Genomic DNA, 48,614 nt, shown 5'->3' with positions numbered 1-48,614 from the left:
TAGGTTGCGCGTGGCACGCAAGGGTAAGTGTCTTTGGCACGCATCCGTCAGAGCCGTTTTGGGGCTCAAAAATCGAAGGCCCTTGCCGATAAAAGCAAGGGCCTTCTGAATTCTGACAACTTTGACGAACTCGGGCTGGCAGGCTTATCTCAACCTGCCATCTGGTTAACTCTTTCCCGAAAGTTTCCATCGGGTCCAGTTTGGCTCCCCGGGAAGGACTTGAACCTTTTTCTTTCATGGTTTACAAAATATCTGTGTCTCAGGGCTGGCAAGTCTGGATTTGCACCCAAGAAACCAAGTACAAACCAGAGGATATCGAGATGTTTTAAAGCGTTCATGTTGACAGGATAGGGCGATTTTGACAGGCTTGTAACCTGTTTATTTCACTGATGTACGAGTTTTGGCGAGGGACAGGCGCATCAGCCGGTGGCGCGACGGGAACATGGTCCTGCGCTGGTCCGCTGCGGCGTTCCTCGAAACCGAGAAGCGTTATCGTAAAATCATGGGGCACAAAGATCTTGACACCAAGGAGCAAGCGTGGTAATCGTTGAAACCAACGACAGGCCTTTCCGAAACTTTCAACTGAGTTTGGGACAGACTCGAACTCTTGAGGTTTTGGGTTCAAATTGTTTTTTCCATTGCGTCATGAGAAACTTGCTCTGGACGCGATAAAATTAGTTTTTTTGGGGGGGGGGATCGATGGCACCAAAGCTTGGCAAATTTAAGGAAGTCACTCCTAAACAATTCCGTTGTATCTATGCAGTTTGTCCATCCTTATTCGTTTCAGATGACTCTTTTTTCGTTGTAGGTACAGTAGTCCCTCCCGAAGAAATCCCAGACAATGTTGCGATTAAAGTCGGAAAAAACGAATCAGCGGTACTCATTCCAAAAGCACTTCTTACCGAGTATTTTAATTCAAAGCACTCTGAAAAGGATTGATGACATTGACTGGATATGAAGCGGCTTTTATTTCTATTATTATAGCTACTGCATTTTTTGCTGGTGTTGCATATTTAAAGATGAATTCAATTAGGGGGGTCTTTGATTTTTTTCACAACCCAAGTCCAAAAAAGAACGCCTTTAGTTTAACAATTGCGAATATTACCCTTGGATCTGGTGTTGTATATTTGGTTCTTGGAGCGGAAACAAACGGAATACTGATGCTTCTTGCTCCTGCAGCAATTCTCGCTGGATATCTTTTTTTGTCTAAATCTTCGAAGAGCCTCGAGTCGTGTGACCTTGAACCAGGAGAAGACCTTCTACACGCAGCACAAAGACATCTTGACAGACTCAATCCAAATGACCCTGTACCTTTAGCGAAATATTTTTCCATCTTCTTGATGGTTGTTTACGCGTTAGGTCTCAGCTATGAACTTCTTGCATCCCCAATGGTGATGATGCCTTTCCTTACGACAAGTCCAGGGACTTTTGCTGCTATCTCAATATCGTTCTTTCTATTATTAACAGCTCTTCTAACTGTTGTTTTTGGTGGTGTCAGCGGCGTCCTGCGAACGGATATCGTACAGATGATATCCGCAATTATTTTGATATTGATCGTCCTTGCGGCAATTTGCCCCCAGGGTGGTTATCAAGAAACCGCTTCCATAGACTCAATTTTAATTTTCACTACTTCATCTTTTGTTGCGGTTTTGATGGTTTGCGTTGCGGCGATTTCTACTCAGTATTATAGTTTAATCAATCTGGCGGTCGGTTCGCATTTGGAATCTAATAAACGAGCCAGAACATTTCGCGTGGTGGGCGTTTCCGTAGCGATTATCACTGGTTTCTTTATTTTTGCTTCCCTTATTACGCAGGCGCACGGAGAAAATCTACTTGAGATGACAGCCAATATGTTTTCACCAATTGGTCAATCCAAAGGGTTTTTTCCGGTTATTTTAGGCTTTTCGATCGCATTCGGTTTATCGTCAATAATTTGCTCAACAGCAGATTCAACGATAATTGCCATCACTCAATTTTGGTATTTTAATGTTAGTAGAGGTGATTCAGGTCGAGAGCCAGACCAACAGAGAAGCCTTAAAAATATTCGCCTATGGATGGCTGCGTCTTCCATTGTTGGATTCGGATTGTTGAGTATTTTATATAGCTTTAGGCAAGACCTTTTCACGCTACTTTTATTTATTGCGTCAGGAGTTCCAGCATTCGCGCCCGCAATATGGCTGTTATTCAAACTTGTCTCAAAACCTCATACTATTTGTGTTTTCACAAGGACCGTTCTTTGGACGTACCTCTCGCTTATTGTTTTGGCATATTTTGTCGCCGTTGCCTTACTTTTGACGGACAATAGCAAATCTATAGGTCTTGTTGGAATTGTAGCGTTAGCGATATCAATTGTTATCACTTTCTTCGTCTGGAAAAAGGCAAGAAAAATAGATTTGAACTCAAATATATCCAATAATAGTGGGGCAGTGCAGTGTTAGAAGCGATTGTTTATCTAATCTTAGTGTTATTTGGTGTAGCGATATACTTCATAACGGCAGCGCACTGTTCAACAGTAAAGACGCGCCTCGAGAAACTGATTTTAGCAATTAACAACAATGCACCTAATCCAAAAGCTGACAAGTTTTACTCATACTTCATTGGATTACGACACGCGCAAATTCTTCAGATAGTTGTTGAAAGGGCTTTTGGTTTGTTTGGTATTGGAGGATTGGTTTTCGTTGGAATATCTGTCCGCGAGATTGCTACATGGCATGGAACAAGTAAAGAATTTATCGAATTCCTTGGAAATAGTTTTGGATGGGAAGCTCCTGTTCTTTTGATAGGGGCCACGGTGTTATTTTGGATTGTATGGTTTGAAGTCAGGTCCTTTGATGCGTGGTTGGGCGATTCATAGATTATTAGATAAACAATATTAATAACGTGAAGGTTTTTCTAACATGCCAGTGAATGGTCTAAAAATGAAGACATGTCATCGGTAAATAAATTATACAACATTGGTCGCGAAATAAAATTGAGGGTGGTTGTGAATTAGCGATTTCATGCACATAAATACGTTACACAAAGGCCGTCTGGGATTCCAACTTGGATTGCCACGCTGGTCAGATAAATTTGCGGATTATAAGTCGGGTTTTTGTAGAGGTGCTATCGGGCAAAAAAAACTACAGTCTCTTCGCTTTCTTTTCAGGGTGTTTCTGATAAACGTAACTTACACTCGAATTCAGACGTGGGACATAAAATTCATAAGATGTATTCTAGGAAAAAAAAGAGGAACCTGGCAACCCTGCCGGGCGGCAGTCGAGAAACGTTAGGCGAAGATTTGAGGGCGTCAATGAACACAATCAAACGGTTACTCGACAAGCCCGAATTTCCGCGTTCAATGAAATATGATCCGCTGTGGATGCTTGAAAACCAAATGGGGCCAAACGTGATTTGGATTACTGAATGGTTGTGCGAGCAATTGTCTATCGACAAGGAAATGAGGGTGCTCGACCTGGGGTGCGGCAAGGCGATCTCAAGCATTTTTTTAGCGAAAGAGTTCGAAACTCGTGTCTGGGCGGCCGATCTATGGATTAGCCCTGATAACAACTGGCGACGGGCGGCCAATGCGGGTGTAGCCGACCGGATTTGCCCGGTGCGGGTCGAAAGCCACAACCTTCCATTCGCGGCTGGTTTTTTTGATGTTGTGGTTTCTTTAAACGCTTATCATTTTTTTGGCACTGACGCTTTATATTTGAACTATTTGAGCCGCTTTGTGCGGAAAGGGGGGCTGCTCGGTATTGTGGTACCTGGACTGACGCGGGCGATCGGGAGAGACGTGCCCGAGCATTTAACTAAGCCGCAATCGAACGGGAAGGTATTTTGGGGACCCGAGTGCCTCAGCATTCAGACAGTTGACTGGTGGCGCGAACTATGGGAAAGGAGCGGTAAGGTTCAGAATGTCCGAGCAGAACTGCTGCCCAACGGTTGGCAGCACTGGCGTGATTTCGAGCAGGCGATGGAACAGGCTGGGGTAAATGCTTTTCCTGTCAACGTCGAGGTGCTGGACCGAGATCAAGGGCGGTATCTTGGTTTAGTGAGCGTAACGGCCCAGCGTAACGAAACTGATACTATGAACCTATATGATCCCGTGGCGGTTAATCGGGGAACACCATACTAATTAAAGTATCTCCTAGCAGAAACTATTAAAATAATGTCCTGTATATCATCTGTTTATCATTTTAGGTTCTTAAGCTGGACTCATTCAGAAATAAGTATGATGTCCCCAAATTATCTCCCTTTTTTCAAACGCTTAGGATGCTTCGCAGCTCACCCACAAGTTTGATACCACCCGTCTGACAGCATGTCAATACCATCCATTGTAAAGTCTCCATTGATCGAGATGCTGAAACACGTTCAGCACGACGGCAAAGGCGCAGCCGAGCTACACCGTTTCATCCCGGCATGACGTCAATAAAAAAAGGGCCGGGACACTGCCCCGGCCCTGGATTATTTTGTAGCGAATTGGCTCAGCGATAAACGCGGAGGGCTGCTATTGCCAGATGAGCTTGAGGTCGATCTCCTCGGGTGCGTGGTTGGTCAGCATGTAATCGACATAGCCTTGTTCGTCGGCGATGGTCGTCTTGAAAAACGCGGTCAGGTAGGCCGCGTTGAGCGCGTTGGCCAGCTCGCCGTCAATGAACTCGTCGCCCGAGCAGCCGGTGGCGCTGTCGGGAATCATGCCCGGCGGCAGCAGCAGGCAGGCGTCGGTCACGCTGTAGTGTCCGGCGCGGTACATGTCGAGGTAGATCTTCTGCGTTGATTCGTTCTCGTTCCAGAGGATCTCCACGTCAGGAACGAAAAATCCGACCACCCCGTCCTTGCGTCCCTGGACCAAAAAGAACGGCTTGTCGAAATCTTCGGGGAAGACTCCGACGTAGGCCGGGTTGAGCGGGGCGATGGCGTCGATGAAGTCGTATTGGGGCGCGGCGTTGAGCGTGGTCATGCCGCCGTAGCTATGCCCGGTCATGCCGCAGCGCGACAGGTCGAGCAGGCCCTCGAAGCGTCCGCCGGGCTCGACGTTGAGCTCGGCCAGCCGGTCGTAGACAAAGCCGATGTCCGTGACCGTGTCGATGAACGAGGTGACCACCGTGGTCGGGTTGACGAGGATCACGTCCTCGCTGAACGGGTCGTTGGTGAAGATCGCGTTGCCGTAGTGGTCGGGCGCGGCCACGATGAATCCGTGGCTGGCCAGGTATTCGCACATGGTGAAGTTCTGGAAGCGGACCGCGTTGAGCCCGTGGCTGAAGAAGATCACGGGCCAGGGCTCGGCCGCGACCTGGATCTCGGCCTCGCGCAGGGCGTCGGTCACGTAGGCCATCAGCGGCTCGAAGTTGTCGCCGTAAAGCAACTCCATGATACCCCAGACCGCCTCGGGCATCATGCCGATCATCTCGGGCATCAGGTTGGGACGGCCGCCCGCGCCGGTTGAGGGATACCAGATTTCAAGCGGCACCAGCCGTTTGCGGTTGCCCCAGATCTCGTAGCGCGACTCGTCGACAAAGCACATGGTGGTTACGCCCACGGCGTAGGGCCCGAGCTGATCGGGCGGATAAAACGGATCCCCTTGATCGTCGTCGTCACCGCTGTCGTCATCTCCGGCCGCATCGTCATCGCCTGCAACGTCGTCGTCGCCGGCGTCGTCATCATCGTCGTTCCCCTCGCAGCCGCATACGACCAACACCAGGATCAGCAGCGCCGCCAGCCAGACCATCCGCGTCCACGCAACATGGGCCATGATTACCCCCCCAGGTTTTCTCAAATCCTCGCCCCGGTGAAATATACTACAAAACCAGAGAGGATGGCGAACGCGTCGAGATCGATAAAAAACGCCCGACCGGGATTCCGGCCGGGCGTTGTGGGTTGGCAATTAGTGTAGGTCAGCCGCCGCAGAAATCGTCGTCGTCGTCGTCGTCGCCGCAGCCTTCGTCAACGTCGCCATCACAGTTGTTGTCGATGCCGTCGCACAGCTCCTCGGCGTCGGGGTAGACCGTCTCGTTGCTGTCGTCGCAGTCGTCTTCGCAGACCATGTAGCCGTCCGCGTCAGCGTCGACCTCGTCAGCTTCGGGCGCGCCGGAGCAGTCATTGTCCAATCCGTCGCAGATCTCGTCGGCGCCGGGGTAGACCGTGGCCTGGGTATCGTCGCAATCGCCCTCGCAGCCCATGAAGCCGTCGGCGTCCGCGTCGGCCTCGTCAGCTTCGAGTCCATCGCAATTGTTGTCGATGCCGTCGCACAGTTCCACGGCGTCTGGGTTGATCGCTGCGTCAGCGTCGTTGCAGTCGTCGCCGCCGCACTGGTCGCCGGCAAAGCCGTCTTCGTCCACGTCGCACAGCGCCTCGAGGTAGTCGTAGGCGGCCACGCAGTCGATGCGGCCCATGCCAAAGGTGTTGTCCTCACCGCTGACGCCGATGTCCACGGACGTGAGGTAGAGCGCCTCTTTGATCTGGTCGGCGGTGGTGCCGGGGAAGTTCTGACGCAGCAGGGCAACGGCCCCGGCCACGTGCGGCGCGGCCATTGAGGTGCCGTTTTTTGTGCCGTAGCCGCTGGGGATCGAGCTGCGCACGCCATAGCCCACGGCGCTGACCTCGGGCTTGATCGTCGAGTGGTCGCAGCTCGAGGGCCCGAGGCTGGTGAAGTAGGCCTTGGTTGTGCCGTCCTGGTTCAGCGCGCCCACGGAGAAGGTGTTGTATTGGGTGGTGATGCGGTCGGCGGGCACGCGGATCGACTCGGAGCCGTACGACGAGCCCTCGTTGCCCGCGGCAAAAACCACCACCACGCCGGCGGCCTCACAGGCGTCGATCGCCGCCCACAGCGTGTCGTCGCAGGCCGGGGCCACTGCCCCGTGGGAGCTGATACGCGGCTGGAGACCCCAGGAGTTGCTCGAGACGCAGGGCACGTCGTCGGTGGTCGTCGGATCGCCGTCAGGATCGGCTGTCCACTGGAAAGCCGCCAGCGCGTCGGAGTAGGTCGTGGGGATGTCGACGCGGTCGATCACGCCCGCGGAGATCCACTTGGCGCCGGGGGCCACGCCGATCTGGTTGGAGCCGCCGTCGTCGCCGCAGATCGTGCCCATGGTGTGCGTACCGTGGGTAGCCGCGTCAAAGGGGAAGCTCGTGCCGGTCACCGGGTCGAACCAGGCCTCGGCCGGGGTCACACCCGAATCCAGGCCGCGCCAGCGCGAGGCCAGGGCCGCATGGCTGCCGGCCACTCCGGTATCCATGTGGCTGACCAGGGTGCCCGTGCCGTCGATGCCCAGGGCCCACAGCTCGTCGGCGCGGATCATGCTCACTCCGCCCTCGACGCCCTTGCCCTGCGGATCGGAATCAACCTCATCCAGCGGCTGGATCAGCTCGATCGGATAGTCGAACTCGACCCGCTCCACCTCGTCGAACAGCGCGATCTCCTCGAGCACCTCGGGCACGGCCTCGACCGCCACGATGTTGGAGATCCAGAACGAGCGGGCGCTGACCACGCGCGCTCCGTCTTTGGAATCCTCGAGCCAGCTCAGCAGCGGCCGCTGGATCGCGGTCTGTCCGCGCAGTCCCTGGATCACGGCCAAGTGGCGCTGGGCGGGCTTGGCGCGCATCGCGTCGAACTCGGACTGCAGGGCGCGGAAGTCCAGCTGGTCGTGCATGATCACCAGCGCCTTGATCGGCTGGTCCGGGTCGCTATGGTCGATCACGTCCTGTAGGCTGGGGGAGATCTGTCCGGCATAGGCGGCCGGCACTAGCAACAGCAGCGCCGTTACGACGATGATTGCGGTGTTCAGCTTCATCCTTTAATTCCTTTAATTACTTCAGCGGGATTTCCTGGCGCAACTGTCTTTTCAGCATCCGGCAACGCCGGATCGGAAAAAGATTTTAGCATCTGTAGGCGTCGCTGAAAATAAGGTCTTCTCGGTGTTGCGCTCTTCCTCTACAATAGCCGACCGATGCAATACAAACAGTTAACCCTCTGTCTGATCGTGGCGCTGGCCGTGGCGCTGTGCGCTCCGGGCTGCAAGCTGTTCGAGCCGCGCGAGGTCGGGATCGACCTACCCGATGCCGCTCCTGAGCCGATCGTCGAGCCGCGCGATCCCGAGCTACAGCTTCACGAGCTGCTGGCCGGAGCCGCGCAACACGCCGAGGTCGGACGCGAGCTGATGGAGCAGGGCCAGCCCGACGAGGGGCGGATCGAGCTCGAGCAGGCGTTCATCATGCTGGGCAAGGCGCTGGAGCAGGGCACGTCGGACGAACAGCTGCTGGTCGATTGGGACAAGCTGCTGCTCGACGTGTGCACCGACATGCTGCGGGTCAACGTGGTGGTCGGCGGCGCCGGACCCAAGCTGGGCGACCGCATTCCGCTGGACTTCGTCTACAACCCCGACGTCGAGAGCTGGATTCTCTACTTTCTGACCAACGGCCGCAGGTCGATGAGCACCTGGCTGGAGCGCGCGGCCGAACATCGCCAGACCATCGAGCGCATTTTGGTCGAGGAGGGTCTGCCCCGCGAGCTGGCCGCCCTGCCGATCATCGAGAGCGGCTATTCGACCCACGCGGTGAGCCCGGCCGGAGCCACGGGACTGTGGCAGTTCATCCGCTCCACCGGACGCAACTACGGTCTGCGCCGATCTAGCTGGATCGACGAGCGCCGCGATCCGGCCAAGGCCACCCGCGCTGCCTGCCAATATCTGAAGTTTCTGAACAACCGCTTTCAGTCCTGGCCGCTGGCCCTGGCGGGCTACAACTGCGGCGAGGGCTGCATCGACCGCGCCATTGCGGCCAAGGGCTCTCGCGATTACTGGAAGCTCAACCTGCCCTGGGAGACCGCGGCCTACGTGCCCAAGTTCTACGCGGCGATGCTGATCATGTCCGACCCGGGCTACTACGGTTTTGCCGACGACTTCGCGCCGCCCACCGAGACCTTCGAGGTCGCGCTGACCGGCGTGGTCGACCTGGCGCAGATGAGCAAGCAATCGGGCATCGACTACGGCGTGGTCAAGCGGCTCAACCCCGAGGTGCTGACCAAGTATTCGCCCCCGGACGTGCGGCCCTATGCGCTGCGCATGCCCGCGATTCAGCAGGAGGCGTTTCAGGGCGGGTTCTGGTCGCTGCCCGACGACAAGAAATACCTCTCGACCCAGAAGACCGCGCAACTGTTCAACGATGGACCACCCTCGGGAGCCGAGGGCTCGGGCAGAACGCGCTTCGTGTATCATACGGTCAAGTCCGGAGAGAGCCTGTGGAGTATCGCGCGCAAGTACCGTGTTTCGGTCAACGACCTCAAACGCTGGAACCGCAGCGCCCGCGGCAAATATCTCTCGCCTGGGCAGCGGCTGAAGATCAAGGTCAGAAGGTGAGACGCGCGGCCTTAATCGCGGCGCTGGTCGCCCTGATGCTGCTGGCCCTGACCGCCTGCTCCGAGCCGCAGCCCAGCACCGAGCCCCCGACCCTGAGCATCTACATCTCCCAGCCCGGCGACGACGCGCACCTGTGGAAGATCGGCATTGACGCGCAGTTCGAGGTCTGGATCACCAATCCCGAATTGATCCCCGACGGCCCGGGACCGCACAAGGTCGATGGCGTGTTCGGCAACACGCTGCATCGCTCCGGCGAGGCCAAGTACGTGATATTCACGATCAGTCAGCCCAGCTCGGATTGAGGCGTTGGAGCGGCGATGCTACTTTGGTAGCTGCCGATGATCGTACAGCGTAAAAAACCAAAACTATTAACAGGCGCGGCGCTGATCGCCCTGGTGTTCGCACTGGTCGCGTTCGAGCTTTACGAGCGCGGCGCGCCCGCGCCCGACGTGTTGCCGCCCGACGCCTGGGACCTGTGGTGGCCCGATGCACGCCCCGCAAGGCCAGAGCAAAGCGCGGAGACATATCAGGGGCCCTGCGACGTGCTGCTGCTCGGGGACGCAGTGCGGCCCCAGCGGCTGACCAACGCCCTAATGGTCGCGCTGGACGACGCGGGCCTTGCGTACTCATTGTCCACCGGCGAGCTGGCCGATCCTCCGGACGCGGCCCTGCGCTCCGCAAGCCTGGTGCTGGCGGCGTTGGACTATCCGCACTATTTGGCGCGCGGCGAGCCCGACGTGCAGCAGAACTATGCTGCGTCGCAATCGTCTAGCGCGCTGTTGCGACGCTGGGAGTACAACCGCGACCTGAAGCAACTGCTCGGACGCAGCGTGGAGCGCGGCAACGGTCTGCCCGAGCAATGGTTGGTCCTGCTCGCCGACCCGCCGCAACGCGTGCGCGAGCAGCGACGCGCCCTGCGCCTGGCGCTGCGGGATTTACGCGACCGGCTGCGGCCCACGGGTGCGCAACTGGTGCTGGTCAGCCTGCCCGACCGACTGGCGGACGACAGTGCGTCGCGCGATGCGCTGTGGTCGCGTTGGCCCACCCAGGGCCGCGATTGGGATTTTGCGCGTCCCGAGGCTGAACTGCGCGCCCTGGCCGACCTGCTGGGCATCGGGTTTTACAGTCTGGCGCAGCACGGCCAGTGGGACGCAACCCGGTTTCAGAGCGGAACGTCGCGGCTCTCAAAGAGGGGCCTGGAGCAGGGGGCCAAACTGCTGGCCCAGCAGCTCCGGGACTGGATGCGCGACCAGCGGCGCGACGCACGGGCCGCGCGCCAATGGCCCGCCTGGTTGATTGGTCGACTTGGCGCGCAAAAGCTGCTGCTTGGCGCGGACCAGAGCTGGTGCGCGCAAAACCTGAACAATCCCGACGGCTCGATTGCGGCCCTGGCCGCGCAATACCTTGATTCGTCCCACAGCGCGGAACTGCTCGATGCGCTGAGCACGGCCCTGCAAACAGCCGACTGCCCGGCGCGCTACAACGTGGCGCGGGCCGTGGCGCGGCTGTTTCCCCGGCGCGCTGCGGCGGTGCTGATCAATCGCTATCAGGATCGTTGTCCGCAGGTGGCGAGTTTCAGCGGCGAGGTCGCCGGGCTGATCGCGTTCGACCCGCACGACGCGCAACACCGTTTTGGCAATTACCCCGAGCGCCTGGCCCGCGGCGAGTCCGCGCTGTTCGAGGATTTGCTCGACCTGCCGTCCTGGGGCGGTCTGCGCCACGCGCGTTGGCAACGCGCGCCCCAGGATCAGCGCCAGGAGCTGCTGGTGGCCTCGGCCGTTCCCCAGTGGCGGTTGCAGGTCCGGGCGATCTGCGCCCTGGCCGGATGTGCTGCGCCCCAGGTCACAAAGACGCTGTGCGTGCGCGCCACGGGCGATCTGGACCCGCGGGTGCGGCGCGCCGCATGCTGGGCCCTGGCCTGGGATCAAAGCGAGGATGCGCTGGAGGCGCTGCAGGACGCGGCGCAAGATTCGGACCCGCGCGTGGCCCGGGCCGCGGCCTGGGCCCTGGGCCGGATCTCCGCGCCCGCGGATCGTGCGTGGAAACTGGCCTGGCTGTGGTTGGACCGCTACGACCGCAAGTTCGACGCCCCGGCCTACGGGCCCTGGGTCTACGAGCCGTTGTTCAACAGAAATTCAAACGCAGAATAGCTCAGCTTACGGAGTAGCTTCCGCCTCGGGCTGCTCCACTACACTTTCTTCAGCCTCGACCGGCGCGGTTTCGGGCTGCGCGGCTTCAGGCTGCGCAACCTCGGGCTGCGTAGTCTCGTCCTGCATTACCTCATCCTCGATCAGCACTTCAGGGGCCTGCTCGGCTGCTGCCGGATCCTCTGTTGCGGCTTGCTCGGGAACGTCGGCCTCGGCCGGTGCCGCCTCCTGGATCGGTGCCGGCGGCTCGGGCGGGGCCACCGCCTCGTCGCGCTGGGTAAAGTAGATGAACGCGGCCACGGCGACCAAAATTAAAAAATAGATCACGAATTGGAAAAAGCCGCCCGTGCTCTGCTCTTTCTGTGGTTCCATGCCCGCCCCCGAGAGTACAAGTAGTGTTTGGTAGAGATTAAGCATACCAAACTGCTTGCCCCGTGTAATGTTAAAGTGATTAATCAAAGAACGAGGGTGTTAAACAGCGGCTGAGTTCCCTTGACTTCGTCTTGGGCGTGAACCTAAAATACGCCCATTGAAAAGGCCCGCATGCAAGCGAACCCGCCCCTAGGTCGCCAATGAGCGTTCTTGAAAGATTTCAACCTGATAACGAGATTTTCCGGGCGTTGACCCAGATCGTCGGACCCGAGCGCGTCTCGGTCGCCGAGCTGGACCGCATCGCCTACGCCACCGATTGTCTGCCGCTGACCATGATCCGCAAAACCGAGGATCGAATCAGCGATCCGCCGGACTACATCGTCTGGCCCGAGTCCACCGACGAAGTGGTGCAGATCGTGCGCTTGGCCAACGAGCGAGACGTGCCGCTGGTGCCCTTTGGCGCGGGCAGCGGCGTTTGCGGCGGGACGATTCCCCTCGCTGGCGGGATCGTAGTCGACCTCAAGCGGCTGAACAAAATCATCAGCATCGACGAGCAGAGCATGCTGGTCACCGTGGAAGCGGGGATCATCGGCGAGCACCTCGAGCGCGAGCTCAACCGCCACGGCTACACCATGGGGCACTTCCCCAGCAGCGTCTATTGCTCGACCCTCGGCGGACATTTGGCGGCGCGCAGCGCGGGCCAGCTCTCGACCAAGTACGGCAAGATCGAGGACATCGTGGTCTCGATCGAGGCGGTGCTGGGCGAGGGTACGCTGATCCACACGCCCACCGCCCCGCGGATGGCCACCGGCCCGGACGTGATGCAGGCGCTGGTGGGCAGCGAGGGAACCCTCGGATTTATCACCCGCGCTACCATGCGCATCTGGCCTGTTCCGCCCAGCAGGCGCTTCTCGAGCTTCAAGTTCAAGGACGCGCCCTCAGGAGTTGAGGCGATCCGGCTGTGCATGCGCCGCGACCTGCGGCCGGCCGCGATCCGGCTCTACGACGAGTTCGATACCTACCTGGTCGGCTCGGGGCGCACCGAGTCCAGCGGCGAGGGAGTGCTCGACCTGCTGCCGGTCAAGCGGCTGGGCAAGGCCGTGGGCTCGCTGCTGCCGATCAACCGCCTGACGCGCTTCGGCAGCCGACTGGCGCTGTCGCGCACCGAGCTGATCAACAAGGTCGATCGTCTGACCCGCGAGGGCTGTCTGATGGTGATGACCTTCGAGGGCGACGAGGCGATCACCGCGGTCGAGCAGGAGCTGGCCGAGGAGATCTGCCTACAGTGCGGCGGCCAGCACACCGGGCCGGGCCCGGCCCGCAAGTGGTGGGAAGGCCGCTACCACGTGAGCTACAACATGAGCAAGGTCTTCTACTCCGGGGCGTTCGTCGACACCTGCGAGCTGGCCACCGCCTGGGACCGGATCGACGAGCTGTACGTCGCGGTCAAAGAGGCGCTCTCGCCGCTGGTGTTCGTGATGGCGCACTTCAGCCACGCCTACCTCGACGGCTGCTCGATCTACTTCAGCTTTGTCGGCGCGGGGCGCAACGCCACCGAGACCGAGCGGCTGTACAACCAGGTCTGGGAGGCGGCGATGGGCGCGGCGACCAAGCTCAACGCCACGATCAGCCACCACCACGGCGTGGGCTTTCTCAAGAGCCGCTGGATGCCCGACGAGCACAACGAGGCGCTGCGCATTTTTCGCGCGCTCAAGGAGATATGCGATCCGCGCGGCGTGATGAATCCGCGTAAGATGGGGCTCTGAGCATGTCGCTGCTGCCCAAAAGCACGCCGCATTTCGAACTGCAATCGCGGCTCAAAGACATCTTCGGCGAGACGCGCGTCAGCCGTTCGGACCTCGATCGCGTGGCCTATGCCCGCGACCTGTGGCCGCGCTTGCAACTCGAGACGCGCCACGGCGAGGTGAGTAATCCGCCGGAGTTCGTGGTTTGGCCCCAAAGCCCCACCGAGGTCAGCCAGCTATTGCGGTTGGCCAACGATATGCACTTCCCGGTGATCCCCTATGGCGCGGGCAGCGGAGTCTGCGGCGGCACGCTGCCGATAAGCGGCGGTGTGATCTGCGACCTGAAGCTGCTCAACCGGATTATCAAGCTCAACCACAAGGCGATGACCGTCACGGTCCAGGCCGGGATTATCGGCGAACACCTCGAGCGCGAGCTCAACCGCCACGGCTACACCCTGGGGCACTTCCCGAGCAGCATCTATTGCTCGACCCTCGGCGGCTATTTGGCGGCGCGTAGCGCGGGCCAGCTTTCGACGCTCTACGGCAAAATCGAGGACATGGTGGTGCGGCTGCAGGCCGTGCTGCCCGACGGCACCATAATGCAGACCCGGCGCACGCCGCGCTCGGCCACCGGCCCGGATTTCGATCAGGTGCTGGTCGGCTCCGAGGGCACGCTGTGCGTGATCACCTGGGCCACCCTGCGCATCCACCTGATGCCCGCCGATCGCTCCTTCCGCGCCTTTACCTTCGATGGCCTCGAGAAGGGCGTCGAGGCCATCCGGCTGATGATGCGCCGCGGAGTAAAGCCCGCGGCCGTGCGGCTCTACGACGAGACCGATACCGCGCTGGCGATGGCCGCGATCGAGATGGAGGCCAGCGGCAACCTGCTGATCCTGACCTTCGAGGGCGAGCCGCGGATGGTCGCGGCCTACGAGGGAATCGCCGAGCAGATATGTCTCGAGGCCGGCGGCGTGGACCAAGGCGAGAAGCCGGCGCGTCACTGGTTCGAGCATCGCTACGCCATCAGCTACAACCAGAGCAAGATCCTCTCGGCCGACCGGATGGTGCTCGACACGATTGAGGTCGCCGCGCCCTGGTCGGGGCTGCTCAAGCTCTACAAGACCATGAGCAACGCGATCTCCAAGCACCTGACCTGCATGGCCCACATCTCTCACGCCTACCCCGACGGCGCCTCGATCTACTTCACGATCATCGGCCTCGCCGACGAGGGCAAGGACATCAAGCTTTACGACAAGGTCTGGGACTCCGCGCTCAAGGCCTGCCTGCGGGCCGGCGGAGTCATCAGCCACCACCATGGCGTGGGTCTGCTCAAGGCGCGTTTCTACGAGCAGCAGGCCCCGGAGTCGGTGCGCTTGGTGCGCGAGCTCAAGGCGCGCCTGGACCCGAACAATGTACTTAACCCTGGCAAGCTGGGATTGTCATGAGCATCTTCAAGACCCGACGCAAGGAGATCGAGTACTGCACATTTTGCCCCAAGATGTGCCGCTTCTCCTGCCCGGTGGCCAACGCCACCGCGCGCGAGACTCACACACCCTGGGGCCGGATGACGATCCTGCACTTCGTCAACGACGGCAAGCAGGAATTCAACCGCGAGGTCGTGGTCAACACCTACAAGTGCCTGACCTGCATGCTGTGCAACACCTACTGCGAACACAAGATCGACGTGCCGGGCACGATGCTCGACGCGCGCGCCGCGGCCGTGCAGATGCAGATCATCCCGCGCGAGGTGCAGGAGTACCGCACATCGTTCCTGGAGCACAACAACCCGGTGGGCGAGGATCTGCTCTCCCGGCTGCGCGGAATCGTTCCCAAGTCGCTGTTCAACGCCGGTGCCCAGGTCGGGTACTTCGCAAGCTGCGGCAACATCTACAACTACCCCAACGTGATCACCGACACCTTCAAGGTCTTCGAGGCCCTGGGGATCGACTACGTGGCCGTGCACGACGGCCAGATCCAATGCAGCGGCTACACGCTCAACGTGCTGGGCCTGACCAAAGACTACAAACTCCACGCTCAGCGCGTGGCCGACGAGCTCCAGAAATACAAGACCGTGATCGCCGCCGACCCCAGCGACGCCTACGAGCTGAAATTCCGCTACAAAGAGATCGGCGTTGATCTCGCGCCGCAGGTGCTGCACATCAGCGAGTTTCTGATGCCGTTCTTTGAGCAGAACAAGGTGCCGATTAAAACGCCGTTTCCCAAAAAGGTAATTTGGCATGACCCGTGCTACCTGGGACGCTACCTGGGCGTGTACGAAGCGCCGCGGCTGATCCTGCAGGCGATCTGCCGCGAGCCGGTGGGCGAGTTCAGCTGGAACCGCGAAGATTCCTACTGCTGCGGCGGCGGCGGCGGGATGCCGATCACCAACCCCGAGATCTCGATGCAGATCGCGCGGCACCGCCTGAGCGAGGTGCTCGAGTCCGAGGGCAAGACGCTGGTCAGTAACTGCCCGACCTGCGAGCGAATGTTCCAGAAAGCCGACCCACAAGTCGATGTGCGCGACCTGGTCAGCTTAATCGCGAGGACGCTCTGAGCATGACCAAAAAGCCACGCGCATTTGCCGTGGTCAATCCCAACTCCGCCAACGGCTCCACCGAGCAGGAGTGGGACGCGATTCACGCCGCACTCGAGGCCGCGCTGGGCGAACTGGACTTCGGATTTACCCAAGCGGTCGGCGACGCGGCCAACGTCGCGCGTCGCGCGGTGAAAGCCGGTCACGAGCTGATCATCTCGGTGGGGGGCGACGGCACCAACAACGAGATCGTCAACGGCATGTTCGAGCACGGAGCGCCGATCAATCCGCGAGCCCGGCTGGGTTTCGTCTGCTGCGGCACGGGCGGCGATCTGCGCCGGACCCTGGGCGTGCCCAAGGACCTGCGGCAGGCCTGCGAGGTGCTGGTGCGCGGCAACACGCGACGCATCGACCTGGGGCGCTTCAGCTTTTTCGACCACTCCGGCCGCCGCGCCGAGCGCTACTTCATCAACATCACCAGCTTCGGCATCGGCGGCGAGATCGACGCGCGGGTCAACCGCACGACCAAGGTCCTGGGCGGATTCGCCAGTTTTCTCTGGGCGAGCTTCGCCAGCGTCGTGGACTATCGCAACAAGCCGGTCGAGCTTACAGTGGACGGCAATCCGATCGAGCCGCGGCGGATTTTCAACGTGGCTGTGGCCAACGGCCGTTGCTTCGGCGGCGGCATGCAGGTCGCGCCGGACGCCGACCCCGCGGACGGGCTGTTCGACGTGGTGCTGATCGGCGATCTGACCAAACTCGAGGTTGTCACGCAGATGACCCGGATCTACAGCGGCCGGCACCTGAGCCATCCCAAGGTCGAGGTGCTGCGCGCGCGGCGGGTCGAGGCGCACAGCGATGAAATTGTGCTGCTGGATGTGGACGGCGAGCAGCCCGGGCGGCTGCCCGCGACGTTCGAGATCGTTCCGGCGGCGCTGGATGTAATTGTATAGGGAGATTTTAAGATGAGACGGGCAAAGATCACGATTATCGGTGCGGGGAACGTCGGCGCCACCGCGGCGCACTGGGTGGCGAGCAAAGATCTGGGCGACGTGGTGCTGGTCGACGTGGTCCAGGGCGTGCCCCAGGGCAAGTGCCTCGACCTGACCGAGACCGCGCCGCTGGAGGACATCGACGTTACGCTGGTGGGCACCAACGACTATGCCGAAACCGCGAACTCGGACGTGATCATCGTTACCGCCGGACTGGCGCGCAAACCGGGGATGAGCCGCGACGACTTGCTGCTGCGCAACGCCGAGGTCGTTTCCGAAGTTGTACGCAGCTCCACGCAGCACAGCCCCGACGCGTTCGTGATCGTTGTCACCAACCCGCTGGACGCGATGTGTCACGTGGCGCTCAAGGCCTCGGGCTTCCCCAGCCACCGGGTGGTGGGCATGGCCGGGCTGCTCGACTCCTCACGTTTCCGCGCCTTTATCGGCATGGAGCTCAAGGTCAGCGTCGAGGACATCGTGGCGTTCGTGATGGGCGGGCACGGCGACCAGATGGTGCCCCTGCCGCGGCTGAGCTCGGTGGGCGGCATCCCGCTGACCACGCTGCTGGCTCCGGAGCGGATCGAGGCCCTGGTTCAGCGCACCCGGATGGCCGGCGGCGAGATCGTCGCGCTGCTCAAGACCGGTAGCGCCTACTATTCCCCCAGCGCCTCGGCCGTGCGTATGGCCGCGGCCTACATCAACGACCGTCGACGCGTGATACCCTGTTCCGCGCTGCTCAGCGGGCAGTACGGGATCGACGGCCTGTACATCGGCGTACCGATCCTGCTCGGAGGAAAGGGCGTGGAACAGATCTTCGAGATCGAGCTGAACCAAGACGAATTGGCCGCGATGCAACGCTCGGCCGACGCGGTTGGGGAGCTTGTGGAGGTTCTGAACAAACATGGGTACTGACAAACAGGCCCCAGCGGCCGCGGGCAAGCCTGCGGCACGGGCCGCGCCCCGGCCCAAAAATAAAACCAAGAACAAGAAACGCAAGCCGCCGCGCATCGAGATTCGCGAGGATTTCTGCAAGGCCTGCGGGATCTGCGTCGAGTTCTGCCCGGCGAACGTGCTCGAGCTGCGGCAGACCCACGTGGTGGTGGTCAACCTGGCGGCCTGCACCAAGTGCATGATGTGCGAGCTGCGCTGTCCGGACTTCGCCATCGCGGTGTTCGACCTGGACGAGAAAAAAGCGGAGGCCTGAGATGGGTTGGCGCGAGTCGATGGTCTACAGCCCCGGGCTGCGGCTGATGAGCGGCAACGAGGCCTGCGCCGAGGCGGCGATCTACGCCGGATGCCGTTTCTTCGGCGGCTATCCGATCACTCCCTCGACCGAGATCGCCGAGATCCTCTCGTTCCGTCTGCCGCAAAACGGCGGGCACTTCATTCAGATGGAGGACGAGATCGCCAGCATCGCCTCGGTGCTCGGCGCCAGCCTGGGCGGGGTCAAGTCGCTGACCGCCACCTCGGGCCCGGGCTTCTCGCTGATGCAGGAGAACATCGGCTACGGCTGCATCGCCGAGATTCCCTGCGTGATCATCGACGTGCAACGCGGCGGCCCGAGCACCGGCGTTCCCACCGGCTCGAGCCAGGGCGACATCATGCAGGCGCGCTGGGGGACCCACGGCGACCACCCGTCGATCGCGCTCTACCCCGCTTCGGTGACCGAGTGCTTCGAGCTCACCGTGCGCGCCTTCAATCTTGCCGAGCACTACCGCACGCCGGTGATCCTGCTCTCGGACGAGATCATCGGCCACATGCGCGAGGCGTTCACCATGCCCGTGGTCGGCGAGCTCAAGGTCTACGACCGCCGCCGCCCGCGGCGCGACCCGGACAATTACCAGCCCTACGAGGGCGACATCCCGACGATCAGCGCCTTTGGCGAGGGCTACCGTTTTCACGTCACCGGCCTGTACCACGACGACAGCGGTTTCCCGACCAACGATCCGACCAGCATCGGCCGCCAGGAGCGCCGCATCGTGCGCAAAGTGATTAAAAACCGCCATGACATCATCGAGTACGACGGCCGGTTCCTCGACGACGCCAAGGTCGTGGTGGTCGCGGCCGGCGCCGTAGCGCGTTCGGCCATCGCCGCGGTCAAACGGGCGCGGGCCAACGGCCGCAAGGTCGGACTGTTCCGGCTCAAGACGATCTGGCCCTTCCCCCAGGACGAGATCGAGCAGCTCGCCGCAAATGTCGATACCTTCATCGTCCCCGAGATGAACATGGGCCAGCTGTTCGAGATCGTCACCATGGCGGCCAAGGGACAGGCCCAAATCAAGCGCATCAACCGCGTGGACTGCGAGATCATCACCCCCTCGCAGATCCAGCGCATGATCAGGGAGAGCTTCTGACGTGGCTTTCGACTACTACCAATATCTGCGGACCGAGAACCTGCCCCACATCTGGTGCCCCGGCTGCGGCCACGGGATAGTGCTCAAGGCGCTGCTGCGGGCCATCGACCGGCTCAAGCTCTCCAAAGACGAGCTGTGCCTGGTCTCGGGCATCGGCTGCGCCAGCCGACTGCCGGGCTACGTGGACGTCAACACGCTGCACACCACCCACGGCCGGGCGATCCCCTTTGCCACCGGGCTCAAGCTGGTCAAGCCCGATCTCAAGGTGATCATCACCTCGGGCGACGGCGACGCGGTGGCGATCGGCGGCAACCACTTCATCCACGGCTGCCGACGCAACCTGGACATAACGCTGATCATCTTCAACAACCTGATCTACGGCATGACCGGCGGTCAGCAGAGCCCGACCACGCCGATGAACCGTATGTCAACCACCACGCCGCTGGGCAATCCCAACGACCCGTTCGACTTCGCCGAGCTGGCTAAGGCCGCGGGCGCGACCTTCGTCGCCCGATCCACGACCTATCACGTGCGGCTGCTTGATCGCGTGATTCAGCAGGCGATCGAACATAAGGGGTTCAGCGTGGTCGAAGTGCTCGAGGACTGCCCGACTCAGTACGGTCGGCGCAACAACCTGCGCACGCCGGCGCAGATGATCGCGCGCTACAAAGATCTGACGGTCAGCGTTGAGGCCGCGGACAAGCTGCCGATCGAGGACATCCGCGGCAAGCTGCTGGTCGGCGTGCTGCATCATGTCGAGCGGTCCGAGTTCGCCGAACGCTACGACAAGATCATCGAGGAGGCGCGGGGCGCATCCTCTTAAACGGTGTAAACAACAGAGCGCAATAGGAACCCAACAGGAGACGTTCGATGTCGAGAAAAATCGAGCTGCGACTCGCTGGATCCGGTGGACAGGGGTTGGTGCTGGCGGGAATCATCCTGGCCGAGGCCGCCGTGCTGTACGACGGCAAGCGGGCGGTGCAGACCCAGAGCTACGGGCCCGAGGCCCGCGGCGGCGCCAGCAAGAGCGAGGTGATCATCAGCCAGGAGGACATCGACTATCCCAAGTGCGAAAACCTCGACGTGCTGCTGGCCCTGACTCAGGAGAGCTGCAACAAGTACGTCGACGACCTCAAGGCCACGGGCACGCTGCTGCTTGACACCGATCAGGTCGGCGGCATTCCAAAGGGGCCTTGGGAAAAAGTGATCTGCATTCCATTCCTGGCCATCGCCCGCGACCAATTGGGCAAACAGATGGTGGCAAACATCGTGGCCCTGGGCGCGCTGGTCGCGCTCACCGGCGTGGTCACTCGCGAGGCCATCGAACAGGCTGTACTCAACCGCGTCCCCAAGGGGACCGAAGACCTCAACAAGCGGGCGCTCGAGGCAGGCTTCGAGGCGGCCCGCAAGGCGGCATAGCAATGGCAACAGAATTGACTTTCGCAATCGTTAAGCCCAACGCCGTGGCCGCGGGCCACGTGGGCACCGTTCTTTCACGCATCGAGGCCGAGGGGCTGGGGCTCAGGGCGATGAAGCTGATGCAGCTCTCGGTCGAGCAGGCCGGCGGCTTCTACGCCGTGCATCGCGGCAAGCCGTTTTTCGACGAGCTATGCCAGTTCATGGCCTCGGGTCCGATCGTGGCGCTGATTCTCGAGGGCGAGAACGCCATCGTCCGCTGGCGCGAGATCATGGGCGCCACCAATCCGGCCAACGCGGCCCCGGGCACATTGCGCGCCCAGATCGGCGAGTCGCTGTCGGAAAACTCGGTGCACGGCTCGGACGCCCCGGATACAGCGGCGTTCGAGACCGGCTACTTTTTCAACGCGATGGAACGCATTTAGCCTGGGTCATTCATGATGGATCTACTGCGGCGCACGCTTCGTTACGAACCATCATGAAAAACCCTGGCTATCCTGGATTATTAATGTACCGTTCGCTGGCCGTCGCGTTGATTTTGATCTTGGCGTTGGCCGGTACGGCGTTGGCCGCGGTCTCGATTGAGGACGCGGTGGGCCAGTTTCTGTTCGCGGGCAACGTGGGCAGCGATTACCAGTACGGGTTCATCGAGTTCTCGGCCGACCACGAGTACGTGTGGGTAATCCACGTCGATACTGACCACGACCAGCTCGAGGACCGCTACGAGGTGCGGCGCGGCAGCTACGAGGTGCGGCGCAACGCCCAGGGCGAGCCCGGCCTCTACCTGCTGCCCCAGGGCGGCGAGCCGGGATTTCTGGAGCAGACCGACTTCTCCGGGCTGCGGCTTTCGGCGTTCACCTACGAGGGGTTCTCGTTCCACCGCAGGCGTCCGGCCGACTCGTTGTTCGACATGTCGGGCGACCAGCCCGAGCTCAGCGGACAGCTCGAGGTGATCAGCGTGCCGCCGGGCGCAGCGATCTGGCTCGACGGCAAACGTGTGCCCGGCTCGACTCCGCTGACCATCGAATCGACGAGCGCGGGTGTGGAGCACACCCTGCGCGCGGAGCTGGTCGATCACCAGCCGCAGCTGACGACCTTTACGCTCAAGCCCAACCAACGCAAACGAATCGAGGTCAAGCTCGCCTCGGGCAAAGCCACCTTCGCGCTCAAGACCGAGCCGGTGGTCAAGGTCTGGATGGACGGGCGGTTCATCGGCGCCACGCCGATGTGGCGTGAGGACATCGAAGCCGGTCTGCACAGCGTAGAGCTGCGCAACGATGCCCTGGGCATCCGCGAGAGCTTCGAGGTCCAGATCGAGGAAGGGCGGGTCTGGAAGAAGGTCATGCGCTGGGAGGGGACCATCGAGCTGCGCTCGGACGTTCAGTGCAATGTTTTTCTCGACGACGAACAGCTCGGCGTCACGCCGCTGAGCGTCAAGCTGCCCGTCGGCGTACATCGCCTGGAACTGCGTCCTCCTGACGAGCATCACGGCCGACGGCTGTTCGTCACCATCAAGCTCGACCAAGCCACCAGCCTCGACGTGATCTACCAGGACCTCGATCGCTGAGGAAGCCGGTACACGCGTAGTACCCTAATCATTTCGCGTGTTTCGTGGCGGCTCTAAGCCGCCCTAGAATCCAGGGATCACGGCGCGCGGCCGGGAGGGGGAGCTCAGCGGTGCGCCGCGCGAGATCGCGATGACCAGCGTTGCGCCGGGTCGCACGTCGATTAGGCCCGAGCAAACCAGGCCGCCGGTGTTCGGGTCCACCGCCCGCAGGTAGTGCTCGCCCGCGGCCACGTCCAGCGGTCCGATCACCGCGCCGCGGCCGACCATCCCCTGGTCTTGCAGGTCGATGAAGATCGATAGCGGTCGCTGCTCGTTCGAGCGCACCTGGACGTAACCGACCATATCGTTGGGCAGCTCGTGGGTCGGAGTTCGTGTCCCAATGTGGGTCGGCGGTTTGTTGTAGATCGTAAACTGCCCGGGCTCGGCCACGGCGCGAGCGGTGAAGCCCGGCTTGATCTCCAGCGGGCCTTCCCACCAGACCTCGAGTTCGGTGAAGTCGGTAATGCGCAGGCTGTGCCCGCCGGACTCAATGCCGTCGATAATAATTTCGTGGGACGTGACGTCCATTTTGGCGCGCAAGCGGCCGTCGATGTAGATGTGCGCACCTCCCTCCTGGGAATGCACGATCAGCGTGGCGGTCAGATCGGAGGCTGTTCTGGCGATGGCGGGTGCGGCCAGGGCCGCGCAGATCGCCAGGGCCAACAGCAGGCGCGTAGCGGTTTTCATTGGTTGACCTCCGTTTGTTGCCTTGCCGACAATTCTATAATATTCGCCATAGAGACGGATTGCCACAAAGCAGCCGGGAGGTTCGATTGCCGTTGACGCAGAGCCACAAGCAATTTCTCACGCCCAAAGGCGAGATCGACGCGCGCCTGGCCGCCCTGCGAACGGCCCTCGAGCGCCAGGGGATCGCCGCGGCCTGGATCGAGCACAAGAGCGACCTGCTGTACTACTGCGGCTCGCTGCAGGACGGCGTGCTGCTGGTGCCCGCGTCCGGACCAACGGTGTTCTACGTGCGCGCCAGCCGCGAGCGCGCGGCCTTTGAGGCGTCGGTGGAGGTCCAACCGTTCCCGGGATTTCGCGCGCTGGCCGCTGAGCTGACGCAGCTGTGTACCCAGGGTGCGGCGGGCCTGACGCTGGACGTGATTCCCGCATCGACCTATCTGCGGCTGGCCAAGGCTCTGGACACGGTCGAGATCAAGGACCTGGCCCCGACCATTCGCCTACAACGCGCAACCAAATCGCAGTGGGAGATCGAGCAACTGCGCGGGGCCGCGCAACAGGCGATGGGCGCGCTACGCTACATCCCCACGCAGCTTAAGCCCGGCATCAGCGAACTCGAGCTATCGGCGCTGATCGAGGCCCAGCTGCGACGGCTGGGGCACGGCGGCGTGCTGCGGCTGCGACGCATGGGCCAGGAGCTGGCGCTGATCATGGCGGTCTCCGGCGCGTCGGCGAGTTACCCGACCAACTTCGACGGCCCGGTGGGCGGCGAGGCGCCTTACCCTTCGGTGGCCGCGGGCGCGGGACGCAACACGATCGTCGCCGACAGCAGCTTTATGAGCGACATGGTGACGATGTACAACGGCTACCACTCGGACAACGCGCGCACGTTCTTTCTCGGTGCCGATCCGCCTCCGCAGCTGCGCGCGGCCCACGATTTTTGCGTCGAGGCGCTGCAACGTCTGGAGTCCGCGGCGCGTCCGGGTCGTACTTGCGCCGATGTCTTCTGCGAGGTCGACGCCTGGGCCAAGCAGGTCGGCGAGCCGCCGGGCTTCATGGGATTCGGCGAGAATCGGGTCAAATTCTTCGGTCACGGCGTGGGTCTGGAACTCGACGAGCTGCCGGTGATCGCCGACCGCGTGGAACTCGAGCTGCAAGCGGGAATGATTATCGCGGTGGAGCCCAAGGCCTTTTTACCGCAGATCGGACCGGCCGGGTTGGAGAATACCTACTTGGTGACGGACCAGGGATTGGTCAGCCTCTGCGACCATCCGCACGGCCTGATTTTAGTCACGGACTATCTGTAGACTTTGCCGTCCCTGGTCAGCGAGGTCAGCAGGAACACCTCGCAGGCGCCGTTACCCCCATCTTCCCGCGTGCGGCTGGAGTTCCAGTAGATCGGGCCGCCGTCGTATTCGCCGCTGATGTCGACCAGATAACCCTCGAGCAGCACAATGTCGCCCTCATCGAGCCGCGAGATCGCGCGCCGCAGGTTGGAGCTGCCCGGGATCATGTGATTGTTGGCCGAGTGTCGGGACACGTATTGCAGGTCGCGGGGGCTGTTGCGGGGCAGGCGGAAGGAGTACCAGCGCATCTCCTGTTTGAACTCGATGTCGTCGATCGGCTGCGTGGCAAGCTCGCCCCACAGCAGCAACAGGTCGTAGCGCGCCAGTCGCGCCGGCCACTCTCCGCCGTAGCGTTTACGACCGCCGATGCGCGCGGCCACGGCGTAGTAGGCGAACGGCGTAAGGATCGCCCGGCCCTTTTTCAGTTCGATTTCGATCGGCTCGATAATGCTGACGGCCACCTGCAACGGCTCATCGCCCAACACCACCAGCGGCGTAACCACCGCGCGAAAGCCGCGGGGCCCGGTGATAAAGCGGTAGCCCGCGAACATCGCGATTATCGCGGCAACGATCAGCAGGGAGTTGACGTGTTTGCGCATGACGCTGCACAGCATAGCTAAAAGCGCTTGGACGCGCACAACTCGACCTGGATTGTATCTGAGGATTAACTACGCTTGTTGCGACGCGGAAAGGGACGTTGTTTAACGACCATCGTACTGCGCGAGTTTTGAGGACGTCTCAAAGGCGCCCCGTGTTGTTCGGTGGCGTAGCGTGTAATAGGCTCTGTGCAATCTATGTCCTTTGACGGTCCCGCCGGACTCGGGCGCGCGCTGGCCGCGCGTCGCGGGATGACAGCCCTGGCAATTTATCTGCTGCGGCTGGCGCTGCTGTGCTTCTGCGTAAGCGAGATCGGCTTTAACGCGCTATCGGCCCGCCTCGACCTGGGGCTGATCGATCCGCTGTTCGACATTCTCGGCCAATTCGACCTGTATCGCGCGGCGTTCTACGGCACGCTGCCGGCGTTTCTGTTGTTGCTGCTGTTGCCGCGCAACGGCCCAGCGGACCTGCGTGGGACGCATTGGGGCGCGCTGTGCCCGGCGCTGGGGATCGTGGCCGGAGCGCTGCCCGCGGTGGCGATCTCAATCGCCCGGCCCGACGTCCCGCCCAGCCCCTGGCTGGCCGTGCCCTGCGCCCTCATCGGACTCAACGTCTGGGTGCTGTGTCGGGTGCACTGGGCCGGACGTCTGAGCGAGGGCGGACGCAAGCTGCTGCTGCGCCTGGCGGTCATGGCGGATGTGTTGCTGCCGCTGCCGCTGTGGTCGGCGTCGTCAGCGAGGCGTCCGCTGCTCTTCGCCTGGCTGCGGCCGATCCCGGCGCTGATCGTGTGCTCCAGCGTACTTGTGCCGCTGCTGCTGCTGCCGCGGCCGGTGACGGACTTTCCGCGCATCGACCCGGCCCTGAGCCAGCTACAGGCCGGCAGCTATTACAAACTCGAGCTCGACAGTCGCGATGGTGCGCTTTTACTGGCGCGGGATGACATACACCATCTGGTGCGGGTCGATCCACTACGCCCCGACGACGTACGGGACATCGGCCCGATCCGCGGCGGGATCCAAGGCTTGGCCCTGGACCAGGATGTCGGCCGGGTGCTGCTGATCACGCTCGCTGTTGGCCGCTCGCTGGTGCTCGATGCGGTCTCGCTGAAAACCATCAGCGAGCGCTCCACCAGCCGCGAGTTTGCCGACCAGACGTTGATCCAAACTTTCTGGGAAGCGCGGCGGCAAATTCTGTTCACCCTCTCGAACAACGCCATTGTGCTGTTCTGCCCGGACGGCGTAACAGTGCGGGCGCGCTTCAACATGGGTCAGGCCACGGACGCGCTGATCGATCCGCAACGCGACGAGATCCACGTCAACTCGCACTGGCTGCCCGAGAAGCTGCTGGCTCTGGATCCGCGCACGCTGGAGGTCAAGCGCTCGGTGCATTTACCGCGTTTCGGCGAGCGCATGGCCCTGGATCGCGAAGGTGACAGGCTGTTCGTCACCCATCCGATCGCAGGCTCGGTGAGCGTGGTCGACCTGACCGATTACCGTCTGGTGCATGAGCTGCGCGCGTTTCCCGGAGTTCGCGCCGTGGGCGTTGATCCGCAGCGTCGGCTGCTGCTGCTCGGCGGGTTCTCGCCGATCATCGAGCTGCGTTCACTGGATGATTTCTCGTTGGTCGCGCGCCTGGCTGCGCCGCCGTGGATGCGCTTCATCAAGGTCGACTCGGGCGCGGGCCGGGCCTACGTCACCACCAACGGCAAGGGGGTCTGGCAGCTCGACCTGGAGCGCGCGCTGAGTTCGCACTGCTCAGCGCTGCAACGGATCGATCCGTTCTACCTGGTGGCCGGACCGGCCAACCGTCTGATGCAGATCTTGCTGGACTGGCACAGCGGCGAGGAGGCGCCCACGGGCATCTACGGGCCGCCTGAGATTTTCATCGATGACTGTCCTGGCGATCTTTGGACCGCTCAAGTAGATTAATTTGCAGCCTCGGGCGTTGGGCGCGCGGGGGTAAAAATCAGCAGCCGGGGACAAGCAATGCAGAAGATCGTGTGGTGGCTGACGGCCCTGACGCTGGTCGTCGCCGCGTTGGCGCTGTGCGTGGCGTGTAGCTCGGGCGACGACGACGATGATGACGACGACTCAATAAACGATGACGACGATGACGATCAACAGTTGCTGATCGACGAGTTTGTGCGCTTCGAGGTCCAGGGCAGCGACTCGCTGCACGGCGATTACTCGGGCCTGGTCGAGGTGCGTGCCGCCGCCGAGGGGCCGAACTTCGCGCGCAGTGTGGCTTACGACGAGTTGACCTTCGACGACCCGTGGCTCGACGTGGAATACGAGGTGCACAGCGCCTGGTCAGGCGGGATCGATCTGTACAGCGGCGAGATCGCCCTAGAGCTCGAGGTCGCGGACTTCATGGCCGGCTACGACGGGCTGGAGCGCAACGAGCTCGACGGCGAGCCGATCGTGATCAACGGTCAGGCCGAGAAGCTTGACGCCGAATCGTTCCGCGTCGAGTACCGATCCGCGGATGACGCCGCGCGCGAGTTCAGCGCCGAGGAGAGCTGGACTCTGGTCGGCCCCTCGGAGAGTGAGCCGCTGTACGAGGACAACGACTATTTCGTCTCAAGCCACGAGCCGATGCCCGAGTTCCTGCACAACCTGATCTGGGCGATGATCACCGGCTACCACTCCCTGGAGTTCTACGAGGGTTACCGCGACCGTCCCGAGTTCCAGCTCGGCGTGCATTACTTCTCGCGCTTCCGTTCGGACTTCGACTGGTACCGCGAACACCCCGCCGCGCTACGCCTGCGCAACCGCTGGATCGACGAGATCAGCATGGCCGAGGAGATGATCCGCGCCCGCTCCTACTCGCCGACCCTGGCGCGCAAGGCGCAGTACTTCGACGCGGAGATGCAGTCCGTGTTCCTCAATCCCCAAGGCATGGTCAGCCGCGCGCTGATCGGCTCGGACCCGCTGCAGATCCAGGAGTCGTACGACGGCCTGCTGTGGACCGGCTGCTATTTGGCGAGCCAGGCCTACCGCTATTTGGAGACCGCGGACCCCGAGGCGCTGGCCAACTGGCTGCGCGCCCTGGAATCGTTGTTCCTGTGCCAGGACGTAGTGCAGGATCCCACGACCTTCGCGCGCACCGTGCGCTATCACGACGGCGAGCCCCCCGAGGGCTGGCACCAGGCCGATCCGCCCTACGAGCAATACGATTGGCGCTCGCCGGGCAACAACGACATGATCCAGGGATTGTTCTACGGCTACACCATCTCCTGGCTGCTTTTGCCCAACGAGCCGGAATATGACGCGTTGCGTCAGGGGATCGCCCAGCGCGCGGCGCTGATCGCCGATCACAACGGGGTCGCCCTCGACGGCCAGGTCAATGAGCTTCGCGCCTGTCTACTGGCCTACATGACCACCGGCGAGCAGCGCTTCTTTGAGCGCTACGAACAACTGGCCGTGGGCTACCTGGATACGTGGCACAGCATCGGTAACGGGATGATATACGCCTGGGGCATCTCCGATTGGTCCGGGCAGCATTTGAACACCGTGGGCTCGCTGACCTATTGGTTCCTGGTGCAGGCGGCGGACCCGGCGCGGATCGAGCTGCTGCAAGAGGGCTGGATCAACGGGATGCGCGGCTCGGGCCCCACGCGCCAGGCGCTCTGGCCCATCGCCTCCTACGCCTTTGCCGACCCGCCGACCGACCTGGACTGGGTGCTCGAGGAGTCGCTGTGGTCGTTGCGTGAGTTCCCCTATCCCAAGCAGAACTTCGAGATCGACCTGCGCGTCGATCCCGATTGGTGCGCCTCGCCCCTGCCCTGCCTGCCCTGGAAGTTCGACTGGATGAACGGCGGAAGGCACCAGGGGCTGTACTCGGTGCCGTTTTTCCAGCGCGACGTGAGCACCAACTACTTCGTCAGCGGGGCGTTCAGCTTCGAGGCGACCGCGTCGGACTGGAGCGACGGCGGCGGCGCGGACTATCTGCACGCCTACTGGCTGGCGCGCTTCTTCAACATCATCGGGCCCGAAGAATGATCCGCGGCGTTGCCGCCCCGCCTGCGCGATGCTCTATGTAGTCCGTGCTGCACTGAACCTGGCCGCGCTGATCGGCGTTTTGCTCTGGGCGCTCAAACGGCTCTACGGGCCGGACAACGACCATCCGTTCCACGCGATGGTGTCGCTGGTCGGCCAGCTCGACGTGCTGCACACGCTGTTCTGGGCACTGCTCCCTGTTCTGGCGGCCTTGCTGCTGACGCCGCGCCAGCAGCGTCGAGCCGCTAGGGTCGCGGCCACGGCGGTTGCCGGGAGCGCGGCCGCGATTTGCGGGGCGCTGGTGCTTTGCGCGCCGCTGTGGACCAGGGACTCGATTACTTGGCGCTCTCCTGCGGCGGCTGGTTTCGTAGCACTCAACGTTTTTAGCCTGGTGCGCTTGGCCCTGCGCCGGCCCCAGGAGCGCGGCCAACGGCTGATCGGCCGTCTGGTTTTGTTGGTCGATCTCTGCGCACCGGCCGCTTGTTGGGCCTGCCGGGCGCCGCGGGGCAAAGTGGTGGGGAACATCGCCAGGCTGTTGCCTGCGGCCGCTGTAGTGCTGACCGCCTACCTGCCGTGGCTGCTCGCGCCATTGCCGATCGACACGATGCTTCGTGAGTCCGACAGCCTAAGGCAGCTACTGCCCGGGCCGTTCTACCAGGCGCTGGTCTTACCCTGGAGCGGGGAGCTGGTGTTGACCGACATGGGCAGCCGAGCGCTGCTGCTGGTCGATCCTGACGCGCCCGAACAGCACCGGCGGGTCCAACTCGATGACAGTGCCGCATTTCAGGCGGTGGCCTTGGACGAGGGCTCGCGCCGGCTGCTGTGCCTGGACGTGGACACGAACCGTAGCGTGGTGCTCGACGCGGCGACCCTCGAACAGCTCGAGTCGCGGCCGATCCGGCCGCCGCAAAACGCCTTGAGCCAGTGCCGCACCAGCTGGTTTGCCGAGCGCGGTCTGCTCTACGCCTATTGCGCCACCGGCCTGTACGCGTTCTGCGCCGATGGACTGACCCTCAGCGGACGTTACCCCGGGCTGCCCGGAGATCTGCTGCTCTCCTCAACGGGCGACACGCTGCTGCTCGCTGCCTGGGACCAGCCATTGATGGCCCTCGACCCAAAGACCCTCGAGCCGTTACGACACGCTGCAGTGCCGGCGAGGGTCGAACGACTGGCCCTGGATGCCCAGCGCGGACGGCTGCTGCTGTCGGCGCCGATGCTCTCCGAGGTACTGGTCTTTGACGAGCAGACCCTCGCGCCGCTGCCGAGCATCAGCGCGTTTCCCGGCGTGCGTGTGATTGCGCCGATCCCGCAGCAGGGGCTGTTGCTGCTGGCCGGACTCTCGCCGCTGTTGGAGCTGCGCAACCTTGACCATGGCGATCGCCTGGAAGGACGGCTGCGCGCCCCACCCTGGATCCGCTGGATCGCCGTGGACTCGCAGCGCCGCAGGGCCTACCTGGTTTCCTGCAGTCACGGGCTGTGGCTGCTAGACCTCGATCGCGCGACCCCCGGCCCGGTCCGGAGGCGGTTGCAACGGCTCGACCCGTTCTATCCCCTGGCGAACGTTTTGGTCAGGAAAGCGCAGCGTCTAGCCGGCTGGCAGGCGCACTCGTTCGACCAGCCGCCCCAGTTTCCCGAGTCCACTGCGGATGTCAGCTGCGACGGGCCAGCCTGGACAGAATCGTCGAGCACGGATTACTGAGCGGCCGCCCGCTGTGGCATCATAGAAGCTGACTCGAAATTCAAGGGAGCGACCCATGCGAGACGCTAAGCTGCGCTGGATCTGGATATGCTTACTCTTAGCGCTATGCGCGCTGTTGGCCTTGGCCGCGGCCTGCGAGTCGGACGACGACGATGACGACGACGGCGAGCCGGAGGGCGACGACGATGCCGGGGACGACGACGACGCACCAGGCGATGAGGTCGAGGTGCTGGTCAACGGCGACGAGCTGTTGATCCGCAACCGTTACGTGGCCGTGCTCTACCATCTGGATCGCGGCGTGTACGACGTGCTCGACGCCGCGAACTTCCCGCTGCTGTTCAACGTGCGCGCCGTGGCCCAATCCCATGTGCTGCTGCCGGCGCAGATTTGGCGCAGCTCCGATGGCTACAGCGCGACCTGGGAGTCGGCGGACGCGCAAAACGCATTGGGCCAGGGGATGACGATCAACGTTGCCCTCGCCAGCCTGTTCGGCGGCCCGGGCCTGAAGCAGAGCTTCACATTGCTCGACGGCAAGAGCTGCGTGCTGATGCAGTTCGAGCTGATCAACGACACGGCCGAGCTGCTCAATCTCGGCGCGCTCTATCCGCTCTACAACGATCCGGTGGACTCGGCGCTGAACCTCGGGGCGCAGGGCGACCTGCGCGTGCTGACCAACGGATTTCTCAATGCCATCGACTTTGCCGAGCCGCTGCTTCCCGGCACCGCGGGCTCGCTCTCGAACTGGAGCGCGCTGTTTTACAACCAGGTCAGCGGCGTCAGTCTGTCGCTGGGATTCCTGACCTTTGAGCACGCCCTGCCGGTGATCTACAACGAGCCGTTGCATGGAAACGATCTGGGAATCGCCCTGCGCGCCGACTGCGAATACGATCCGCCCACGCCGCTCTACCCTGGAGGCTCGCGGATCTCCGAGACGCTGATTTTTGACTTGGGCCAGAGTACGCCGCAGCTGGCGCTGGAGACCTACGCCGAGCGGCTCAAGGCCTGGCTGGGGATCCAGACCTGGCTCGAACGCCATCCGGAGATCGGCGTGCCCGTGGGCTGGAACTCCTGGTCGGGCAGCTCGTCCACGGGCGGCTACGGCACGGACATCAACGAGCAGATCATCGTCGAGAACATGGACTTCGCCGACCGCGAGCTGCGGCGCTGGGGCATGAACTACTTCCAGATCGACGACGGCTGGCAGACGGCCAAGGGCGACTGGCTGGTCAACGCCGCGCGCTTCCCCGACCACGGCGATCAGAACGGCATCGAGTGGTTGATGCAACGCGCCAAGGATCTGGGTTTTCATACCGGGCTGTGGGTCGAGGCGTTTCACGCATCCACGCATTCGCAGGTCTACAACGAGCATCCCGAGTGGATCACCAAGCCGCTGTACGGCGTGGTCACGGGCGACGGCCCGACGCTGGATCTGTCCAATCCCGAGGTGATCGAGTATCTGACCGCGCTCACCACGCGCCTGCGCGACTGGGGCATCGAGTGGTTCAAGCTCGACTTCGCCTACTGGACGATGTTCACGCAGGATTGGTACGACCCGTCGCTGACGCGCATCGAGTACTACCGTCGCGGCGTGCAGGCTCTGCGCCAGGGCCTGGGCGAGGACGTGTTTCTGCTCAACGTGGCGATCCTCGGCCCCAACTTCGGCCTGATCGACTCGATGCGGATGACCCTGGACACCATGCCCGCCTGGGAAGGCGAGAGCGAAGACCCCTACGGGCCGCTGGCGATTACCGAGAACCAGGGGCTAAAGCCGCAGTACCGTGAGGCCGCGCGGCGCTACTATTTCAACGGCCGAGTCTGGGTCAACCATCCGGACCTGATCTTTTTCCGCTCCCACTCCGAACCGCGGATTCCGCCGCTGACCCTCGACGAGGCGCGGACCTTTGCCACGGCCGTGGCCTTGCAAGGCGGCCTGGTCAAGATCGGCGACCGGCTGGTCGACCTCTCGGGCGAAGCCGTGGACTCCCTGCGCCGGATCATTCCGCCCACGGGCGTGGGCGGCAGGCCGCTGGATCTGTTCACCCGCGAGTTCCCCGAGGTCTGGGCCCTCGAGGTCGCGGATTTCGACGAGCCGTACTTTGTGCTCGGCCTGCTCAACTGGGGGCTCAATCGCGACCTGACTCAGGTGGACTATCCGATGATCGTTGACCGCGATCGCCTGCTGGGCGCGGACTTCGCGCAGGCCGGACTCGATCCGCAGCAGACATATCTGGCCTTCGAGTTCTGGACCCAGAGTTTTATGGGCGAACAGCAGGGCGAGCTGTGGATCACTGTGCCCGCGCACTCGCCGCGAGCGGTGGCCCTGCGGCCCAAGCTCGGGCGGCCGCAGCTGTTGGGCACCAACCGCCACGTGCTCGGCGGCGTGGGCGTGATCGACTCGCTGGAATGGGACGCGGATCAGCTGACCCTGAGCGGCGCGCAGCAGGGCTCGATCGGCACGGCCCATGCGCCGTTCGCGCACCAGATCTCGATCTACATTCCCCAGGGCTACTCAAGCGCAGCGGCGCAGGTCGAGGCGCCCACGGGCTACGCCATCGACAACCAGCAGTGGAACGTCGCCGGCCGGGTCGGCACCCTGAACTTCGAGGTGGTCCAGGTTGACAAGGCGCCGGGCAACGGCGAGCCGGACTGGTTCCCGACAATCCAGTGGCAGATCGAATTCACCGACAGCTTGGAGCTGTAGCAAGGCACGCGAGCGGACCATGCTCGTTGCCCAACGGCGCTCGCCGCGACGTATCAGGCCGGGCTACTCGTAGATCGGCGGGTTGATCGGAACCGCGTCGGGCAGGCCCAACAGTTCGCCGAGGCTGAAGCCGACGAACGGCTGTTGCGGTACCGGGATGCCGCCGGCCGCCACCCAGAAATGCAGGTCCGCGGGCGCGAAGACCATCTGGTAGATCGCGCCGTTGGTGGCAATGCTGCCGTTGTTGTCGAACTCGTCGGCCGGGCTTTCCAGCCCTGTGTAGGGGTCGACCCGGTCGCGCATGATTCCGACCATCGCCTCGGCGTCGAGTGTGCCGTAGAGGCTGTCCGCACCCGCGGGATCGAGCAACTGCTCGAGCCGGTCGAAGCGCAAGCGGCTGGATACGCCCACCGGGTCCGCGTCCAGATCACGGGTCTCGGGCGCCTCGAAATGGTTGGTGGCCCAGACCACTCCGTCTTCAAGCTCACGAATCCCCACGGCCTGAGCCGTCATCTCAAACACCGCGCCGCGCTTGGCAACGCCGTCGGCCACGGTGATCACCGTGACGCACATGTGGTCGGTGGACTGCACGATCGAGACCGCCTCGTCCATTGAGTGCGCGTTGCTTAGCAGGTGCCCCACCAGCTGCACGTGGCTGCGGCCGACGAAGTCGTGCTGGCTGTTGTCCAGCGGGTCGGCCTCGTTGGAGGCGATGGAGAGCCCCTCGGCGTTGATCCCCGAGTAGGGGCTGAGGTTGCCCGGGAAGCCGATGAATGCGTGCGGGATGCCGTCGGTGGGCTGGCGCACGAAGATTACCGGGTAGTCGAGCATGAAGTCGATCTTGTCCCAGTCCAGGCTGCGCGCGTGGTACAGCGAGCCGTCGGCCGTGGCCGGCCCGGTGGCGATCGCCTGGCTGCAGCCGGGCTGCAACAGATCCTTGTCAAACGGCAAATAGAAATCGCCGAGGAACTCGACCAGCGCGTCGCCGAAGTTCAGCAGCAGGCACAGGTCCATGGACCAGCCCACGTCCCCGGCCGCATCGCTCAGGCCGCGGCATTCCTCCAAGACCTCGGGGTAGCTGTTCTCATAGGCCAGGTCGACCAGGCCCAGCGTGCGCAGCACGTCCAGCGCTAGGTCCATCGGGATCAGGCTGTTGAGCCAGTCGTAGCCCGCGGCCAGCTCCTCGTGCAGCAGTTGGCCGTGCTGATAGCCCATCTCGTAGGGCGTGCCGCCGAGCCAGACGATGGAGAAGCGCTCGTACTGCTCGCGATGCGGCGGCACCGGCTCCCAGTCCTCGTCGTCGTCATCGTCGTCATCGTCGTCAACCGCGTCGTCGTCGGCCTGATCGTCGTCGTCATCGTCGTCATCCTGGTCGCAGCCCAAGGCAAACAGCAGCGAGCAGCACAGCAGCAGGATCGTCAACAGGGCGAGTAGGTAGCGCATCATTTTCCTTCTCCCTTGGCTTTGGCGCATCACTTTATCCGAAGAAGGGAATACTGGCTATAATCCACTATCCACCCGTCAATGGGAGTGCAGGTCGAGGTGCAAGGGCTGATTAGACTCTCTCGCAATCCAGGGCTACGCGCGCTGCTGTTCTATTTGTTGCGCGCGCTGATCCCGCTGCTGCTGATGGTCGGCTTTCTGCGCGACCGCCTGACGCGGATGATGGTGCAATCGATGTTCGGCACCAGCCTGAATCTGCTGGGCCAGCTCGACATCTATTGCTCGCTGTTCTACGTCGCACTGCCTGTGTTCGCGCTGCTGGTGCTGACCCCGTCGCGCGGGTCGAGCAATTCCAGGGCCGGGATTTCGTTCACCGCGGCGCTGATAATCTCCGTGGCCGCCACGTGGCTGCTGGCCGCGGCACCGTTTCGCACCCGGCCCGAGATCCCGCACGGCGGCTGGCCATTGGTCGCGGCGTTCTACGTGGGAGCCAACCTGTTCTTTCTGATCGGCTGCCGCGCCTCGGCGCGGATCTGCGACATGCTGTACTCGGCCGCGCGTCGGGCGGTGCTTATCGCCGACCTGCTGCTGCCGATGCTCGTTTGGTCGGCCTACCGTCGTCAGGGACCGTGGTACCTAAGTCCCGCGCGACTGCTGCCCGCGGGGCTGCTGTGCATTGTTCCGTTGCTGCCTTGGCTGGCCACGCCGCTGGATGTGATAACCGACCGGCCGCAGGCCGATCCGCAGTTGCGGCAAATTTGGCAGCAGGGCTGCTACCAAGTGCTGTGCGACCCGGCGGACGGCTCGCTGATCCTGGCCCAGGACGGCGATGGACGAATCGTGCGTCTCGATCCCGCACGGCCCGAGCGTTGGGTGGAGCACGAGGTCGAGCCCACAGCGCGCCAGGTGCAGGCCGTGGCGCTGGACAGCGTAGCGCGCAAACTGATCTACGTTGCCCCGTCAGCCAAGCGTTCGTTCGTGCTCAACGCGGACACCCTGCGCCTTGAACGCGTGATCGAGCTCGACCAACGCTTCGAGCGGATGAACCTCTGCCGCACCTGGTGGGACGGACAACGGCGGATCCTGGCGGCGAGCTGCACCCAGGGCAGCGTGCTGGTCTGCGCGGACGGCGCCACGCTGATCGCGGCCCAGGGGGTCTACGGCAGCCACAGCGACCTGCTGCTCGACCCGCAACGCGACGTGATCCACGTGGTCAACATCTTCCCCGAGCAGTTGATGATGCTTGATGCGCAGACCTTCGAGGTGCTGCGAACTATGCCGCTGCCGGCAAGTCCCAACCGCATCGCCATCGCCACGGATTCACGGCGACTGTTCATCAGCCACCCGTTGTCGGGCTTGGTGCTGGTGGTCGATGCCGACAGTTACCAGGAGCTGGACCGGGTGAGGACCTTCCCCGGCGTGCGCGTGATGGCTGTGGACGCTGCGCGCGGATACTTGATCCTCGCCGGGCTCTCGCCGCTGATCGAGGTCCGCACCCTCGACGGCCTGGAGCTGATCGACCGCCTGTGGGCACCGCCCTGGGCGCGCTGGATCGATCTGGACCCGACCGGCGATCGGGCTTTTATCTCCACGGCAAACCACGGCGTGTGGGAGCTCGACCTGGGTGCAGACCGCTCGCAGCGTAAGCACGACCTGTTCTTCGATTTGCTCAACCTGGTCAGCGGCCTAGCGCAGAACAGGCTGCTAGGGTTGCCCCGCGACCAAGGGGAGCTCGAGCAGCCTGAGACGCTGCTGCTGCACACGGGCCCGTGTCCGGAAGCCGCATGGCTTGATCCGGCCGACACCGCGCCGGGGAGCGGCCGATGATCGACGACTGGCGCGTGCGGCGCTCGTGGCGTAGTGCGGCGTGCCTGGCCGCCCTGGCGCTGATCCTGCTGCTGGCCTGCCTGGCCTCGATTGCCGAGTTGTTCGAGCACCGCGAGCCCGTCAAGCCGCAGCAGTGGGAGAATGTGACCTCGTGGCTCGCCGGGCCGGCCTTCGTGCGTCCCGGCTGGCTGTTCAAGTCCGCGGACTACGTGTCGCACGAACCCTCGACCGCAGTGGCGCGATTTCCTGTGCGCAAGGCGGAGTGCGCCTTTCGCGTGTTCATCGTCGGCGGCTCGTTCGCCATGGGCTTCCCCTACGTCTATCCCTCGGACGCCCGACGCACCATCGGCGGCATCGACAGCTGGGCGCGCGAGCAGCTCGCGGCGCGCTACCCCTCGGCGCAAATCGAGCTGATCAACGCTGCAACCTGCGGCGGCAATTCGCACAAGGTGCTGCAGGTCGTGGAGGAACTGCTCGAGTATCAGCCGGACCTGATCGTGGTGATCAGCGGCAATAACGAGGGAACCGTGCTCCCCGACGGCCCGCAGCCGCCGCCCCTGTGCTGGGCAATGGGACGCGGACTGGACGCGGCCCTGGGGCGATCCCCTGTGGCCGAACAACCGCTGCAGGACCTCCACTGGTGGTTCGAGCGCAACTTGGAGCAGGTCGCCGACCTGGCTCAGGAGCGCAACGTCAAGCTGGCCCTAGCCACGCTGCCGGTGAACCTGCGTTACAATAAACCCACCGATCGCTATCGCTTGCCGGCGGGGTCGCAGCCCTCGGACCTGGCGCGGGCGCTGTATGCGCGTGGACGGTTCGCCGAGGCGGCCGAGCTGCTCGCCCCGCATCCCGGGGGCGAGTCGCTGTACCTGATCGGACGCTGCCACGAATCGATGGGGCGTTATTCCGCGGCGCGCGAAGCCTATGCCGAGGCGGTCGAATACCAGCGCTTCAACCGCATCTCGCCGACTCAGAATCGCATCGTCCGCGCCGTGGCCCAGCGGCACGGGCTGATGCTGATCGATATGGAGCGGGCGATCAACGAGCGGGCGCCGCACGGCATCCCCGGGGACGAGCTGTTCGACTGGTCCTGCCACTTGCACTGGTATGGCTATTGCGACCTGGGCCTGCTGCTCGTCGACCAGATCGTTGCCGCGGGCCTGGTGCGCCCTGCGCCAAGCGAGCCGCTGCCCGGGCCGAGCCGCGAGGAACTGCGACAGCGCGTGGGACTCGACGATCAGTATCTGGCGCGCTTCAACCTGCCGCGATAGCCGTTATCCATCGCCCCGCGCCGAGTCGCGCTTGATTAGGCTTACCTGATATGGGTGCTTGTTCTAATTCGGTTCGATGTCCGTGTGCTCGAAGCTCAGCACGCCCTGATCCACCAGGCTCTGGTACTGGATCAGCAGCTCGTCGGCCAGGTCCGCGGAGTTGTCCGCGGAGTAGACCAGCAGCATCAGCGGCCAGACCAGGTCCTCGATTCCCCAGCCCGCGGGCCGCACCTTGACGTAGCCGTGGCTCGTGCCGCAGTACAGGTCGTCCACGGTGGTCGGCGGGTTGAACTCCGGGCTGAGCAGCTCGTCGACCACTGATTGGTAGTCGGCGTTGCCCGTGTCGCCGAACTTGAAGGCGTAGGCCGCGATCAGCCGCCGCCAGAGGTTGCGCCGTCCCTGGGACGCGTCGCGCAACAGCTCGCCGGGGAAGATGAACTCCCAGTGCGCCCGCGGCTGGTCGGACATCAGCAGCGCGCCTAAGTACTGGTTGAGCGCGGTCAGCCCGCTGTGCGCCGGCTCGAACAGCTCGGAGGCCAGCTCGACCGTGCCGATCAGCGCCCCCAGGTCGAGCAGCGCGCCCATCAGCTCGTCGCCCGCCTGCCAATGGATCAGCTCGCGGCCCGAGACCTGTTCGAGCCAGTCCGCGGCCATCATCCCCATGAACGAGAGGTTGGGCGGATTGGCGCACGAGCCCTCGAACAGCACGTAGAGGTTGTACAGCGGCCCGTGATCCGGGTTGAAGCGCGGCCCGCGCAGGTAGTCGACGATGCGCTCCATGTGGATCACCACGTCGCACAGCAGCTGCTCCTCGTCGGCGTCCAGCGCGTCGAGGCCTTGGAACACCGTGTAGAGGGTGTAGTAGCCGGTGAGCACTCCGTAGTACTGGTCGCGCGAGACGTTCTTGCGCTCGCGGCCGGTCCGCTGGTCGGCCACGCTGTTGTTGTGATGAAAGTGGATGCCCTGCTCGTCGAGGGTGAGGGTCATCAGGTTCGGCTCATCGCTGTAGTAGAGATTTTTCATCTTCGGCCCGCGCTGCAAGCGGCCGTCGCGCGGACCCACGTCCAGCGGATCCGGGCCGTCGATGGTCAGCTCGTCGTAGTACAGCAGCGCATCGACCATCTGGCGCAGCCGCCGCAACGTACGCCGATGGCGCGTGGCGCCGTACTCCGCGGCCAGGGCCGAGAGCAGGTTGCCGGTGAACAGCGGGCTGTCCTCGTCCACGAACGAGGGCTCCCAGGCCCAATATTCGTCGACATAGTGGCCGCCCCCGCCCCAGTCGGGGTTGCGCCACATGCCGTACTTGGCGCTCATCAGCCGCTGCTCGTCGCTCAGTCCGGCGTCGTTCCACACCTCGGGGCGCACGCGCCACTCGTCCATCTGGGTCTCGATATTGCTACGGCCGATCTCGCTGTCGATGAAGTCCTCGCGCCCGGTGCCCTCGAGCAGATGCAGGTATTGCGAGTCGTTGTTGAACGCGCCGAGGATCTCGGTCCAGTGGTAGAACTTCCAGTAGCGCTCGATCACCGCCGGGTTGAGCTCGATCTGCAGCGAACCGTTGTGATCAATCGGCGGCGATGGCAACAGGTCGGGAACCGCGTAATCCGTTGCGCGTTGCAGCCGATCAAGCATGCTTAGCACCAGCAGCAGGGCGATGCGCGTTTCGCCGCGCTGGGTCGCACTCAGAGATTGATCGCGCTCCAACGCGGCCTGGGACAGGGCCAGCCCCTTGCGCAGCTGCGGCGTGCGGCCGCACACCAGCGCCTGCAATGCTCGATGGCGATCAAGGGCCGCAACGTGCGGGTCGTTGATCAGTTCGCGGGAGCGCGCGATCAGCCCATTGATCTTGTACGCGGCGTCGGCGGTGAAGCGATTGCGCGGCAGGCCCGGAGCGTCGGCGCGCTTTTCGTCGGGCAAGGCCCAGTCCTCGTCGCGGTAGAACAGACAGCGGTCGTGCAGCGGCTCGATTGCGCCGTCGTCATCCTCACCGCCCACATCATCGTCGCCCGCGTCGTCGTCCCCCGGCGGGTCGTAGCCGTGGTAATCGTTTTTATCCGCTTCGCAGGCAGCCAGCAGCAGCATCGCGGCCAGGACCACGGCTAACAACGCCGCCACGAGATGCAGGCGTCGGCTCATCGTTGTGGATCTACTCCGGTGCGATACGGTGCGCCAGCAGCGCCGCGCCGAAGCCGTTATCGATGTTGACCACGCCCACGCCGCCGGCGCAGGAGTTGAGCATGCCCAGCAGCGCGGCCACGCCGCCGAAACTCGCGCCGTAGCCCACCGAGGTCGGTACGGCCACCACCGGTCGGTTGACCAGCCCGGCCACCACCGAGGGCAGGGCGCCTTCCATGCCCGCAACCACGATCAACGCCCGGGCCTGTCGCAGGCTGTCGATCACATGCAGCAGGCGGTGGATTCCGGCCACGCCCACATCAAAAATTCGCTCTACGCGGTGTCCCAAATGTTCGAGCACCGCCGCCGCCTCCTCGGCCACCGACTGGTCCGACGTGCCTGCGGAGACTACAGCGATCAGCGGCAGCTTGGCAGCGCCGGGATACGGCGTGCGCAGGGTGCGCGACAGCGGGTCGTAGCGCGTAACGTCGAACTCGCCGCAAAGCTGGTCGCCCCAATCCTGATCGAGGCGCGAGACCAGCACCTTGCCGTGGGCCTCAAGGGAGCTGCTGATCAGCTTGCGCAGCTGATCGAAGGTCTTGCCCGGTGCGAAGATCACCTCGGCCACACCGGTGCGCTGTTCGCGTTGCACGTCGAGCCGGGCGAATCCCAGCTCCTCGTAGCCGCTGAGCTGTTCCAGCGCCTGCTGCTGATCGATACGTCCCTCGACCAGCCCCTCGATCAGTCGTTTGATATCGTCGCGGTTCAATCGACGCCCCTTTCCTTGGATCAATCCGGCCCCTGATAACGCATCATATTATAAACAAGCCGCCTGGCGAACCGTATAGATTTGAGGACAGCTCGGCTTTCACTTTACAATAACAATGCCGTACGACGATGGTCGAGGAGCATAAATTAAAATGCGAGGTGGACGCTGATGGTAAATCCGGCGCAACGATTTGGTCTCGGGCTGTTGCTGATCGTCGCCCTGGTGTTGATCGCGGCCCTGTGCCTGGGCGCCTGCGAGGGCTCGGACGACGACGATGACGACGAGGTTGCCGACGATGATCTGGGCGACGACGACACGGGCGATGACGATCAGCCGTTTGAGGTCGGATTCGCGCGGGTCGAGTTGCCTGTCGAGCATTCGGTAATGATGGGCGGCTACGGCACCTACTTTCTCAGCGACTACTTTTGCCGCTGGTCCAGCGGGACGCACGATCCGCTCTACGCCACGGCTGCGGCCTTTGCGCCTAGCGACGCCGAGCCGATAATCGTGATCCACATCGACGCGGTGGGCGTAATCATCACCGAGGTCGAGCGCATTCAACAGCAGATCAGCGAGGCGCTGGCCATCGCTCCGGAGCGGATCGTCGTCTGTTCGAGCCACTCCCACGGCGCACCGGACACTGTGGGCATCTGGGGCGTAATGCTGCCGCCCAAGACCGGACGCGACGATGACTACATCGAGGCGCTGGTCGCCGGAGCGGTGCAGGCGGGTCTTGACGCCTATCAGGCGCGCACTCCGGCCACCCTCGAGTTTGCCGCGGGTACCGAGTCCGATCTGCATTACAACCCGCAGACCACGGTCGACGATGCGGCGATCACCGATGACAACACCTCGCTGATGGTGGCGCGCGACGCGGCGGGCGAGCTGATCGGTACGCTGTTTAATTGGGGCTGCCACCCGATGGTGATGGGTCCGCAGAACAGCGAGATCACCGCCGACTACCCCGGGGCCTACTACCGGCTGATGGACGCTGAAATCGGCGGGATCAACATGTACGTCAACAGCTCGCTGGGGGCCACGGTCCACCCGCAGAATCCCGAGTACGGCTTTGAGATCGACGGCAACCAATGGGGCACCTGGGAGGACGTGGACAACTTCGGCCGCGTGCTGGCCGACGATGCCCAACTGCTGCTGCTGCAGGCCCAGACCCTCACCGACTACCGCGTGCACCTGGTGCACAAGGAGATCTACGGCAAGCTCGAGAATCCGCTGTTCGCCATGGCCGGCGAGCTCGACCTGATCCCGCGCGACATGCCGCCACTGGGCGAATACGGCGCGACCACCATGACCGCGTTCTCCATCGGCAACGTACGCTTCGGCACGGTGCCCGGCGAGCTGGTGCCCGACCTGGGCCTGGAGTGCCGCGCGCTGATGGGCGGCGACCACCAGTTCCTGATCACCTTGGGCATGGACTGGCTGGGCTACATCATGACCGAGGAGCAGTACCGCAAACTGACCTACATCTACTTCTCGATCCTCTCGGTGGGACCGGAAATGGGCCCGAAGGTAATCGAGGAATACACCGAGATCTTCAACGCCTGGCCGGAGTAAGAGCGACCGAGCCCGTAGCGGAATTTTTCCTTGACATCGGGCTGTATTAAATTACAATTCGTCTTAGGCCAAGTTTTGTGCTCGATATTTGATTCGCGAGTTTTGACTGTTTATCTCTATGGGGTCGGAGTACGGGGAAAGTTTCAATCGGGCAATAATTTAATATCGCGTTGCCGTAATTTCACCGGAACTCCATACTTTAGGTGAGATGAGAATATCAGATAAAATATTCATCAGGTTAGCGGTCGCTGTCTTGGCTCTCGCGCTGCTCGCCGTGGTGCCGGCGTTTTTCATCTCCCACCCATCCAACGCGACGGTCTTTAAATATTACATTATCGTCTCGGTGATGATCGTTCTAGCCGCGAGCTGGCTTTGCGAGCGCAAGGGGTGGAAGACCTGCCAGAAAGTGGTGACCGTCGCGCTGTTGCTGATGTTGGCGACCACGTTTCTCTATCAATACAAGGGAAGGCTCAAGGATCTGGCGCTGGATCACAAAGTTCAGTCCTGGAACGCCTTTCACTACGTGCTGGGCACCAAGTACTTCGACGAGTTGGGCTACTTCGACCTTTACAACGCCGTGATTTTGGCGGACACGGAGCTTGAAAAACCAATCTTCACCAAGCGCAACGTGCCCAAAGTCCGCGATATGTACACCTACGGCTTCATCTCCCGCAGCACCGCATTGACCAGGGCCAGGGCAGAGGGAGTACGGCGGCGCTTCAGCGACGAACGCTGGCAGCTTTTCAAGGAGGACATCCAGGCCATTCAAACGCAGCGCTCGCCCCGGCGTTGGGCCGGTCCGTTGCGTGATCGCGGCTTCAATCCGTCTCCGGCCTGGCTGATCATCCACCGCCCGCTGCTCAACGCGGTGGATATTCGCAACCCCACGACCCTGCAACTGCTGTGCAGCGTTGAACTGCTGCTGTACGTGCTGACGATATTGATCGCCTGGTGGGCCTTTGGCCTGCGCGCCACACTGGTCGGCGCACTGTGGATCTGCCTCTACCATGGCAACGACCGTCTGCTGGTGGGGAACTATTTTCATTACGACTGGCTGGTGCTCACGGTCGCTGCCGTGGCCCTTTATCACAAGGGACACCCGATAGCCGCCGCGCCGATCCTGGCCTATGCCGCGATGATGCGCGGGTTTCCGGGCCTGCTGGCCCTGCATCCGGCCCTGTGTTGGCTGCGCGACGTGGTGCGGCTGAAGATGCCCGCGCGCCGCTATACAGTGTTTCTCACGGCCCTGGGGCTGAGCTGCATCTTGATGATCGCCCTGGGAAGCACTACCGCTCGTGGGCCAGGGGCGTGGATGGAGTGGAAACAGAAGATCGAGATCCACAGCGCGAACCACATCAAGTCCGCCAACCGTGTCGGCATAGGCCGCCTGTCAGTGTTCGACTACAGCAAGGGCCGCGCGTACGTATCCTCAAAAAAGCGTGCCGAGCTTATTCAGCGCAACAAGACGGCCTATCACGCGGGCGCGGCGTTGCTGCTTGCGCTGACCGCCCTGGCCATGCTGCGCCGCGACGATCACACCGGGATGCTGCTGGGTTTTGCCGCGATCTTCGCAATGCTGATTTTGTCCCGATATTACGTGAGTGTCTGGGCGCTGCTGTTCACACTCCCGGCCCTGGACCGCCGACGAAGAGGCAACCTGATTGTCTCGCTATACATGTTTCTGCTGCCGGCAATCTACTACGCCCAACTGATCTACAAGTCCGACATGCGCCAGTGGTATACCTACTATACATTCAACGTCGGCATGCTCGTGCTGTTCCTGGGCCTGATCTTGTACTTCCTCCTACAAGATCTCACCTGGCTGCGAACGAGAAACCGCCAGAAAAAGCAGTGATTGCTTCGGGTAGAGTTATGGATGAGTTATGGGGAAGCAATCATTAATTATCATCTAAGACGCTGTTATATAAGATCAAAATTGGATCGGCCGTCAACGGTCATTTAAAATACGTGTCCCTATAACTCCTTGTGTCCGGCCCGGTTTCGGGGATTGGCGAGCAGGGAGGAAAGGCCTGTCTGCGCCGCTATGCTGATTGGGCGGCACGCCCAGTGGATCGAATCATGCACGGCCCAAAAAGGATCGGTGCGAATGGGTGTCTGCAAGGCACGCGAATAACACTTTCTGTAAACCGAACGGTTAATACGTTTTTAAGAGGTAGCGTAGCACTTCGAAGCTTTAGCGAAGTAGTGCGGTTATGGGTGTCCCCGGAACTCCCCCTCAACCGAGGCAACCTTCTTCGGTTTTACCTACCGGCCTTTTCAATGAGCCGTGAGACTAATTTTTCCGCGCTTTCATAGGCACTAGGGCGAGTTATTCGGATGTAGACCGGAACGCACATCGACGCCGTTGTTGAGAGGTTCTCTGCCTGTATTCGGAATTCCAAAGCACCACATACCTCATTCACGTCTTCGTCAATACAGAACTCTCCTTCAAATTTTTCATCTACATCCTCATGGCGCCATTGTTCGCACTCAAGACGGAAAGAAGACCTCGAATTTGTGTCCCGTTCTGTCTTGTAATAGAAGGCGTTCCGATCATGCAGAGGTTGACGCAATGCGGAACGTAGTTGATATAGCGGCCGAATAGCTTTTATCCCATTGGCTCTAGTCATTCTCCAAATGCCACGAGGCGCACACGGTGGCAGCGGCAGTTCCAAATTGTTCTGCTCTCTCGCGACTTCTTCGTCGTCCCCGTTATTGCTCCTGGCAGAAGGCATGATCGAAAACTTCTTGCCCTTTGCCAGTATCGTAACAAGGGAGTCTCTTGCGGGTCGGGTACCGGTGTTGCGCGCTGAAAAACAGAAAACTGGAGGCTTCGATTGTCGCCTAAGGGCTTCGTGATGATGCCGTAGTATATCTTCACATTGGCTAAGCCACTCCGGGTAAACTTGTTCATGGTAATTGGCTATATCGGCATCTGTTAACGGCGAATACAACCTCTTCTTCAGGCCATGAATCGGAGTCTCGAGCGAGCTGAAGTCCGTTTCGGGGGGAAAGAATTTCTCTATTCGTTGCATCAACTCCTGAACCTGTTCTTCAATCAAAGGCGTATGACTCACGAGCCCATAATCGAGCTTCTCGATTTTTTCACCATCGGCGTTCAAGCAGTTTATCTGAAATTGCGGCTCAGAATTTTTCAGCCGGGTTAGCTCGCTTTCGAGTTTTATAATCCTTTTTTCATCTTTTGATTTTTCTGGCGGTAAAAGCCAGTTATCGGGGATCATAGCGGTTGCAAGGCCGAGGGACTGGGCCATAACCAGAGGAATTGTATCGTGTGTCAATAGGCAAACTTCATCATCAGGATTTTCTGCTGCGAACTTATGAACCGTTCCGATCAGTTGGTGGTCACGCTCATTATAGTCTAGGCGATCTTCAAGGTCGGTGCTAGGTGCGCATTCTGCCTTGATGAGCAGCTTCACGCAGGGGTCGCTTTCCTTTACGAGGTAGGGCTGTTCTCCTCTCGTAATTTGCCGCAACAGACTCGATGTAGACCTAGCACGGCTTCCTGGGCGGTCGTTGCCTCTGAGTTTCAGTTGGTCGATCTCACGCAGAACCGGACTTGAAATGATCAAGTTCACTTCATTGAAGGCCGACCACGGGGACCAATCTAGTTGCTTCAGTGGTAGGCACTGGAGAAAGAGATTTGTGTCGGCAAAAAGGAAGACTACTGTTGCACTCATCGTCCGTGCCTGACTTGTTCAGCTAAGCTGCCCAATTTCGGGGCGAGTTATGGGGACACGATACTTAATTGACGGTTGACGACCGACATCTTTTAACCCTTATAGAGCAGTTACTTATAAGATAATTAAGTTTCGTGTCACTGGATCTCCGCATCTTTTTCATCTGTTTGGTCCAAGAACGAAGCGGGCGCGCTCTGTGCGCAACATTTCATAGGGGCTAATACACTTTACATTCAAACCAATGCAGGCGTTAGGTATCTTAATCTTTTTAATAGATGGAGCAGCTACTTCATGGGTTACAACCGTATGTCCGTGAGCAAGTGCGAAGGCCACCAGATAATAGTCTGCTACCTGAAAAAAGGTATTCACCGCTGCGGGATCGTAATCCTGTCCCACCGCCCAATTGCTTGCCTCGCCCAGCGCAGACAACATGGCTGAGTCTGGTTTCAGAAAAAACCCTGTGCCTCGTTGCGCCGCCCATGTCGCAAGCTCATCATTACCGGCGTGGATTTCGTCGCCGACTTTCTCGATGCTAAAAACCTTGTTTTTCGTATTGTTTTCAATAAGCCAATCCCAAAACGCCGGGCAAAAATCAAACCCATAATGGAGATTCTTCGCCTGGATGAACACGTTCGCGTCAAGAATATAGGCCATCAAGCAACCCCTAATTGATGACCAAGCTCATGAAATGTCGCCAGCTGACGAAAGCCCAGTAAACGAAACGCATCGCGATGCAGCGTCTGGCCTTCCAAAGTGCTAATAACAATGGCCCGTGCAAAGCGTTTGCTTACCCGGGCAGGTAAAGATAAATAGAAATCGCCCCCTTTGCCTTTAGAGGCTGCAATTGCACGAAGCCTTTCCAACTCATCGTCGTAGATATTCCAATATTCATCTCGGGACAGCTTGGCCGCATCATGGAGCCTTCTGAGAATCACAAGCGTGCTGACTTTAAACCGACGCGCTAGGCGGTCCATTTCCATACGCAGGTCGTTCTTGCTTTTATAAGCCTGTAGAAGATCGGCAATTGGAACCAGCAGCTCGGCAGCCACCTTATTGCACCAGGCCTCCACAGCACGGGAAGGCATCGTTGTCGGAGTGACATCGGACAGTGCGGATTCCCCAAGCCAGATATGAGCCAGCTCGTGGGCAAGGGTGAACATCTGCGCCGCCTTGGTGTCCTTTCCGTTGATAAAAACTAAAGGAGCCAAGGGGTCGGAAAGCGCAAATCCGCGAAATTCCTGCGGATCAAGCGGGCGACGTGTATTGCTGCCCACAATTCCACTCACCATGACCATGATGCCGAAAGAGTCTGCCTGTCCGATGAAATGGCGCAAGGCATCGGTCCAAGTGGACATATTACGGCGCTGCTCCACGCTGAAGCCAAGCGACTGTCGGATATTCTCTGCAACCTGTATTACGTCGGATTTTACGGTGTCGGAACCAACAAAGGGCAGCGGTACGTTTCCCATTGTTCGCGCGAAATCGCGATACCACTCTTGACGTTGCTGGCATATATAGATGGTATCCAGGAGGTCGGGGCTCGGATGCCCGATATACTGATTCCCGACAGTACGAAGGTCAGGGATGGGAACGGATTCTTTCGGAGGTTCTTGTAGAAAAAAATATCCAAAGGGTGCATGGGTCGCCTTTGCGAAGACCTCAAGCTGCTTAAGGGTCGGGCGCGCCTCTCCGCTTATCCAGTCCGGGAGCTTGCGAAAAGACCCCTTTTGCGACAACGAATCAACATCCAGCCCGGCACGTTTACAGGCCCAAATGAGCAACTCTGGTGGAACTTGAACGCGAATCATAATGCCCTCATGTGCCTTTGGCCTCTACCTCCATTATAACAGCTTTAATGTCGGCCCAGCTTAAGTAATCCCCCTTACTTCTCGATGGGGTATTTCTTGAACGCCAGGTAGCCCAGCAAGAGCAGCACACCGGCAACGGGTCCGGCGAGCAGGATGCCCCAGGGGTTTTCAAACGTATCGCCGCCGTATTTAAGCAGCAGCGGCGCGATGATCGTGGCCAGTCCGGCTGCGAACTTGGTCAGCAGTCCTTCCATGCCGTTGTACATCGCCTCGCGGCGGTAGCCGGTTAGTTCGGCGTCGAGGTCCACGATATCGGCGAAGATCGCGCGCGGCAGTACGAACACTGTGGCGATGGGAATCACCGCCATGGTGAAAATCGTCAGGGTGTGCAGCAGCACGATCACGCCGAACGAAAGCTCGGCCCCGCCAAGGAGCATGACCACCCAGTTGATCGCCCAGCCGAAGATCGGGAAGTGCTTCATGGTCACCAGCAGCGGCAGGCAGAGCGCGAATATGCCGTTGCCGATCAGGAACACCTTTTTCTTGCCGACCCGGGCCGACCATTTGTAGACCAGCACGAACGCGG

The 48,614-nt window shown here is 61.6% G+C and carries 39 protein-coding genes; 27 read left to right on the top strand and 12 right to left on the bottom strand.

Annotated features, from left to right (window positions below; all coding sequences use genetic code 11):
• The first annotated feature begins 699 nt into the window (after window positions 1-699).
• The 4 genes from P9M14_07570 to P9M14_07555 all read left to right on the top strand — a co-directional run bounded on the left by P9M14_07570 (window position 700) and on the right by P9M14_07555 (window position 4,117).
• Window positions 700-939 carry a hypothetical protein gene (locus P9M14_07570; protein MDP8255589.1) on the top strand — a complete coding sequence of 80 codons (240 nt, stop codon included), beginning with the start codon at window positions 700-702 and terminating at the stop codon, window positions 937-939.
• A 5-nt stretch (window positions 940-944) separates the two neighbouring features.
• Window positions 945-2,438, top strand: a complete 1,494-nt coding sequence (locus tag P9M14_07565) for a hypothetical protein (GenBank protein MDP8255588.1) — start codon at window positions 945-947, stop codon at window positions 2,436-2,438.
• Window positions 2,432-2,854, top strand: a complete 423-nt coding sequence (locus P9M14_07560) for a hypothetical protein (protein ID MDP8255587.1) — start codon at window positions 2,432-2,434, stop codon at window positions 2,852-2,854. Before P9M14_07565 ends, P9M14_07560 begins: the two co-directional genes overlap by 7 nt.
• 435 nt (window positions 2,855-3,289) lie before the next feature.
• A complete protein-coding gene (locus P9M14_07555) occupies window positions 3,290-4,117 on the top strand; it encodes a methyltransferase domain-containing protein (GenBank protein ID MDP8255586.1) in 828 nt (275 codons plus the stop codon).
• A gap of 372 nt (window positions 4,118-4,489) precedes the next feature.
• Here P9M14_07555 and P9M14_07550 read toward each other — a convergent pair whose 3' ends face one another.
• Window positions 4,490-5,734 carry a hypothetical protein gene (locus P9M14_07550; protein MDP8255585.1) on the bottom strand — a complete coding sequence of 415 codons (1,245 nt, stop codon included), beginning with the start codon at window positions 5,732-5,734 and terminating at the stop codon, window positions 4,490-4,492.
• Between the two features lie 142 nt (window positions 5,735-5,876).
• Window positions 5,877-7,772 carry a S8 family serine peptidase gene (locus tag P9M14_07545; protein MDP8255584.1) on the bottom strand — a complete coding sequence of 632 codons (1,896 nt, stop codon included), beginning with the start codon at window positions 7,770-7,772 and terminating at the stop codon, window positions 5,877-5,879.
• 156 nt (window positions 7,773-7,928) lie between these two features.
• Here P9M14_07545 and P9M14_07540 point away from each other — a divergent pair, with 156 nt between their 5' ends.
• From P9M14_07540 to P9M14_07530, 3 genes are read left to right on the top strand one after another with little or no spacing between them, the layout of a single operon-like run.
• Window positions 7,929-9,335: a transglycosylase SLT domain-containing protein gene (locus P9M14_07540; GenBank protein ID MDP8255583.1), complete on the top strand. Its 1,407-nt coding sequence runs from the start codon at window positions 7,929-7,931 to the stop codon at window positions 9,333-9,335.
• Window positions 9,332-9,637, top strand: coding sequence for a hypothetical protein (locus tag P9M14_07535; GenBank protein MDP8255582.1), 306 nt, complete (start codon window positions 9,332-9,334; stop codon window positions 9,635-9,637). Before P9M14_07540 ends, P9M14_07535 begins: the two co-directional genes overlap by 4 nt.
• Before the next feature lie 36 nt (window positions 9,638-9,673).
• Complete coding sequence (locus tag P9M14_07530) at window positions 9,674-11,485, top strand: HEAT repeat domain-containing protein (GenBank protein MDP8255581.1); 1,812 nt, start codon at window positions 9,674-9,676, stop codon at window positions 11,483-11,485.
• A 6-nt stretch (window positions 11,486-11,491) separates the two neighbouring features.
• On the opposite strand, the gene P9M14_07525 is transcribed toward P9M14_07530, so the two are convergent.
• A complete protein-coding gene (locus tag P9M14_07525) occupies window positions 11,492-11,854 on the bottom strand; it encodes a hypothetical protein (GenBank protein ID MDP8255580.1) in 363 nt (120 codons plus the stop codon).
• A 200-nt stretch (window positions 11,855-12,054) separates the two neighbouring features.
• Between P9M14_07525 and P9M14_07520 the strand changes: the two genes are divergently transcribed.
• From P9M14_07520 to P9M14_07470, 11 genes are all read left to right on the top strand, one after another.
• Window positions 12,055-13,620, top strand: coding sequence for an FAD-binding oxidoreductase (locus P9M14_07520; protein MDP8255579.1), 1,566 nt, complete (start codon window positions 12,055-12,057; stop codon window positions 13,618-13,620).
• A gap of 2 nt (window positions 13,621-13,622) precedes the next feature.
• A complete protein-coding gene (locus tag P9M14_07515) occupies window positions 13,623-15,044 on the top strand; it encodes an FAD-binding oxidoreductase (GenBank protein ID MDP8255578.1) in 1,422 nt (473 codons plus the stop codon).
• Window positions 15,041-16,153, top strand: coding sequence for a (Fe-S)-binding protein (locus P9M14_07510; GenBank protein ID MDP8255577.1), 1,113 nt, complete (start codon window positions 15,041-15,043; stop codon window positions 16,151-16,153). The genes P9M14_07515 and P9M14_07510 overlap by 4 nt, the downstream gene beginning before the upstream one ends.
• A 2-nt stretch (window positions 16,154-16,155) precedes the next feature.
• Window positions 16,156-17,085 carry a diacylglycerol kinase family lipid kinase gene (locus P9M14_07505; protein ID MDP8255576.1) on the top strand — a complete coding sequence of 310 codons (930 nt, stop codon included), beginning with the start codon at window positions 16,156-16,158 and terminating at the stop codon, window positions 17,083-17,085.
• 12 nt (window positions 17,086-17,097) lie between these two features.
• Window positions 17,098-18,036 (top strand): malate dehydrogenase, encoded by a 939-nt coding sequence (gene mdh / locus P9M14_07500; protein MDP8255575.1) that lies wholly within the window; start codon window positions 17,098-17,100, stop codon window positions 18,034-18,036.
• Window positions 18,026-18,328: a 4Fe-4S binding protein gene (locus tag P9M14_07495; GenBank protein MDP8255574.1), complete on the top strand. Its 303-nt coding sequence runs from the start codon at window positions 18,026-18,028 to the stop codon at window positions 18,326-18,328. The genes mdh and P9M14_07495 overlap by 11 nt, the downstream gene beginning before the upstream one ends.
• 1 nt (window position 18,329) lies before the next feature.
• Window positions 18,330-19,478: a 2-oxoacid:acceptor oxidoreductase subunit alpha gene (locus P9M14_07490; protein ID MDP8255573.1), complete on the top strand. Its 1,149-nt coding sequence runs from the start codon at window positions 18,330-18,332 to the stop codon at window positions 19,476-19,478.
• A 1-nt stretch (window position 19,479) separates the two neighbouring features.
• A complete protein-coding gene (locus P9M14_07485) occupies window positions 19,480-20,301 on the top strand; it encodes a 2-oxoacid:ferredoxin oxidoreductase subunit beta (GenBank protein MDP8255572.1) in 822 nt (273 codons plus the stop codon).
• Window positions 20,302-20,348: 47 nt separating this feature from the next.
• Window positions 20,349-20,897: a 2-oxoacid:acceptor oxidoreductase family protein gene (locus tag P9M14_07480; GenBank protein ID MDP8255571.1), complete on the top strand. Its 549-nt coding sequence runs from the start codon at window positions 20,349-20,351 to the stop codon at window positions 20,895-20,897.
• Window positions 20,898-20,899: 2 nt separating this feature from the next.
• The gene (ndk, locus tag P9M14_07475; GenBank protein MDP8255570.1) at window positions 20,900-21,319 is read left to right on the top strand and encodes a nucleoside-diphosphate kinase; all 420 of its coding nucleotides are present in this window, start codon (window positions 20,900-20,902) and stop codon (window positions 21,317-21,319) included.
• A gap of 83 nt (window positions 21,320-21,402) precedes the next feature.
• Window positions 21,403-22,461, top strand: a complete 1,059-nt coding sequence (locus P9M14_07470) for a PEGA domain-containing protein (GenBank protein ID MDP8255569.1) — start codon at window positions 21,403-21,405, stop codon at window positions 22,459-22,461.
• Window positions 22,462-22,524: 63 nt separating this feature from the next.
• Here the strand turns inward: P9M14_07470 and P9M14_07465 are convergent, their stop codons facing one another.
• Entirely contained in the window at window positions 22,525-23,187 is a 663-nt protein-coding gene (locus tag P9M14_07465) for a hypothetical protein (GenBank protein MDP8255568.1), read from the bottom strand.
• 86 nt (window positions 23,188-23,273) lie between these two features.
• On the opposite strand from P9M14_07465, the gene P9M14_07460 reads away from it, so the two are divergent.
• Window positions 23,274-24,491: a Xaa-Pro peptidase family protein gene (locus P9M14_07460; GenBank protein MDP8255567.1), complete on the top strand. Its 1,218-nt coding sequence runs from the start codon at window positions 23,274-23,276 to the stop codon at window positions 24,489-24,491.
• On the opposite strand, the gene P9M14_07455 is transcribed toward P9M14_07460, so the two are convergent.
• Window positions 24,482-25,129 (bottom strand): hypothetical protein, encoded by a 648-nt coding sequence (locus tag P9M14_07455; protein MDP8255566.1) that lies wholly within the window; start codon window positions 25,127-25,129, stop codon window positions 24,482-24,484. The genes P9M14_07460 and P9M14_07455 overlap by 10 nt on opposite strands.
• Window positions 25,130-25,324: 195 nt before the next feature.
• Between P9M14_07455 and P9M14_07450 the strand changes: the two genes are divergently transcribed.
• Genes P9M14_07450 through P9M14_07435 form a run of 4 tightly spaced genes read left to right on the top strand, consistent with a single transcriptional unit; the run spans window position 25,325 to window position 33,525 of the window.
• Window positions 25,325-27,055 carry a hypothetical protein gene (locus P9M14_07450; GenBank protein ID MDP8255565.1) on the top strand — a complete coding sequence of 577 codons (1,731 nt, stop codon included), beginning with the start codon at window positions 25,325-25,327 and terminating at the stop codon, window positions 27,053-27,055.
• Window positions 27,056-27,112: 57 nt separating this feature from the next.
• Window positions 27,113-29,128 (top strand): hypothetical protein, encoded by a 2,016-nt coding sequence (locus P9M14_07445; GenBank protein ID MDP8255564.1) that lies wholly within the window; start codon window positions 27,113-27,115, stop codon window positions 29,126-29,128.
• A gap of 28 nt (window positions 29,129-29,156) precedes the next feature.
• On the top strand, window positions 29,157-30,824 hold the full coding sequence (locus P9M14_07440) for a hypothetical protein (protein MDP8255563.1): 1,668 nt from the start codon (window positions 29,157-29,159) through the stop codon (window positions 30,822-30,824).
• Window positions 30,825-30,879: 55 nt separating this feature from the next.
• Window positions 30,880-33,525 (top strand): alpha-galactosidase, encoded by a 2,646-nt coding sequence (locus tag P9M14_07435; GenBank protein MDP8255562.1) that lies wholly within the window; start codon window positions 30,880-30,882, stop codon window positions 33,523-33,525.
• 63 nt (window positions 33,526-33,588) lie between these two features.
• Here P9M14_07435 and P9M14_07430 read toward each other — a convergent pair whose 3' ends face one another.
• Window positions 33,589-34,971 (bottom strand): C45 family peptidase, encoded by a 1,383-nt coding sequence (locus P9M14_07430; protein MDP8255561.1) that lies wholly within the window; start codon window positions 34,969-34,971, stop codon window positions 33,589-33,591.
• 96 nt (window positions 34,972-35,067) lie between these two features.
• Here P9M14_07430 and P9M14_07425 point away from each other — a divergent pair, with 96 nt between their 5' ends.
• A complete protein-coding gene (locus P9M14_07425) occupies window positions 35,068-36,795 on the top strand; it encodes a hypothetical protein (GenBank protein MDP8255560.1) in 1,728 nt (575 codons plus the stop codon).
• Window positions 36,792-38,066: a tetratricopeptide repeat protein gene (locus P9M14_07420; GenBank protein MDP8255559.1), complete on the top strand. Its 1,275-nt coding sequence runs from the start codon at window positions 36,792-36,794 to the stop codon at window positions 38,064-38,066. Before P9M14_07425 ends, P9M14_07420 begins: the two co-directional genes overlap by 4 nt.
• A gap of 63 nt (window positions 38,067-38,129) precedes the next feature.
• On the opposite strand, the gene P9M14_07415 is transcribed toward P9M14_07420, so the two are convergent.
• Window positions 38,130-40,202, bottom strand: coding sequence for a hypothetical protein (locus P9M14_07415; GenBank protein ID MDP8255558.1), 2,073 nt, complete (start codon window positions 40,200-40,202; stop codon window positions 38,130-38,132).
• Window positions 40,203-40,212: 10 nt separating this feature from the next.
• A complete protein-coding gene (gene larB / locus P9M14_07410) occupies window positions 40,213-40,950 on the bottom strand; it encodes a nickel pincer cofactor biosynthesis protein LarB (GenBank protein MDP8255557.1) in 738 nt (245 codons plus the stop codon).
• Between the two features lie 168 nt (window positions 40,951-41,118).
• Here larB and P9M14_07405 point away from each other — a divergent pair, with 168 nt between their 5' ends.
• Complete coding sequence (locus tag P9M14_07405; protein ID MDP8255556.1) at window positions 41,119-42,522, top strand: hypothetical protein; 1,404 nt, start codon at window positions 41,119-41,121, stop codon at window positions 42,520-42,522.
• Window positions 42,523-42,775: 253 nt separating this feature from the next.
• Window positions 42,776-44,377, top strand: coding sequence for a hypothetical protein (locus P9M14_07400; GenBank protein MDP8255555.1), 1,602 nt, complete (start codon window positions 42,776-42,778; stop codon window positions 44,375-44,377).
• A gap of 406 nt (window positions 44,378-44,783) precedes the next feature.
• Here the strand turns inward: P9M14_07400 and P9M14_07395 are convergent, their stop codons facing one another.
• The 4 genes from P9M14_07395 to P9M14_07380 form a co-directional block, all read right to left on the bottom strand.
• Window positions 44,784-46,220, bottom strand: coding sequence for a PIN domain-containing protein (locus P9M14_07395; protein MDP8255554.1), 1,437 nt, complete (start codon window positions 46,218-46,220; stop codon window positions 44,784-44,786).
• Between the two features lie 159 nt (window positions 46,221-46,379).
• Window positions 46,380-46,874 carry a DUF4411 family protein gene (locus P9M14_07390; GenBank protein ID MDP8255553.1) on the bottom strand — a complete coding sequence of 165 codons (495 nt, stop codon included), beginning with the start codon at window positions 46,872-46,874 and terminating at the stop codon, window positions 46,380-46,382.
• On the bottom strand, window positions 46,874-48,028 hold the full coding sequence (locus P9M14_07385; GenBank protein MDP8255552.1) for an ImmA/IrrE family metallo-endopeptidase: 1,155 nt from the start codon (window positions 48,026-48,028) through the stop codon (window positions 46,874-46,876). The genes P9M14_07390 and P9M14_07385 overlap by 1 nt, the downstream gene beginning before the upstream one ends.
• Before the next feature lie 74 nt (window positions 48,029-48,102).
• Window positions 48,103-48,614 (bottom strand): MFS transporter (locus P9M14_07380; GenBank protein MDP8255551.1); only part of this gene is annotated, 512 nt, incomplete at its 5' end.

Origin of the sequence: Candidatus Alcyoniella australis, from assembly GCA_030765605.1 — a bacterium.
Lineage (GTDB): Bacteria > Lernaellota > Lernaellaia > JAVCCG01 > Alcyoniellaceae > Alcyoniella > Alcyoniella australis.
Note: the sequence above shows the minus strand (reverse complement) of the source record. Positions and strands in the feature narration are given on the sequence as shown.

What these genes read in the sequence shown, in the direction of transcription:
- P9M14_07570 (MDP8255589.1), top strand. Translation starts at nt 700, where the DNA reads ATGGCACCAAAGCTTGGCAAATTTAAGGAAGTCACTCCTAAACAATTC.
- P9M14_07555 (MDP8255586.1), top strand. Translation starts at nt 3,290, where the DNA reads ATGAACACAATCAAACGGTTACTCGACAAGCCCGAATTTCCGCGTTCA.
- P9M14_07550 (MDP8255585.1), bottom strand. Translation starts at nt 5,734, where the DNA reads ATGGCCCATGTTGCGTGGACGCGGATGGTCTGGCTGGCGGCGCTGCTG.
- P9M14_07545 (MDP8255584.1), bottom strand. Translation starts at nt 7,772, where the DNA reads ATGAAGCTGAACACCGCAATCATCGTCGTAACGGCGCTGCTGTTGCTA.
- P9M14_07540 (MDP8255583.1), top strand. Translation starts at nt 7,929, where the DNA reads ATGCAATACAAACAGTTAACCCTCTGTCTGATCGTGGCGCTGGCCGTG.
- P9M14_07530 (MDP8255581.1), top strand. Translation starts at nt 9,674, where the DNA reads ATGATCGTACAGCGTAAAAAACCAAAACTATTAACAGGCGCGGCGCTG.
- P9M14_07525 (MDP8255580.1), bottom strand. Translation starts at nt 11,854, where the DNA reads ATGGAACCACAGAAAGAGCAGAGCACGGGCGGCTTTTTCCAATTCGTG.
- P9M14_07520 (MDP8255579.1), top strand. Translation starts at nt 12,055, where the DNA reads ATGAGCGTTCTTGAAAGATTTCAACCTGATAACGAGATTTTCCGGGCG.
- P9M14_07515 (MDP8255578.1), top strand. Translation starts at nt 13,623, where the DNA reads ATGTCGCTGCTGCCCAAAAGCACGCCGCATTTCGAACTGCAATCGCGG.
- P9M14_07510 (MDP8255577.1), top strand. Translation starts at nt 15,041, where the DNA reads ATGAGCATCTTCAAGACCCGACGCAAGGAGATCGAGTACTGCACATTT.
- P9M14_07505 (MDP8255576.1), top strand. Translation starts at nt 16,156, where the DNA reads ATGACCAAAAAGCCACGCGCATTTGCCGTGGTCAATCCCAACTCCGCC.
- mdh (MDP8255575.1), top strand. Translation starts at nt 17,098, where the DNA reads ATGAGACGGGCAAAGATCACGATTATCGGTGCGGGGAACGTCGGCGCC.
- P9M14_07495 (MDP8255574.1), top strand. Translation starts at nt 18,026, where the DNA reads ATGGGTACTGACAAACAGGCCCCAGCGGCCGCGGGCAAGCCTGCGGCA.
- P9M14_07490 (MDP8255573.1), top strand. Translation starts at nt 18,330, where the DNA reads ATGGGTTGGCGCGAGTCGATGGTCTACAGCCCCGGGCTGCGGCTGATG.
- P9M14_07480 (MDP8255571.1), top strand. Translation starts at nt 20,349, where the DNA reads ATGTCGAGAAAAATCGAGCTGCGACTCGCTGGATCCGGTGGACAGGGG.
- ndk (MDP8255570.1), top strand. Translation starts at nt 20,900, where the DNA reads ATGGCAACAGAATTGACTTTCGCAATCGTTAAGCCCAACGCCGTGGCC.
- P9M14_07470 (MDP8255569.1), top strand. Translation starts at nt 21,403, where the DNA reads ATGTACCGTTCGCTGGCCGTCGCGTTGATTTTGATCTTGGCGTTGGCC.
- P9M14_07465 (MDP8255568.1), bottom strand. Translation starts at nt 23,187, where the DNA reads ATGAAAACCGCTACGCGCCTGCTGTTGGCCCTGGCGATCTGCGCGGCC.
- P9M14_07455 (MDP8255566.1), bottom strand. Translation starts at nt 25,129, where the DNA reads ATGCGCAAACACGTCAACTCCCTGCTGATCGTTGCCGCGATAATCGCG.
- P9M14_07450 (MDP8255565.1), top strand. Translation starts at nt 25,325, where the DNA reads ATGTCCTTTGACGGTCCCGCCGGACTCGGGCGCGCGCTGGCCGCGCGT.
- P9M14_07445 (MDP8255564.1), top strand. Translation starts at nt 27,113, where the DNA reads ATGCAGAAGATCGTGTGGTGGCTGACGGCCCTGACGCTGGTCGTCGCC.
- P9M14_07440 (MDP8255563.1), top strand. Translation starts at nt 29,157, where the DNA reads ATGCTCTATGTAGTCCGTGCTGCACTGAACCTGGCCGCGCTGATCGGC.
- P9M14_07435 (MDP8255562.1), top strand. Translation starts at nt 30,880, where the DNA reads ATGCGAGACGCTAAGCTGCGCTGGATCTGGATATGCTTACTCTTAGCG.
- P9M14_07430 (MDP8255561.1), bottom strand. Translation starts at nt 34,971, where the DNA reads ATGATGCGCTACCTACTCGCCCTGTTGACGATCCTGCTGCTGTGCTGC.
- P9M14_07420 (MDP8255559.1), top strand. Translation starts at nt 36,792, where the DNA reads ATGATCGACGACTGGCGCGTGCGGCGCTCGTGGCGTAGTGCGGCGTGC.
- P9M14_07415 (MDP8255558.1), bottom strand. Translation starts at nt 40,202, where the DNA reads ATGAGCCGACGCCTGCATCTCGTGGCGGCGTTGTTAGCCGTGGTCCTG.
- P9M14_07405 (MDP8255556.1), top strand. Translation starts at nt 41,119, where the DNA reads ATGGTAAATCCGGCGCAACGATTTGGTCTCGGGCTGTTGCTGATCGTC.
- P9M14_07395 (MDP8255554.1), bottom strand. Translation starts at nt 46,220, where the DNA reads ATGAGTGCAACAGTAGTCTTCCTTTTTGCCGACACAAATCTCTTTCTC.
- P9M14_07390 (MDP8255553.1), bottom strand. Translation starts at nt 46,874, where the DNA reads ATGGCCTATATTCTTGACGCGAACGTGTTCATCCAGGCGAAGAATCTC.
- P9M14_07385 (MDP8255552.1), bottom strand. Translation starts at nt 48,028, where the DNA reads ATGATTCGCGTTCAAGTTCCACCAGAGTTGCTCATTTGGGCCTGTAAA.